49 protein-coding genes, 1 pseudogene and 1 riboswitch (1 of these 51 cut by a window edge) are annotated in these 57,125 nt (G+C 59.4%); of the genes and pseudogenes, 27 read left to right on the top strand and 23 right to left on the bottom strand.

Translation table 11 applies throughout. The features are described from left to right. On the bottom strand, positions 1-424 hold the start of the coding sequence (locus DWY51_RS03280) for a DMT family transporter (RefSeq protein WP_117769856.1). Its footprint begins 479 nt before the window's first position; only the first 424 of its 903 coding nucleotides appear in the window; its start codon is at positions 422-424; its stop codon lies beyond the left edge, outside the window. 158 nt (positions 425-582) lie between these two features. On the opposite strand from DWY51_RS03280, the gene DWY51_RS03275 reads away from it, so the two are divergent. Further along, complete coding sequence (locus DWY51_RS03275; RefSeq protein ID WP_117769855.1) at positions 583-1,449, top strand: LysR family transcriptional regulator; 867 nt, start codon at positions 583-585, stop codon at positions 1,447-1,449. Positions 1,450-1,476: 27 nt separating this feature from the next. Here DWY51_RS03275 and DWY51_RS03270 read toward each other — a convergent pair whose 3' ends face one another. Next, positions 1,477-2,859 (bottom strand): MATE family efflux transporter, encoded by a 1,383-nt coding sequence (locus DWY51_RS03270; protein ID WP_117769854.1) that lies wholly within the window; start codon positions 2,857-2,859, stop codon positions 1,477-1,479. A 178-nt stretch (positions 2,860-3,037) separates the two neighbouring features. Here DWY51_RS03270 and DWY51_RS03265 point away from each other — a divergent pair, with 178 nt between their 5' ends. Next, positions 3,038-3,853, top strand: a complete 816-nt coding sequence (locus DWY51_RS03265; RefSeq protein ID WP_117769853.1) for a putative RNA methyltransferase — start codon at positions 3,038-3,040, stop codon at positions 3,851-3,853. Positions 3,854-3,979: 126 nt separating this feature from the next. Here DWY51_RS03265 and DWY51_RS03260 read toward each other — a convergent pair whose 3' ends face one another. Beyond that, positions 3,980-4,381 (bottom strand): hypothetical protein, encoded by a 402-nt coding sequence (locus DWY51_RS03260; RefSeq protein ID WP_117769852.1) that lies wholly within the window; start codon positions 4,379-4,381, stop codon positions 3,980-3,982. A gap of 435 nt (positions 4,382-4,816) precedes the next feature. Between DWY51_RS03260 and DWY51_RS03255 the strand changes: the two genes are divergently transcribed. Next, the gene (locus DWY51_RS03255) at positions 4,817-5,521 is read left to right on the top strand and encodes a class I SAM-dependent methyltransferase (protein ID WP_117769851.1); all 705 of its coding nucleotides are present in this window, start codon (positions 4,817-4,819) and stop codon (positions 5,519-5,521) included. Between the two features lie 48 nt (positions 5,522-5,569). Here DWY51_RS03255 and DWY51_RS03250 read toward each other — a convergent pair whose 3' ends face one another. Further along, positions 5,570-5,866 carry a hypothetical protein gene (locus DWY51_RS03250; RefSeq protein ID WP_055310006.1) on the bottom strand — a complete coding sequence of 99 codons (297 nt, stop codon included), beginning with the start codon at positions 5,864-5,866 and terminating at the stop codon, positions 5,570-5,572. A 77-nt stretch (positions 5,867-5,943) separates the two neighbouring features. Here DWY51_RS03250 and DWY51_RS03245 point away from each other — a divergent pair, with 77 nt between their 5' ends. From DWY51_RS03245 to DWY51_RS03230, 4 genes are all read left to right on the top strand, one after another. Then, positions 5,944-6,432, top strand: coding sequence for a GNAT family N-acetyltransferase (locus DWY51_RS03245; protein ID WP_117769850.1), 489 nt, complete (start codon positions 5,944-5,946; stop codon positions 6,430-6,432). A 253-nt stretch (positions 6,433-6,685) separates the two neighbouring features. Further along, a complete protein-coding gene (locus DWY51_RS03240; protein ID WP_117769849.1) occupies positions 6,686-8,689 on the top strand; it encodes a translation factor GTPase family protein in 2,004 nt (667 codons plus the stop codon). 93 nt (positions 8,690-8,782) lie between these two features. Further along, complete coding sequence (locus DWY51_RS03235; RefSeq protein WP_117769848.1) at positions 8,783-9,901, top strand: AAA family ATPase; 1,119 nt, start codon at positions 8,783-8,785, stop codon at positions 9,899-9,901. Continuing rightward, on the top strand, positions 9,894-12,407 hold the full coding sequence (locus tag DWY51_RS03230) for an excinuclease ABC subunit UvrA (protein ID WP_199411354.1): 2,514 nt from the start codon (positions 9,894-9,896) through the stop codon (positions 12,405-12,407). Before DWY51_RS03235 ends, DWY51_RS03230 begins: the two co-directional genes overlap by 8 nt. Before the next feature lie 39 nt (positions 12,408-12,446). Here DWY51_RS03230 and DWY51_RS03225 read toward each other — a convergent pair whose 3' ends face one another. From DWY51_RS03225 to DWY51_RS03190, 7 genes and pseudogenes are all read right to left on the bottom strand, one after another. Further along, positions 12,447-13,376: an ATP-binding protein gene (locus tag DWY51_RS03225; RefSeq protein WP_199411353.1), complete on the bottom strand. Its 930-nt coding sequence runs from the start codon at positions 13,374-13,376 to the stop codon at positions 12,447-12,449. Between the two features lie 315 nt (positions 13,377-13,691). Then, positions 13,692-14,291: a tRNA (cytidine(34)-2'-O)-methyltransferase gene (locus DWY51_RS03220; RefSeq protein ID WP_117769845.1), complete on the bottom strand. Its 600-nt coding sequence runs from the start codon at positions 14,289-14,291 to the stop codon at positions 13,692-13,694. 95 nt (positions 14,292-14,386) lie between these two features. Further along, a complete protein-coding gene (locus DWY51_RS03215) occupies positions 14,387-15,517 on the bottom strand; it encodes a GTP-binding protein (RefSeq protein WP_117635529.1) in 1,131 nt (376 codons plus the stop codon). Between the two features lie 86 nt (positions 15,518-15,603). Beyond that, positions 15,604-15,945, bottom strand: coding sequence for an arsenate reductase family protein (locus tag DWY51_RS03210; RefSeq protein WP_117769844.1), 342 nt, complete (start codon positions 15,943-15,945; stop codon positions 15,604-15,606). A gap of 11 nt (positions 15,946-15,956) precedes the next feature. After that, positions 15,957-16,580, bottom strand: coding sequence for a flavodoxin family protein (locus tag DWY51_RS03205; RefSeq protein WP_117769843.1), 624 nt, complete (start codon positions 16,578-16,580; stop codon positions 15,957-15,959). A gap of 74 nt (positions 16,581-16,654) precedes the next feature. Further along, positions 16,655-18,184, bottom strand: a complete 1,530-nt coding sequence (locus DWY51_RS03200) for a diguanylate cyclase domain-containing protein (RefSeq protein WP_117769842.1) — start codon at positions 18,182-18,184, stop codon at positions 16,655-16,657. 127 nt (positions 18,185-18,311) lie between these two features. Continuing rightward, positions 18,312-21,029, bottom strand: a pseudogene (locus DWY51_RS03190) (EAL domain-containing protein). A 324-nt stretch (positions 21,030-21,353) separates the two neighbouring features. Between DWY51_RS03190 and DWY51_RS03185 the strand changes: the two are divergent. Then, the gene (locus DWY51_RS03185; protein ID WP_199411352.1) at positions 21,354-22,223 is read left to right on the top strand and encodes a patatin family protein; all 870 of its coding nucleotides are present in this window, start codon (positions 21,354-21,356) and stop codon (positions 22,221-22,223) included. A gap of 112 nt (positions 22,224-22,335) precedes the next feature. Here the strand turns inward: DWY51_RS03185 and DWY51_RS03180 are convergent, their stop codons facing one another. The 3 genes from DWY51_RS03180 to thiM are packed head-to-tail and all read right to left on the bottom strand — an operon-like array spanning position 22,336 to position 24,212. Further along, on the bottom strand, positions 22,336-23,031 hold the full coding sequence (locus DWY51_RS03180; protein ID WP_117769839.1) for a thiamine phosphate synthase: 696 nt from the start codon (positions 23,029-23,031) through the stop codon (positions 22,336-22,338). Continuing rightward, entirely contained in the window at positions 23,028-23,369 is a 342-nt protein-coding gene (locus DWY51_RS03175) for a thiamine-binding protein (RefSeq protein WP_233504607.1), read from the bottom strand. The genes DWY51_RS03180 and DWY51_RS03175 overlap by 4 nt, the downstream gene beginning before the upstream one ends. Positions 23,370-23,372: 3 nt before the next feature. Continuing rightward, the gene (gene thiM, locus DWY51_RS03170; RefSeq protein WP_117769838.1) at positions 23,373-24,212 is read right to left on the bottom strand and encodes a hydroxyethylthiazole kinase; all 840 of its coding nucleotides are present in this window, start codon (positions 24,210-24,212) and stop codon (positions 23,373-23,375) included. Between the two features lie 51 nt (positions 24,213-24,263). Then, positions 24,264-24,374, bottom strand: a riboswitch (TPP riboswitch). Between the two features lie 163 nt (positions 24,375-24,537). On the opposite strand from thiM, the gene DWY51_RS03165 reads away from it, so the two are divergent. The 4 genes from DWY51_RS03165 (at position 24,538) to DWY51_RS03150 (ending at position 29,100) form a co-directional block, all read left to right on the top strand. Then, positions 24,538-25,446, top strand: coding sequence for an HAD-IIB family hydrolase (locus DWY51_RS03165; protein WP_117769837.1), 909 nt, complete (start codon positions 24,538-24,540; stop codon positions 25,444-25,446). Positions 25,447-25,456: 10 nt separating this feature from the next. Continuing rightward, a complete protein-coding gene (locus tag DWY51_RS03160) occupies positions 25,457-26,353 on the top strand; it encodes a LysR family transcriptional regulator (protein ID WP_117769836.1) in 897 nt (298 codons plus the stop codon). 155 nt (positions 26,354-26,508) lie between these two features. Continuing rightward, positions 26,509-27,642: a 5-methyltetrahydropteroyltriglutamate--homocysteine S-methyltransferase gene (locus DWY51_RS03155; RefSeq protein ID WP_233504606.1), complete on the top strand. Its 1,134-nt coding sequence runs from the start codon at positions 26,509-26,511 to the stop codon at positions 27,640-27,642. Between the two features lie 123 nt (positions 27,643-27,765). Continuing rightward, the gene (locus DWY51_RS03150) at positions 27,766-29,100 is read left to right on the top strand and encodes a uracil-xanthine permease family protein (RefSeq protein WP_117769834.1); all 1,335 of its coding nucleotides are present in this window, start codon (positions 27,766-27,768) and stop codon (positions 29,098-29,100) included. Between the two features lie 60 nt (positions 29,101-29,160). Here DWY51_RS03150 and DWY51_RS03145 read toward each other — a convergent pair whose 3' ends face one another. Both DWY51_RS03145 and DWY51_RS03140 read right to left on the bottom strand, forming a co-directional pair. Then, a complete protein-coding gene (locus tag DWY51_RS03145; RefSeq protein WP_147332623.1) occupies positions 29,161-29,826 on the bottom strand; it encodes an alpha/beta hydrolase in 666 nt (221 codons plus the stop codon). A 137-nt stretch (positions 29,827-29,963) separates the two neighbouring features. Continuing rightward, positions 29,964-31,274, bottom strand: a complete 1,311-nt coding sequence (locus tag DWY51_RS03140) for an NCS2 family permease (RefSeq protein WP_117769832.1) — start codon at positions 31,272-31,274, stop codon at positions 29,964-29,966. A 193-nt stretch (positions 31,275-31,467) separates the two neighbouring features. Between DWY51_RS03140 and DWY51_RS03135 the strand changes: the two genes are divergently transcribed. Both DWY51_RS03135 and bsh read left to right on the top strand, forming a co-directional pair. Continuing rightward, positions 31,468-31,887 (top strand): peptide deformylase, encoded by a 420-nt coding sequence (locus DWY51_RS03135; RefSeq protein WP_035137017.1) that lies wholly within the window; start codon positions 31,468-31,470, stop codon positions 31,885-31,887. Between the two features lie 131 nt (positions 31,888-32,018). Continuing rightward, on the top strand, positions 32,019-32,984 hold the full coding sequence (gene bsh, locus DWY51_RS03130; protein WP_117769831.1) for a choloylglycine hydrolase: 966 nt from the start codon (positions 32,019-32,021) through the stop codon (positions 32,982-32,984). A gap of 81 nt (positions 32,985-33,065) precedes the next feature. Here the strand turns inward: bsh and DWY51_RS03125 are convergent, their stop codons facing one another. Together DWY51_RS03125 and DWY51_RS03120 are read right to left on the bottom strand one after the other, a co-directional pair. Next, positions 33,066-35,312 (bottom strand): KUP/HAK/KT family potassium transporter, encoded by a 2,247-nt coding sequence (locus DWY51_RS03125; RefSeq protein WP_117769830.1) that lies wholly within the window; start codon positions 35,310-35,312, stop codon positions 33,066-33,068. Positions 35,313-35,451: 139 nt separating this feature from the next. Continuing rightward, positions 35,452-36,363: a DMT family transporter gene (locus DWY51_RS03120; protein ID WP_117757313.1), complete on the bottom strand. Its 912-nt coding sequence runs from the start codon at positions 36,361-36,363 to the stop codon at positions 35,452-35,454. Between the two features lie 118 nt (positions 36,364-36,481). Between DWY51_RS03120 and DWY51_RS03115 the strand changes: the two genes are divergently transcribed. Both DWY51_RS03115 and DWY51_RS03110 read left to right on the top strand, forming a co-directional pair. Continuing rightward, positions 36,482-37,339 carry a LysR family transcriptional regulator gene (locus tag DWY51_RS03115; protein ID WP_117757314.1) on the top strand — a complete coding sequence of 286 codons (858 nt, stop codon included), beginning with the start codon at positions 36,482-36,484 and terminating at the stop codon, positions 37,337-37,339. Positions 37,340-37,541: 202 nt separating this feature from the next. After that, complete coding sequence (locus DWY51_RS03110; RefSeq protein WP_117769874.1) at positions 37,542-39,023, top strand: aminotransferase class I/II-fold pyridoxal phosphate-dependent enzyme; 1,482 nt, start codon at positions 37,542-37,544, stop codon at positions 39,021-39,023. A 75-nt stretch (positions 39,024-39,098) separates the two neighbouring features. Here the strand turns inward: DWY51_RS03110 and DWY51_RS03105 are convergent, their stop codons facing one another. Continuing rightward, the gene (locus DWY51_RS03105) at positions 39,099-39,509 is read right to left on the bottom strand and encodes a peptide deformylase (protein WP_117769829.1); all 411 of its coding nucleotides are present in this window, start codon (positions 39,507-39,509) and stop codon (positions 39,099-39,101) included. Between the two features lie 204 nt (positions 39,510-39,713). Here DWY51_RS03105 and DWY51_RS03100 point away from each other — a divergent pair, with 204 nt between their 5' ends. Continuing rightward, positions 39,714-41,129, top strand: a complete 1,416-nt coding sequence (locus DWY51_RS03100) for an MFS transporter (RefSeq protein WP_117769828.1) — start codon at positions 39,714-39,716, stop codon at positions 41,127-41,129. Positions 41,130-41,281: 152 nt separating this feature from the next. Continuing rightward, positions 41,282-42,193, top strand: coding sequence for a hypothetical protein (locus DWY51_RS03095; protein WP_117769827.1), 912 nt, complete (start codon positions 41,282-41,284; stop codon positions 42,191-42,193). 285 nt (positions 42,194-42,478) lie between these two features. On the opposite strand, the gene pdxT is transcribed toward DWY51_RS03095, so the two are convergent. Continuing rightward, complete coding sequence (gene pdxT, locus DWY51_RS03090; RefSeq protein ID WP_117769826.1) at positions 42,479-43,066, bottom strand: pyridoxal 5'-phosphate synthase glutaminase subunit PdxT; 588 nt, start codon at positions 43,064-43,066, stop codon at positions 42,479-42,481. A gap of 20 nt (positions 43,067-43,086) precedes the next feature. After that, the gene (pdxS, locus tag DWY51_RS03085; RefSeq protein ID WP_117769825.1) at positions 43,087-43,977 is read right to left on the bottom strand and encodes a pyridoxal 5'-phosphate synthase lyase subunit PdxS; all 891 of its coding nucleotides are present in this window, start codon (positions 43,975-43,977) and stop codon (positions 43,087-43,089) included. 139 nt (positions 43,978-44,116) lie between these two features. Between pdxS and DWY51_RS03080 the strand changes: the two genes are divergently transcribed. The 3 genes from DWY51_RS03080 to DWY51_RS09620 all read left to right on the top strand — a co-directional run bounded on the left by DWY51_RS03080 (position 44,117) and on the right by DWY51_RS09620 (position 46,980). After that, the gene (locus tag DWY51_RS03080; RefSeq protein ID WP_117769824.1) at positions 44,117-45,562 is read left to right on the top strand and encodes a PLP-dependent aminotransferase family protein; all 1,446 of its coding nucleotides are present in this window, start codon (positions 44,117-44,119) and stop codon (positions 45,560-45,562) included. Positions 45,563-45,629: 67 nt separating this feature from the next. Then, a complete protein-coding gene (locus tag DWY51_RS09475) occupies positions 45,630-45,773 on the top strand; it encodes a hypothetical protein (protein WP_158556896.1) in 144 nt (47 codons plus the stop codon). A 325-nt stretch (positions 45,774-46,098) separates the two neighbouring features. Further along, positions 46,099-46,980, top strand: a complete 882-nt coding sequence (locus DWY51_RS09620; protein ID WP_117769823.1) for a hypothetical protein — start codon at positions 46,099-46,101, stop codon at positions 46,978-46,980. A gap of 241 nt (positions 46,981-47,221) precedes the next feature. On the opposite strand, the gene DWY51_RS03070 is transcribed toward DWY51_RS09620, so the two are convergent. Further along, positions 47,222-47,785 carry a ferritin family protein gene (locus DWY51_RS03070; protein ID WP_070097113.1) on the bottom strand — a complete coding sequence of 188 codons (564 nt, stop codon included), beginning with the start codon at positions 47,783-47,785 and terminating at the stop codon, positions 47,222-47,224. 253 nt (positions 47,786-48,038) lie between these two features. Here DWY51_RS03070 and DWY51_RS03065 point away from each other — a divergent pair, with 253 nt between their 5' ends. The 6 genes from DWY51_RS03065 (at position 48,039) to DWY51_RS03040 (ending at position 54,118) form a co-directional block, all read left to right on the top strand. Next, positions 48,039-49,259: an iron-containing alcohol dehydrogenase gene (locus tag DWY51_RS03065; protein ID WP_117769822.1), complete on the top strand. Its 1,221-nt coding sequence runs from the start codon at positions 48,039-48,041 to the stop codon at positions 49,257-49,259. Positions 49,260-49,268: 9 nt separating this feature from the next. Further along, a complete protein-coding gene (locus DWY51_RS03060) occupies positions 49,269-50,648 on the top strand; it encodes an aldehyde dehydrogenase (protein ID WP_117769821.1) in 1,380 nt (459 codons plus the stop codon). Between the two features lie 425 nt (positions 50,649-51,073). Further along, entirely contained in the window at positions 51,074-51,400 is a 327-nt protein-coding gene (locus DWY51_RS03055; protein ID WP_117769820.1) for an HIRAN domain-containing protein, read from the top strand. 18 nt (positions 51,401-51,418) lie between these two features. Next, positions 51,419-51,598 (top strand): hypothetical protein, encoded by a 180-nt coding sequence (locus DWY51_RS03050; RefSeq protein WP_117769819.1) that lies wholly within the window; start codon positions 51,419-51,421, stop codon positions 51,596-51,598. Positions 51,599-51,664: 66 nt separating this feature from the next. Further along, positions 51,665-52,210, top strand: coding sequence for a metallophosphoesterase (locus DWY51_RS03045; protein ID WP_117769818.1), 546 nt, complete (start codon positions 51,665-51,667; stop codon positions 52,208-52,210). A 150-nt stretch (positions 52,211-52,360) separates the two neighbouring features. Next, on the top strand, positions 52,361-54,118 hold the full coding sequence (locus DWY51_RS03040; RefSeq protein ID WP_117769817.1) for a DUF2130 domain-containing protein: 1,758 nt from the start codon (positions 52,361-52,363) through the stop codon (positions 54,116-54,118). Positions 54,119-54,197: 79 nt separating this feature from the next. On the opposite strand, the gene DWY51_RS03035 is transcribed toward DWY51_RS03040, so the two are convergent. Continuing rightward, the gene (locus DWY51_RS03035) at positions 54,198-56,879 is read right to left on the bottom strand and encodes an RNA helicase (RefSeq protein WP_117769816.1); all 2,682 of its coding nucleotides are present in this window, start codon (positions 56,877-56,879) and stop codon (positions 54,198-54,200) included. Positions 56,880-57,125: the final 246 nt, after the last annotated feature.

The raw sequence follows: 57,125 nt of genomic DNA, 5'->3' as shown, positions 1-57,125 counted from the left end.
GACTGGTAAAGTCGGCGCCCGAGAGCAGCAGCATGCCGCAGGTGACGATGGCCGTGCCGATGAGCACCTTGCGCTCGGGGGCGCGACGCAGCAGGGCGGCGTTGGCAAACGGCACGATCACGACCGTCAGGCTCTGCAAAAAGCCGGCGGTGGAGGCGGAGGTGAGGCTGGAGCCCAGGCACATGCAGGTGAGCTCGGTTGCCATAATGGCGCCGATGATGGCGGCGCGGACCATAAGGTTACGGTTGATGCGCAACGCGTGCTTGTGGAAGAGCAGCAGGCAAGCCGCAAAGGCGATGATGCAGCGCAGCGCGACGATGCTCGTGGCGTTCATGCTGTCCATGCCGATCTTCATAAGGGGATACGAAAAGCCCCATGCGACGGGAACGGAAAATGAGAGCGCGATTGCTTTTTTGCGATCCATGGGACTCCTTTTGTTACAGAACGGTTTCGCAAAAAGGATTCTGCTCCCAGATGTGGATGTAGTAAAGCGAATGTATCTTCAGTATGATTAAGAAATGCTAATGTTGACAGAAAAAGCCCTGGCAAAACGTTTTACGGCAACATCGATGGGGAGGCACGATGGCATCGCGGTATCAGATTGTATGTATGGTGGTCGATTGCGGCAGTCTGAAACGTGCGGCGGACGAGCTGGGCTATACGCAAAGTGCGGTGAGCCAGGCCGTCAAGGCGCTCGAGCGCGAGCTGGGTACCACGCTTATCGAGCGCGGTAAGCAGGGTGTGTCGCTTACGCGCGATGGCAAGCAGTATCTGCCGTATCTGCGACAGATCGTAACTGCCGAGGCCGAGCTTGAGGGCAAACGTCAGGAGTTGCTGGGACTCTCCTCGACTGATATTCGTATCGCGACGTTTACCAACGTGAGTCGTACCGTGCTGCCGCGTGTGATCCGCGACTTTGGTGCGCTGCACCCGGGCGTACGCTTTACCCTCAAGCAGGGCGATTACACGCGCAACGCTCAATGGGTGCACGATGGCGTGGTTGACTTTTGCTTTACGGCGCGCGGGTTTACCGCTGGGCTCGAGAAGCGCGTGGTCTATCACGACGAGTTGGTGGCATTGTTGCCGACCGCGCATCCGCTGACGGCAAAGGAAAAGGTGACACTTGCCGACCTGGCGTCCGAGCCGTTTGTGCTGCTGGATGAGGGCGAACAGAGCCTGGTGCTCGATGCATTCGCGGCGCATGGGCTGTCGCCACACGTGACGAGTGAGGTAACCGACGACTACACCATCATGGCGATGGTGGAGGAGGGCCTAGGCGTGAGTATGCTGTATCGTCGTACCGTTGAGGGCATGCGGGCCGATATTCGTGTACGTCCCATCGTGCATGCTCCCTCGCGCGACGTGGTGGCAGCTTGGCGTAGCTGGGATACCATGCCTATCGCCACGAGGCGTTTTATCGACTATATGAGCTCGCATATTGTCAATTAATGACTGGCGTGGTGTTGAGTGCGGTGTTTAGCGGGCTGTCGCTTTGGCTTGGGTGGCGCGATAGGTGCGTGCCGGGTGGCAAAGTAGTACCGCCACGACCATAAAGAACGCCGTGGTGCCCAGGCTGATGGGGTAGACCATCATAATGTTCGCAAAGGTGCGGAAGTGCGGGAACACGCAGAATACCCAATAGAAGCGGATGCCGCAGACGCAGATCATGGTGATGAGGGCGGGCGTGAGCGAGATACCAAAGCCGCGCAGGTAGCCTGACATGTTTTCGTAGAACATGCTAAAGGCATACGCCGGGAAGATCGAACACACGCGGATATAGCCGATCGAGACGATGTTGGGATCGCTGTTAAAGAGCGACAAGATCTCGCGCCCCAGGCCGACAATAACGATAATCGTGGTGAGTGCAACGATACCGCCTTCGACCAGGCAGACCTTGAGCGTTTTAGTGCAGCGGCCGATCTGGCGGGCACCGTGGTTTTGTCCCACAAAGGTAGTGCAAGCCTGGCTAAAGCTGTTGAGCAGGTTGTAGCACACGTACTCCAGGCTCATGGCGGCGCTCGATGCCGCCATGACCTCGGTGCCCAAGCTGTTGATGGCGGACTGGATGATGATGTTGGCGACGGCAAACACGGCGCTTTGGATGCCGGCGGGCAGGCCGATCTTGACGATGCGCTTGAGGGCGACGGGGTCGATGGCCAGGTCGCGAAGGGTGACGCGGACGACGGAGTCGGTCTTGAGCAGGCGAATAAAGAGCGTAGTGGCGCTGACGGTGTAGGCGATGGCGGTGGCGATGGTGACACCCGCGACGCCCCAGTGGAGTACGGGGACAAAGATGAGGTCCAGACCAATGTTGAGGACGGTGGATACGGCAAGCGCCTGCAGCGGCATGCGGGTGATGCCGACGGAGCGGAAGATCGCGGCCTCAAAGTTGTAGAGCAAGATCGAGGGCATGCTGAGCAAAAAGACGCGCAGGTAGAGCGAGGCGAGGGGCATAGTCTCGGCGGGAACGTTGAGCGCGGCGAGCATGGGCTCGGCAAAGATCTCGCCCAGAGCGATGACGACAAAGCCCACAAGTGCCATAAGAATCGAGGTATGGACGGCGCGTTTGACCATGTTCTGATCGTTGCGGCCGATAGCATTGGCGATGACCACGTTGGAGCCAAGCGACATGCCGATAAACAGGTTGAGCATAAGACTGGTAAGCGGAACATTGGAGCCGACCGCCGCCATGGCGAGGGTTCCCTGGTCGCCCGAGAAGTTACCGATAATGACCGTGGCGATGAGGTTCGACAGCTGCTCCAAGATGCTCGTGGCGGCCACGGGGAAGGCGAACAGGGGAATATTGCGCCACAGCGATCCGGTGGTCATGTCAATATGCTTAGATACGGTATCAGCCATACGCTCTCAATCTCTAACGTGCTATATCGTGCTTATTTGCGCAGACGATGATACTCCTAATCGCCTAGTCGTTGGGGGCGTTCTTAAACGATTAGTCATTCAAGAACGTCCCCAATGACTAGGTGGGGAAGGCGTGCGACAATGGTGGGCGTTGTGTTGTTCGCGCTAAGGAGTTGCCATGTTGTTGTGTCCCGTTTGCCATGAGCCGTTGGTGGACGACGAGCGCGGTGCTGCATGCGCGGGCGGACACCGGTTTGACCGTGCGCGCGAGGGCTATCTATATTTGCTGCGCTCGTCCAAGAGCGGCGACTCCATGGGCGATCCCAAGTCGCAGGCACGCAGCCGTCGTGACTTTCTGAACCGTGGATACTACGCGCCGTTGCGCGATGCGATGGTCGAGCTGGTGCGCAAACAGGTGTCTGGACGTGCAACGTCTGCGAATGGCTCCATGACGCTGCTCGATATTTGCTGCGGCGAGGGCTACTACACCAGTGTCATGGGCGCGGTGCCGGGCGTGGATGCTTACGGTTTCGACCTGGGCAAAGAGATGGTGCGCCTGGCCGCCAAGCGCGGCGATGCGACCTATTTTGTGGCCAACATGAAGGATGTCCCCGTGGCCGATGGCGCCTTCGATATGGTGACCGAGCTCTTTGCTCCCTTTAACGAGCGCGAGTTTGCTCGCGTGCTGGCGCCCGAGGGCTCGCTCTACACCGTGGTGCCGGGTGCCCATCATCTCTTTGGGCTCAAGGAGGTACTCTACGACACGCCATATCTCAACGACGAAAAGCTGCCGAAGACTACGGAGCTTAAGTTGGTCGGAACGCAGCGGGTGTCTGCGAACATTACGCTCCAGACCCAGGCCGACATCGAAGCCGTATTTCAGATGACGCCCTACTACTACCGCACGCGCCCTGCCGACAAAGAGCGCCTGGCAAATCTGGACACCCTTCAGACCGATATCGACTTCATCATCGCCGAGTACCGTCACAGCTAACACCTACCAAATAGGGACAGGTTTATTTTGGTAGGTTTTATCTGGGCAAACGTAAAGGGCCGACCGCGTTGCTGCGCAATCGGCCCTTTTAGTTACTTGGCTGCAGAGGCTATGAGAAGTGAGCGCTTACAGGCGGTCCTTGTTTTCGGCCTTAACGGCGTGTGCCTGCTGAACAAAGAACAGGTCGTACACCACGAGGACAAAGGCGCCGATGTTGACGGCGCTGCCGCCGAGCGCGGGAAGCGTGAGCACCGCCTTGGCAAGCGTGGCGACCGCGGCAACAATACCGAGCTTAAACGCGCCGTCTACCTGAGAAGGTTTGTTGGCACCCTTGATGCCCGCAACGCCGGCGGCCAGATCGACAACGCCCTTGGCGATAATCACGGCCGCGGCGAGCATGGCGTTCGATCCGTAGGTGGACTCGAGCTTGCCGGTCGCGATGCCGGCGATTCCCATGATGAGACTGGCGATGCCCAGAACAAAATAAATCAGGGCAAGGATTTTGAGTGTCTTGCGAGCGGCGCTCATAGCTGGTCCTTTCGATGCGGGCGCGGAGAATCTGTCGCACCCAGGTTGCGGCACATATCGTGAAGCACATTGTAGTTCAACGGGGCGATGCATGCGTTTGAAAGCGTTTCTTGCCTGCACGGTCCAACCTTTCAAAAAGGAAAGCTGGGCGTAAGTCAAATCGATGGCAGCTCATGTACGGCGCTGCGATGATGAAGGCGTAACAAGGAGTTGGTCTAAGGAGGAGCCATGATGTACGGAACAGGGCAAGTGCGCGAGCCGCGGTCGTTGGGAAGGCGCATGAGCGATTCCGTGATCGCTGCCGTATGCACGGGATTGATGGCGGTGCTTTGCATTGGGATGCTGTGGGCCATGTCGCATGTGGGACAATAGCGGACGGTTGAGTGCCGACAGGGGCGGCGCTCACGTATTCATTTTGCTTGTGAAGGAGTGTCCATGGGCGTCATCGATTCCTTTTCTGTTGCTCGGGCCGCGGGGCTTGAGCTGATCGGGAAGCCCGAGGGCCTCACGCTCACCGACGGCGCGATGGAGCTGCGTGCCGATTTTGCCCGTATGCTTCCAAGGCTCAAGCAGGGCCGTCTGCAGCAAGAGCTGCTGGTGAAAGCTGCGCGCACAAAAGGCGTCGAGCGCCCATGGGCGATTGACGCCACGGCAGGCTTTGGCGAGGATTCGCTGCTGCTGGCTGCCGCGGGCTTTGCCGTTGATCTGTATGAACAGGATTGCGTGATCGCGGTGCTGTTGCAGGATGCCTTGGATCGCGCGGCGGATGACCCGGCGCTTGCGACAGCCGTGGCACGCATGCGCTTACATGCCGGCGAGGACAGCATTGCCGGTCTTCGCCATACAGCTGAGCTGATAGGGCGGGGCGAGCTCGCGGCTCCCGACGTGGTGTATCTGGACCCCATGTTTCCCGAGCGCACCAAGAGCGCGGCGGTTAAAAAGAAGTTCCAACTTTTGCATCATCTGGAACAGCCGTGTGCCGATGAGGAGGCGCTGGTCGAAGCTGCGCTTGCGGTGCACCCGCGCAAGGTCGTTATCAAGCGGCCGGTGAAGGGGCCGCTGCTTGCCGGCGTTAAGCCGAGCTATCAGCTTGCGGGCAAGGCCGTTCGTTACGATGTTCTGGTGCCGCCGCGCCCGTAGCTTCCGTACAACGGCTGGCACTCCGTCAGTGCTGTGCCGATGCGGGGTCTATTTCCAAGGGTGCGACGTCAGGTGCCAGCCGCCGCAGTATTCGCATTTGTAGCAGGCCAGCCCGCGACGTCCGCGGTTTTCGCAGTCGGCCATAACTGCCTCGGCCTCGGCGCGCGTGTCGTAACGGTTTTTGCGTTCGCACGACTTGTAGCGCCAGGCCTCATCGCGCTCGGCGTCCAGGGCGTCGCGGCGCTCGTCCTCGCGCGCAAACAGGTCGCTCATATCGCCGCCCGTGGCAGCGCCCAAAAACTCGCTTTTGGCCTTTGACCAGGCGGCTCGCTTTTTGCTTCCCATCTGCTTCGCGCCCTTCTCCAAACGTTGGTATCATTGCTCAATCAAAGTGATACCAATAAACGTGAGGTCGCCGCGTGATGATCAGAAAAACCCTCGATACCGACATTCCCGCTGTCATGGCTATCTACGACGCCGCCCGCGCCTTTATGCGCGCGCATGGCAACGCCACGCAGTGGCCCGAGGGCACGCCTTCTGCCGAGCAACTGGCTGCCGATATTGCCGCTGGTGGCAGCTATGTGTGCGAAGTCGACGGTCGCGTGGTGGCGACGTTTGCCTTTTTGCCGGGCCCGGACGAGTGCTATGACGTCATCGAGGACGGTCAGTGGCACAGCGACACTCCGTACGCCGTACTGCACCGCGTGGCGTCCGACGGCACCGTGCACGGTATCGCGGCCGCGATGTTTGCCTTTGCCAAGGAGCGCGCCGACCACCTGCGCATCGATACGCACCAGGACAACCTGCCCATGCAGGGAGCCATTGCCAAGGCCGGGTTTAAGCGCGCCGGTATCGTATATGTGTCGGACGGTACGCCGCGTGTTGCGTTTGACTGGCTGCGCGAGGCGTAAGAGCGACGCCTCATATCAATAATTCATGCGAACGAAACTGGCCCAGGTGGGGTCATTTTCGTTCGCTGTGCTGATTTGCAAGCCGGCTTTCGCAAGGCGCGAACCTACGAAAATCGCCGCGCGGCAACGCGGGGCGATGAGCTCGGTCGGGGGATAGGGCCCGCTTCGCCCGCCGGCCCGTAAATTGTATCATCCAGTGTGGAACGAGGGTGCCCGTTGCCGCGTGCGATGGGCTTGCAATAAGAGGAGAGCCATGTCGAAGCAAGCGGTCGCTGGAATCTTGGCGCATGTCGATGCCGGCAAGACCACGCTGGCCGAGGCCATGCTGTTTAACGCGGGCCGCATTCGCAAGCGCGGCCGCGTTGACGATGGCGACTCGCATCTGGATACGAACGAGATTGAGCGTGAGCGCGGTATCACGATCTTCTCGTCGCAGGCTGTGCTCGACCATGGTGACACCCACGTTATGCTCGTGGACGCTCCCGGCCATGTCGATTTTTCTGCCGAGGCGGAGCGCACGCTGCGTGCCCTGGACTACGCGATTCTGGTGGTAGGCGCCAACGATGGCGTACAGGGGCACACCGAAACCCTGTGGCGCCTGCTTGCGCGCTATGACATCCCGACGTTCATCTTTATCAACAAGATCGATTTGGAGAATCCCGGCCGCGATGTTTTGCTGGCACAACTTGGGCAACGTCTTTCTGAGGGGTGCCTGGATGCCAACGAACTGCTGGCGGGTGGCGCCGTTCAGGAGGACGCTGCTGCGTTGGACGAAGCGGCGCTCGAGGAGTTTCTTGAGGCGGGTGAGCTTTCCTCCGCGACGCTGTCGCGCATGGTTGCTGAGCGCAAGCTCTTTCCCTGCTTTGCCGGCTCGGCGCTCAAGGACCAAGGTGTGGACGAGCTGTTGGATGGTATATGCGCGCTGATGCGCGAACAGGCGTGGCTCCCGGAGTTTGCCGCCCGCGTCTATCGCGTCAGCCGCGGGGACCGCGGCGAGCGCTTGGCTTGGGTTAAAGTGACCGGCGGCACGCTGCATGCCAAACAGGTGATTAACGGACGTTCCGGTGCCGAGGCATGGGAGCAGAAGGTCGATCAGGTACGCATCTATAACGGCGAGAAGTATGAGCTTGCCCAAGAAGTTGCTGCTGGCGGCATTTGTGCCGTGACGGGCCTTGCGCACGTTCGCCCAGGGGACGCTCTGGGCGCGGAACCCGCGTGCGATGCGCCCGTCATTGCGCCGGTCCTCACCTATACGGTGCTTCCGGGCGAACACGATGTCCACGCGGTGTTCAAAGCGCTGACTGAGTTGGCGGACGAAGATCCCATGCTCGGCGTAGGCTGGAACACCCATCTTGAACAAATACATCTGCAGCTTATGGGGGCGGTGCAGCTCGAGGTCGTGCAGCGGGTGTTGGCCGATCGCTTTGGCCTTTCGGTTGCGTTTGAGTCTGGCGGCATTCTCTATAAGGAGACTATTTCGCAGCCGGTCGAGGGCGTGGGCCACTTTGAGCCACTGCGCCACTATGCCGAGGTGCATCTGCGTCTGGAGCCGTTGCCGGCGGGTTCGGGCGTGCAGTTTGGCACCGTGACCTCGACCGATGAGCTCGATCTTAACTGGCAGCGTCTGGCACTCACCAACGCCATGGAGCGCGATCACCTGGGCGTGCTGACCGGCTCGCCCATCACCGATGTGCGCATTACGCTCACGGGCGGCCGTGCGCATGCCAAACACACCGAGGGCGGCGATTTTCGCCAGGCCACGTACCGCGCGATTCGCCAGGGGCTCATGCAGGCGCGTGAGGCTGGCGCGGCGGTGCTGTTGGAGCCGTGGTACCACTTTGAGCTCGAGGTGCCGGGGGAGTGCGTGGGCCGGGCGCTCTCGGATGCCACGCGCATGGGTGCCGAGTACGAGCCACCGACGATGACGGGGGACCGGGCGAAGCTTGTGGGTCGCGTGCCGGCATCCGAGGTGCAGGACTATGCCCTGGAGGTAGCTGCCTACACGAGCGGTCGCGGGCATCTGTACCTGGAGTTCGCCGGCTATGCGGCTTGCCATGATGCCGAGCGCGTAATCGAGACGGCCGCCTATGAGCCCGAGGCCGATCTGCCCAACACGCCCGACTCGGTCTTTTGCTCTCACGGCGCTGGTTACACGGTCAAATGGTACGACGTACCCGCCGCGGCGCACGTAAAGATCGATCCCGCCACCTTCCGCCCCTGGCGAGCAGCAGACGCCGAGTTTTTCGGCCACATGTGACAGAGGGGCAGCCCCTTTGTCAGATTCAGTTGGTATAACTCGGTATAAGTTGGTATAACTGTTACCAGGATTTACCGATCCGAGGAGGCCGACATGAATCCAAATCCCTTTAAGCCAACGGCAGGCAAGCGGCCTCCGATGCTCATCGGTCGAGAGTCGGTCATCGAAGATTTTGAGGAAGGACTCGACAACGGCGCCGGAGCGCCGGGTAGGCTCATGCTCATTACGGGAAACCGCGGCTGCGGCAAAACGGTTCTCCTGCGGGAGCTGCAACGTCTAGCCAGCGAGCGCGGATGGGCGGTTATCTCCGATTCCGCTTCGCTTGGCTTATGCGACCGCTTAGCCGACGCGCTTCGCTCGAATAAGCCCGTTGTGACGTCAATGGAGTTCGGTCCGTCGTTTGGCCGGATGTCGGTCGAGGCGGCGCGAGCAAAGGGCGAAACGTTGCGAGGGCTGGTCAACGAGCGCCTCAAGAAGCTCGGTCCAGGCAAGGGCATACTGTTTGCGATTGACGAGGCACAATCGGCGTCTATCGAGGAACTGGCGGCCCTTGCCGTTCTCTATCAGCAGTTGCTCGGAGACCAGGATGCCACGGGCTTGCCCGATAGCGACCAGCGCGGTCTTGCGCTGGTGTTCGCTGGCTTGCCCAGTATGGTTGACGATCTGCTCGAAGAGCCGAGCGTGACGTTTTTGCGGCGTGCCCAGCAGCGTACGCTGGAGGCGATATCTTTGCCCAAGGTACGCGATTCGTATATCCAGACGGTCAAAGACGCTGGTCTTTACGTTGACGCGGAGACAGCGGACCTTGCGGCGCACAAGAGCATGGGGCATCCCTATATGGTTCAGCTGGTGGGATATTACATGTGGCGGTCTGCTGTCCGGCGTAGCTCGCAGGTCATCGAAAGGCGCGATGTCGAGGATGGCCATGCGGATGCCGTCTCCGAGTTCTACGAAGCGGTTGACGCGCCTCTGTATTACGGGCTGCGCAGTCCACAGCGCCTCTTTATCGAGGCCATGGCGGTTGAAGAGGGCAAACCGACGCGCATGGCGGATATCATTGAGCGCTGCGAGCGTACCCAGAGCTGGGCGAGTAAATATCGCGCAAGCCTGATTCGCGAGCGCGTCATCGAAGCTGCCGGATACGGCCTCGTCCGGTTTACCGTGCCCATGCTGGGCGCGTACATTCGCGATCGAGTTATATGGCATGAGTAGGGTGATAAAGGTGACGGAACAGAAGATGAGCCCGCAGGCTATCGAGGTACGTGGCGCACGTGTCCATAACCTTAAGGACATCGATATCGATATTCCGCTGGGAAAGCTCGTGGGTATTGCCGGCGTGTCAGGTTCGGGCAAGAGCTCTCTGGCGCTGGGGGTTCTTTATGCCGAGGGCTCGCGTCGTTACCTGGAGGCGCTCAGCACCTATACTCGACGTCGCCTGACGCAGGCCGAGCACGCTCAGGTGGACGAGGTACTGCACGTGCCGGCGGCGCTCGCGCTGCACCAGCGTCCGAGCGTGCCGGGCGTGCGCTCGACCTTTGGCACCATGACCGAGCTCAACAATAGCCTGCGTTTGCTCTTCAGCCGCTGTGCCCATCACGTGTGCCCGCATTGCGGGGCGCGTGTGGAGCCGAGCCTTAACGTGGCTGCGGGCCTGTCGCTCACGTGTCCGACATGCGGCCGCGAGTTCTACGCGCCGAGTGCCGAGGATTTGGCTTTCAATAGCGGTGGTGCATGCCCCACCTGCGGTGGCACCGGCGTCATGCGCGAGGTGGACGAGGCGAGCCTGGTGCCCGACGAGTCAAAGACTATCAACGAAGGTGCGGTCCTTCCCTGGGGCACGCTCATGTGGGATCTGATGAAGCAGGTGGCCGGCGAGATGGGCGTACGCACCGACGTGCCGTTTAACCAGCTCACGCCTCAGGAGCGCGACATCGTGTTCCATGGTCCGGCGGTCAAAAAGCACATTCTCTACGTTCCCAAAAACGGCGAGGGCGCCACGCCGCTCGACTTCACCTATTACAACGCCGTCTATACCGTGGAGAATGCGCTTGCCAAGGTTAAGGACGACAAGGGGCTCAAGCGCGTTGCGCGCTTTCTGCGCGAGGGGCCATGCCGTGACTGTGGCGGCACGCGCCTCTCCGAGGCCGCACGCCAGCCCCAGGTACGCGGTATCAATCTGGCACAGGCGGCGGCCATGACATTGGGCGAGGCGATTGAGTGGGTGCACGGGGTGCCCGCATCCTTGCCGGCCGAGATGCAGCCCATGGCAGTGGATATCTGCGATTCATTTTTGAGCACGGCTCGTCGCTTGGTCGACCTGGGGCTTGACTATCTCTCGCTCGACCGCGCCGGCGCCACGCTCTCCACGGGTGAGCGCCAGCGCGTCCAGCTCGCCCGCGTGGTGCGCAATCGCTCGACGGGCGTGCTCTATGTACTGGACGAGCCCTCGATTGGCTTGCATCCTGCCAATGTCGACGGCCTGGTGGGCGTGATGCGCGATCTGGTGGATGACGGCAACACCGTGGTTGTTGTCGACCACGATACGCGCGTACTGGCGGAAGCCGACTATCTTGTCGAGATGGGCCCCGTTGCCGGAGCAGGCGGCGGCAATGTGATCGCCGCTGGTACGGTAGACGAGGTCGAGCAATCGCAGAGCAGTCGCATCGCGCCGTTTTTGCGCGCCGAGCCCAAGCGCTTGCGTCCGCAGGTGACTGACGACGAAATGTTCGACCAGGGCCATATCCGCATGGCGACCGATGCCATCCATACCGTCAAGCCGCTCGAAGTCGATATCCCGCGCGGTCGCTTGGTTGCGGTTACGGGTGTTTCGGGTTCGGGCAAGACGACGTTGGTGCTCGAGACGCTCATCCCGGCACTCAAGGCGCAGGCAGCTGGCGAGCGCCTGCCGGGGCACGTGCGTTGGGTCGATGCCGAGGGTATTGCCCGCGCAAACCTGATTGACGCTACGCCCATCGGCGCCAACGTGCGCTCGACGGTAGCGACTTATGCCGACATCCATGATGAGCTGCGCCGCGCTTTCGCCCGTACGCCCGAGGCCAAGGCAGCCGGCTACAAGGCGGGCGCCTTTAGCTACAACACCGGCGCCTTGCGCTGCCCTACGTGTGACGGCACGGGCTCGATATCGCTCGACGTGCAGTTTTTGCCCGACGTCGAGATCGTCTGTCCCGCATGTCGCGGCTCTCGCTACGCGGAATCCGCCTCGCATATCCATCGCGAGGGCAAGGACGGGAGCCTGCTTACGTTGCCGCAGCTTATGGATATGAGTGTGGATGAGGCGCTCGACGCCACACTGGGACTCAAGAAGGTTCAGACGCGCTTGCAGACCTTGCACGACCTGGGCCTGGGTTATCTCACGCTTGGCGAGCCCACACCGGCGCTTTCGGGCGGTGAAGCGCAGCGCCTTAAGCTTGCGAGCGAGATGGGCCGCGTGCAGGATGATGCCGTATTCGTATTTGACGAGCCCACGATTGGCCTGCATCCGCTCGATGTTCAGGTGTTGCTGAATGTGTTCGACGGCCTTGTTGCCAAAGGCGCCACGGTTATCGTGATCGAACACGATCTCGACCTTATCCGTAACGCCGATTACGTGATCGACATGGGCCCGGGCGGTGGCGACGCCGGCGGGCAAATCGTCTGCGCCGGTACGCCAGGCGACATCGCGGCCTGCTCCAAGAGCATTACCGGCCGCTATCTATAGGCGATGCGACAAAGGGGCACCCCTTTGTCGCATTGACTTCTATTTCACGCATTGAGCTGCGAGATAGTCGCGGAAGAATGGCAATTCAAATGCGACGAGCCCTCGTCCTCGCTCCCCGATGATGCCGGCGTCTATCATGCGGCGTCGGTAGCGGGAGACCTGCTGCGGCGAACGCTTAAGGCGCTCGACAAGGTCAGCGGTGGTGGACTCTTCCTCGTCATCGAGCATGGCGATGAGGAATCGCTTGTCCTCTGCCGTGAGTTCCCGATAGGTTGCCGCGAGGATTCGGTCGTCCATCTCGTCGCGCGCGATTTTGATTCCCAGGTCAAAGTCGCGTGACGAGATCTCCTTCGAATCGCTTGTGAGGTCCCAGGCACGGTAGCCTACGAGTTGCAATAGGAAGGGAAAACCAGAGATCGAGCGAACGGCTCGATCGATTCCCTCAGCATCTGCCAGGCGATCGTTTTCCTGGATTGTGCGAATCAAGGCCTCGCGCACGTCATAGTCGGCAATGCGGCCCAGATGATATTGTTGGGCGCGGCGAAGGAACGAGACCGTCTTGTGGTTCAGTAGCGTCGATACGTTGTTGGGAAGTCCCGCCATGAGCAGGGCGACGCGTTTCCCATCGGTCACAAAGTGCTGATACGTCGCTGCGAGCTGAATCATCTCGTTGAGTGTCGGGTCCACCTCGTCAACCGTGACGAGCAGACCGGTGCCCGCCTCGTTGAGCTGGTCGATGATGTCGCTCATGCGATAACGCCAGGTTGAGGCATCGTGAACGCGATTGACCTCGATGCTGCCGAGCGGTGCAATTCCGAGACCGGTGACTTCGAAGTGGTTGGACGGGTCGATAAGATGGCCGGCAGCACGTTTCGCCCCGAGCTCGATTTCCTCAAGCATTCCCGGGAGCGCGGTCGTCTTTACGGCAATCCAGCCGTGGGATTCCGCCCTTGTCGCGAGCGACGACATGAGAGCGGTTTTACCGGTTCCACGCGCGCCTGAGAAGATCGATGTTAATTCTGGGCGCCTGCGCTGGCTCAAGAAGGCACGGTCCAAATCCCGAATAATCTGTTGTCTGCCAGCGAGATGGGCAGGAACCTCACCAAAACTGGGGGTAAATGGGTTCTCGAGATATTTCACAAGGCTCTCCTTTCACACCGCCGTTTAACTTCATTTTACTTTAGTTAATTCTGATTAAAAGTGATGGCTCTTTATCTAGAGCATCAATTAGGCGTGTGTGCCGTCGGCGTGGCGCTTGAATGTGACAAAGGGTCAGTCCCTTTGTCACATTCCCGGAAAGCCTGTTTGGCGTAGGGCTTCGTAGAGGACGATGGCGGCGCTGTTGGAGAGGTTGAGTGCGCTGATGCGGTAGTCGTCCGGGTTGACGAAGTTGCCGCAGATATCCTGCTGAAGGATGGTCTCGTGGCTGTCCTCGGTATGTCCGAGCGATTCCTCGTGAGCTTCCCAGGCCTCGGCGTTATCGAGTGAGTCACAATCGCGCAGCATCGGGATGCGCTCGCAGCGCTCGGGCGCCGCGGCAAGCAGTGGCTCGGGAATGCCCGAGCTCTCGCTGCCAAAGACCAAATAGTCACCGTCGCGGTAGGTGCTTTGCGCATAGGTGCGGCGTGCCTTTTTGGTCAGCAGATGCAGATGGCCATCGGCGGGGGAGAGGCCGTTGCGCGCAAGGAAATCCTCCCAGCCGGCATAGGTCGTCACGTCCAAATTTTGCCAGTAGCCCAGACCGGCGCGACGTACCGTCTTGTCATCGAGGGAAAACCCCAGCGGCTCCACCAGATGCAGATGGGCACCGGTGACCACGCAGGTACGGCCGATATTGCCCGTATTGGCCGGAATCTCGGGCGCATACAGCACGATATTGAACATGAATCTCCTTGGCTCAGAACGAAAAACCACCACGAAGGGCACCTTCGTGGTGGTTTGGCGGTTACGTAGGCGGAAAAATGCCCGCTTGGATAAACCTAGGCGCGGTGCCAGTCGGTCAGGCAGGCATCGAGGGAGGCGATGAGCGCATCCTTGTCCATGTGACGGCCGATGATGCACAGGCTTGTCATGCGGTCGCCCGTCTCGTCGTCCCAAATCTGCATGATCTCGGGGTTCTCGTCGATAATCTTCTGCTTCTCGCCCTCGGGCGCAGAGTCAACGAACAGACCGTTCTCCATCAGGCGCATCTGGTGGCCGGCCTGCTCGAACATGTAGCACATGTCCGGATCGCCGGTCTGCCACAGCGGACCCTTGACGCGGATGACCTCGTCGGGCCACTCCTGCTCAACAAAATCGGTGAACTTCTGCAGGTCAAACGGCTTGCGGCGCGAGTACACAAAGGTCTCGATGTCGTACTCGAGCACCTCAGGGTCGTCGTGCTCCTCGGGATGCTCCATGGCCTCGATCCAGGCGGCGGAGTTGTAGGCGCGCATAAAGTCGAAGCGGTCGGTATCGAGCAGCTCCTCCATGGGGACCTCGCCGTTTTGGGCCTCGACGATCACGGCGTCCTTCTGCAGGCTGCGCACGATGGCCTTGAGCTCGGCGATCTGCTCGGGCGTTACGGTATCGGTCTTGTTAAGGATCAGCGTGGAGCAGAACTCGATTTGCTGGATGAGCAGGCTTTCGATGTCGTCCTCGTCGATATCCTCAGCCAGCAGGTCGCGACCGCCGTTGAACTCGTCGTACATGCGGGCGCAGTCGACCACGGCCACGATGTTGTCGAGCGCGAGCTTGGGCTCGCCGCCCACCTTGGCCTCGTCGCAGAAGCTCGAGATGGTGTAGGCGATGGGGATAGGCTCGCAAATACCCGATGCCTCGATGATGATGTAGTCGAACTTGCCCGAATCGGCAATGCCCTGCAGCTGGTTGGCCAGGTCGTCCGAAAGCGTGCAGCAGATGCAGCCGTTGGTGAGCGGGATGAGGTCGTCGGTCTCGGAAAGGCCGCCGTCGGCGATAAGGCTGGCGTCGACATTGATCTCGCCGATATCGTTGACGATCACGGCGGCGCGGATGCCGCCGTCGTTAGCGAGGATGTGGTTGAGCAGCGTGGTCTTGCCGGCACCGAGGTATCCGGTAAGCATGATGATCTTCACGGGTTTGTTGGGCATGTGCCCTCCTTTGTTAGACATGGCTTACAGTTGAATCTTATGCCAAACGCCTGCTCTTATACCCACGCGCCGGCAAATAACACAGGCTACTCCCAGGCTCCCCATACATCGGGGCAATAACCGACGGTGGCCTTTTTGCCGTTGCGCACGATGGGCTCGGCTAGAACCTGCTGGTTTTCGAGCAGTTTGTCGAAGCGCTGGCTAGGGGTGAGGTGCTGGATGAGCGCGAGCGTCTCCTCGTCCTTGGCCTTGGGGTTGAGCAGCTTGTCGATGCCGCCGACCGCCTGCATCACGCTCGTGAGCTCGCCCTTGCTCATCTCCTTTTCCCTAAGGTCAATAAACTGCACCTTAATGCGGCGCTCCTTAAAATAGCGCTGGGCCTTCTTGGTATCGAAAGACTTTTTGGTTCCAAAAATCTGGATATTCATGCTCCGCCGCTCTATCGAATGAAGTTGGTCGTTGCTCGATCTGCCTCGGGTGCGTTGATACCGGCGGCCTGTCCTGCCTCGATACAGCGCAGGAGCCAGGCCATGTTTTTGCCGATGTTTCGCATGGTGGCAAGGCCCTCGGCATCCCCATCGGCGTCGCCGGGCACGCGGCCAAACACGTTGTTCCAGTAGGTGGAGGCAACCACAGGCATTTGCTTAATGGTGAAGTACTTGTTGAGCACATCGAACGTGGTCGACGTGCCGCCGCGACGGGCGACGGCGACCGCGGCGCCGGGCTTGTGCTCAAAGGCATGCCCGCCTGCATAGAAGGCGCGATCGAGGGCTGAGAGGATGCGTCCGCTGGGATGCGCATAGTAGACGGGGGAGCCAAAGACAAAGCCATCTGCCTGCTCGGCGGCAGCGATGAGCTCGTTCACCACGTCGTCGTCAAAGGTGCAGCGACCGCCAAGCTTGCCGCACTGGCCGCAACCGATGCAGTCGCGAATGGGCTTGGCGCCCAGCTGGAACACCTCGGTATCGATGCCCTCGGCGTTGAGTTGCTCGGAGACCTCGGCGAGTGCGCGGGCGGTATTGCCGTTTGCCTTGGGACTGCCATTGACCAAAAGAACCTTCATCACAAACTCCCTCTGCTGTTGGTGACTTCTGCAGAGGATTATCGCACGATGGGGGAGGCGGTGCGGGCGCGGTGCTAATCCAGTTTGGTACCTGGCACCTGCACGGCTTTACCGAGCAACGCTTTGAGCTCGTTCAAAATGGAAACGGGCTGTCGATTGACAGCGTCCAGATGAAGCGTCGCCACACGAATGGGCGGCTGATATTCAAGCGAGCCGATGAGCACGGGAGAACCCAGGAATCGTTCGATTTCGTTTGCGAGCTCGTCGATTGCCTCGGGGCCGAGCTCATCGAAAAGCGCCACGAACATTGGTCCCGTCGAGCGGAACAAGCGACCCTTGCCGCGCGAACAGTCCATGAGGCAGGCGGCGCTTTCGGCGAGCACGCGGTCGCCTGCATCGAATCCAAAGCGGGCATTGACTTCGGCGATATCGTCGACCTTAATGGCAATAAAGCCTGCCTCGCGCGCCACGCGGCGCATCTCTCCAATGGCGTTGACCAGGGCGTGAATATCGCCCAAGCCGGTCACGGAATCGGTCGTATCTGCCAAGCTTCGGTTGATGATAATGCCCACATACATGCCGGGCTCGGTATCGGTGCCGTCCAAGCGGTAGCCCGTGCAGTCGCAAAGCACGTATTTTCCGGTGGCATCCATTACGCGATACTGCATGTAGTGGAAGTGCCATGTGCCGTTTATCACCATGTCGAGCTCGGCACGTACGTTGTCGCGGTCCTCGGGATGAACGCGGGCGAGCCACATGTCGAGTGAGTTAAAAGGGTGCTGGGAGGGCAGGTCAAAATCGCGCACGGCGTTAACCGACCATTGCGATTCTCCCGTATCGAGATTGAGGATAAACGGATAGCGCGTCTCGGAGCTCATGGAGATCGCTTGGAACACCCGGTCGTTGCAGGGAAGCTGATCGACGATTGGGCGTTGCGGCGCGTCATCGTCTTTCGGTTGCTGCACACGATGCATAAGCTTATAGCGATACATCTTGCGATCGGCATCCATCGTCATCTGGCGACGCGTGTCGCCAGCAAGTGGATCGACGCGCGAGCAGCCAAAGCTAAAGCTGCCGATCATGGGCGCCTTGCCACCTGAGCTCGCCTCGATCAGCCTGGTACGTACCTGCTCCAAGCGCTGCTCGAGTTCAATCTCGTTTGCGGAGGGCGAGATGAGCACAAACTCGTCTCCACCGATACGGAACAGCATCTCATCGTGCTCCATGGTTTCGGAGAGCGTGCGGCAGATGCTCAGAATATAGCGATTGCCTTCGGCGTGGCCAAACCTATCGTTGCAATGCTTGAGATGGTCGATGTCAATATAGGCGCAGGTGAAGGGGTCGCCTTTGCGCCAGAGTTGCTCGACGTGACGGTCGAATCCGTTGCGGTTGCCCAAGTTGGTGAGCGGATCGATATAGGCGTTGCGCTCAAGCAGCTGGCGCTCTTGTTGCAGGATGGCATGCGTCTTTTGCAGTTGCTCACCAACGGCGCGTAGCTCAGCAGGCAGCGCGGCAACATCGAGTTCGGCGGTCGAGACGCCGTTCGCAAGTCGCTGAAGATAGGCAATAATCGATTGCTCGCCCAGGCGATATGACTCGTTCATGATGGATAACCTCCTTGGGCGGAACAACGGTTTGTATCATATCCCCAATTCGGTTTGAATTGGGGATATAAGTTAGCTAATGGAGACAAATGCCCCCTTCGACGGTGGCGTTTTGCGCGCGAGCGTATCAGTTGTTATTGCCACCATCGAGCAATGCCTCAAAATCCTTCGCAGGCATGGGGCGGTAGTAGAGGAAGCCCTGAGCGTAGCGGGCGCCCATTTGTCGTAGCATGTTTGCCTGCTCATTTGTCTCGACGCCTTCGACCACGACGGGCAGATGGAGCGACTGCGCCATTTCGAGCATCGATGAAATGATTTGCGTGCTGCGGCCTTGATCGCGGTCGGTGGGCACAAAGGTGCGGTCGAGCTTGATGACGTCGACGTTGACGTTCTTGAGCATCGCGAGCGTGGACTGACCGGTGCCAAAATCGTCCATATAGGTCGAGAAGCCGCGGGTGTGCAGATCTGCGGTCAGCTTATCCACGGCCTCGGATTCTCCCGTATAAGCCGTCTCGGTGATCTCGATACGCATGAGCTCGGGCGGTAGGTTGTATTGGGCGGCGAGCGCCCCCATATGTTCGGCAACGTCGCAGGCAAGGATATCCACGCGCGACACATTAAGCGAGACCGGAACCACGCGAAGACGGCGATCGAGACGCTCGCGAAGCTATATGGCGACACCCTGCCAAATGTACTTGTCGAGCGTCACTACAAAGCCGCTTTCCTCGAGTGCGGGGATAAACGTTGTGGGCGAAATGAGAGAGCCGTCCTTGTCAATCCAGCGGGTGAGTGCTTCGGCGCCAATAATCTCGCCGGTTTCCATATCGACCTGGGGCTGAAGATAGTACGTGATGCGACCATTTGACAGCGCGTACTGGAATTCGGTCAGCGTGCGGTGGAACGCGACTTCGCGCTCGTACTCCGCGGGGCGGAAAATAGCAATGCGCTCCTTAAAGTCGTTTTTTGCGCGTCGATTGGTAAACATGGCCTTTGCCTGCGCATCGATGGTGATTTCCTCATTGGAGTCGATGGGGTAAACGCCCATGGACGGCCAAAAACCTACGCCGTCATCATGTCTGGCTACGGCCTCGCGAACGCGGTTGTAGATTTGATGGACGGTGATGTGCTTAAAGGGGATGAGTACACAAAAGTCATCTTGGCCCCAGTACCCTGCGACGCCCATATCGGCATTCTCGATGTCCTTGAGGACCGTGCCCACATCGGCGAGTACGCGGTCGCCCTCGGCCTGGCCGTGCCATTCATTAAACAGGCGCATGTGGCCCATGTCGACTGTGGCGATGCACCAGGTGCCGTTGCGCCTTGCCTCGAGAAATGCGTTGGCGCGCCGCATAAACTCGCTGGGTCGATAGAGGCCCGTGAGCGAGTCGATACGTTCAGCTATGGCGCTTTTGCGCTCCGCCTCGGGTATGGGGAGGCTGTCGTTGGGAACAAGCCCGCCGGCCGTGCGAAGGCGACGGTCGAGTTCGCCTAAAACGGCGGTCGCTTGATGGGTTAAGTGCTCGTAAAAGGCCGGGACGACAAGGCAGACGGGAGTAATGGTGTCGCCTGCGATTCGAACAGGAGCGAAAACGGCTTCTTTAAGGTGGCGGGTCAGTTGCTCGAATGCCTCGTGGTCTAGTTCGTTGCTGAGCACGACGAACTGGACGCTTCGTGAACGGTAGACCCGGCTCCTGCCGCGGGTGATCGACAGCATGCGGCCTGCGTATTCGGCAAGCATGTTGTCGACAGCCTCGGCCCCGTAGAGCTCGTTGAGTTTTGTCGTGCCACGAACGCGCACCGCTATAAGCCCTGTCTCGCAACGATCGCGGCGGCAGGCGTCGATGGCGTTGACCAGCATGCGCTGCGTTCCGAGGCCTGTGGCAGCGTCGACGGTTTCGGCAAGTGAGTGGTTGACGAGCTCGCCGACATAGAGCGAGGGGACATTTCCGTCGCCGTCGATACGAAACCCGCGAGCACGGCAAAGGACGTAGTCGCCGACGGCGTTGCGCACACGATACTGCATGACGCGACGGTGCTTGGTGCCGTTGTAGACTTGGTCGATGTCGTTGATGCAGGCCTCAAGGTCGTCGGGATGGACGCGCGTTTTCCAGTAATCGCGACAGTTGTCTATGTGCTCCGAGGGAAGGCCAAGATCGCGCAAGGCACCTTGTGACCAAAGGGTGCGATGTTTGTCCAAGTTCTCGATAAAGAAATAACGGCCCTCGTTGAGCATCGAAAAGGCGTCAAAAATACGATCGCTTATTTCGAAGTCGTCGGCGTGGACTTGCGTGATATTGCGTCGATCGAGGTGCATGGCATGACGTAGCTTGTAGTCGTACATGCGATGGTCGGCATCGAGCGTCATGCGATTGGAAGCTTCGCCCAGGGCGGGGTCGGCATGTGACACTCCGTAGCTAAACGAGTGGGGCATCTCGGAATCGTTGTTTTTGAGCAGAACCGTTCGGCAGTGTTTCAGACGTTCGGCGAGGTCGTCCTCGGTTGCAATCGTAGATAGGATGGCAAACTCGTCGCCGCCTATGCGAAACGCCGCTTCGCCCACCTTCATATACAGCTTAAGATAGAGACTTACCTGCAAGATATAGCGGTTGCCCTCGTCATGCCCAAAGACGTCGTTGCAGTGCTTGAGATTGTCGATATCGATGAACGCCATGGTAACGGGGGCGTCCTGCTCCCAGAGCTCCTCGAGGGAACGGGCAAAGCCGCCACGGTTGCCAAGCCCGGTAAGCTGGTCGGTAAAGGCAGTCCTGATCAGATCCTCCTGCCGTTCGAGAAGGTCGCGGACGGTCTTTTCGAGCGTTTCGGTGTAATTGCTGACAGTTTCCATGTTCTAAGCGACTTTCTGAGGTCGGGGCGGATTGCGTCGGGCGAGCTCGTTGTGTACACGCGTCGTTGCTCAGCGCTTTGCATGTATCCAGGCCCCCGCCTTGCCGCGTTGTTGAGTTAATTTGTCGGCTAATGTTCGCTGTTGATAACAGCTGAGTAGTGTAAACAATAGTGCACAATTATATATGGGTGCACATGCTGTGGGCGGCTATTATTCGACAAGCGGTAGCGCGACGATGCGATGTTCGATAAAAATGCGACTGGGACGATATATGTTGACGGGTATACTTGTCCCGTTTTAAAACGCAGGAACGGAGATGGTCGCATGGCACAGTCAAATATGACGCGCACGGTGGGGCTGGCGCTCGAGGGAGGCGGCTACCGCGGTATGTATACGGCGGGCGTGCTCGACGTTTGGATGGAGCACGGTTTGACCTGCGACCATATGGTGGGCGTCTCGGCGGGCGCGGCGTTTGGCTACAACTTTAAATCGCGCCAGATCGGCCGCGCCATTCGCTATAACAAGGCCTATTGCGCCGACAAGCGCTATGCGAGCGTGACCAGCTGGCTGCGAACCGGCGATATGTACAATGCCGACTTTGCTTATCACGAGGTGCCTATCGAGCGCGATCCTATCGACTTAGAGGCGTATCGCACCTGTCCCATGCGATTTACGTGCGTGTGTACCGATATCGAGACGGGCAAGGCCGTCTATCACGATCTGCCGTATGGCGACGAGCGCGATATCGAGTGGATTCGGGCGTCGTCGGCAATTCCCGTGGCGACGCGTCCCGTTGCTATTGACGGGCATAAGTATCTGGATGGTGGCGTGGCTGATTCTATTCCCAGCGCGTGGCTGTTTGCGCAGGGGTATGACCGCAATATCGTGGTACTCACGCAGCCGGCGGGCTTTGTGAAGCAGCCCAACAGCGTGATGCCCATGCTGCGGCGCGTGTTCCGTCACTATCCGGAGTTTGTCGCAGCGCTTGAGCATCGGCATGAGGTCTACAATGCCACGCTCGATGACCTGGCACGTCGCGAGGCTGCCGGCGAGATCTTTGTGGTGCGTCCGAGCGAATCGGTGAAGGTGCCGTCGCTGTGTCGCGAGCCCGATGAACTTGAGCGCATCTACCAGATTGGTCGCCGCGATGCGGAGGCGACCTTGCCGGCACTGGAGGCATATCTGGCAGGGTAGAGGCTGCTGCCGCCATCTCGGCGGAAAGCACATCCCGGAATGGAGGCTCAAACTGGGATGCGCTTTCCATTGCTGAAGATATGAGGCTGCGAATCAGCTGCTCGGCCTAGACTTACGCCTGCTGCCAGGTGTCGACGAGCTCCTTGGCCGCGGCGTAGGGGTCATCGGCGCTGCAGACGGCGCTCACCACGAAAAAGCCGTCGACGCCGGTGGCCTTGAGCTGTGGCAGGTCGGCCGTCTTGACGCCGCCGCCCACCACGATGGGCACGGGGCTTGCCGCGTGGAGGGCGGCCAGGTCCTCAAAGCTCTTGGTGATGATAGAGCCGTCGGCCGCGCGTCCGCAGTCGCGCTTGGTCTCGGTCTCGTGGAGTGGGCCGATGCCCAGGTAGTCGACTAGGCTCATGTCGGCGGTCTTGACGTACTCGAGCATCTCCTCGCAACGGGCGGAAAGGCCCACGATGGCGTTGGGCCCCAGCAGCTTGCGACAGACCTCGACGGGAATGTCGCTCTGACCCACGTGCACGCCGTCGACAGCAATGCCCTGCTCGCGCGCGGCGAGTACGCAGTCCAGGCGGTCGTCAATCAGCAAAGCGACCTGACCGGTCTTGCCGGCCTGTGCGATTGCCTGCGCGGCGTCGCCGGTCAGCGCAATGATCTCGCGGGCGCTTGCCACCTTGGAGCGCACCTGGATGCAGGTAAAGCCGGCGTCGAGTGCCTGGGCCACCACATCGCCCACGGGGCGCCCGAGCGTGTTTTCGGGGCCGAGCACCAGATAGGCCGAGATATCAAGGTTGTCGCGGATACTCATCGTGTTTCCTCCTGCTTTTTGATCTGAGCTTCCATGCGCTCGAGCTTGCCGGTCATGGTGTCGGTAAATCCGGGTCGAATATCGGCTTTGAGCACGACTTCGGTGCGGATGCCCTTGCTCGCCAACACAAAGGTTGCGTCGCGCACGACCTGCATGACCTCGTCCCAGTCGCCCTCGATCTCGGTGAACATCGAGGTGGTGCGGTTGGGAAGGCCGCTCTCGCGAATGACGCGCACGACCTCGGCGACCTCGGCGGACAGCTCATCGCCGGTGCCGCACGGGGCGATGGCCACGGCGACGAGCGTATTCATGCCGGCATCGGTTGCGGGCTCGGACATGGCCTATGCCTCCTCGAGGTCGAGCTGGTTGTTGGCGATGTCCTGGGCGGTTGCGCGGTAGAGCTCGTCGATAAAGGCGACCTTAAAGCTTGCCGGGGCGTCGGCGACAGCGGCGGCACGCGAGCCGGCAACGTTGTAGACGGCGGTGCCGCAGACGGCGGCCGTAAACGGGTCGGCAGCGCAGGCGTACACAGCCAGCACGCCGCCTTGCGAGCAGCCGCAACCGGTGATCTTGGACATGAGCGGGCTGCCGCCGTGGGACTTGGCCACGGTCATGCCGTCGGTGATCAGGTCGACTTCGCCCGAGACCACAACGGCGCCGCCGGTGTAGCGGGCGAGCGCCACGGCGGCATCGCGGGCGGCGTCGACCGTGTCGGTGGTATCGACACCGCGCACGCGGCTCAGATCGGCCGCCTCGCCCTCAAGACCCCACAGGCCGGCGAGCGCGATGATCTCGGAGGCGTTGCCGCGCACGATGGCGGGCTTGTACTGCTTAAGCTCGTTTACCAACTGGGTGCGCAGACTGCCGATGCCCAGACCCACCGGATCGAGCACCCAGGGCTTGCCGGCGTCGTGTGCCGCCTTGGCCGCGCGGGGAATCGTCTGCTCGTAGATGGGGAAGAGCGTGCCCATATTGAGATAGATGGCGCCGCCGCCGGCAACGAGCGCCTCGCCCTCGTCGGGAAGATAGACCATGGCGGCCGATCCACCCACAGCGAGCTGCGCGTTGGCGACAAAGTCGATCGTCACCGTGTTGGTGATGGAGCCGGCCATCGGATTGGTGGTGCGAATCTCCTCCACGGCCTTGACCATATGTTGCTTAAGCTGTTCCGAATCAATCACTGCACATGCCTCCTTGGCATAGAAAAGGGGCGCTGTGCATAGACAGCGCCCCTGTAAAGGCGGCATGCTCCCTACGCCAGCATTAACTGACAGGTTCAAAGGATTGGGCCCCATGCCCTCTCAGCCTTGTGGTTTGCACCGCCGGCACTCCCGCATCGAATCTGTTGTTCCCTATACTAGCGCACCTGCCAAAAAGGGACAGGTTTATTTTGGCAGGTAACAACTGGGACTTTGCGTTTTCCCAGATGAAACCTGCCGAAATAAACCTGTCCCTTTTTGGCAGGTCGGTACAATAGATGGGATTAAGAATGACCTAGGGGACTCTATGATCAAACTTGTGCTGACCGATATGGACGATACACTGATTCCAGCCGGGCATGACGGCGCCAGCGACTACGCCATTGAGGGTATTCATGCCATGCAGGCGGCGGGTTTGCACTTTGGGCCGGTTTCGGGTCGTCAGCCGTCCGCGATGGGCTGGATGTTCAAAAACCGTTCCGGGTGTTATTCGACCGGTGCGTTCTGTAACGGCCAGGTGATGTTTGTTGACGGCGAAGTAGTCGCCTCGCGCGCAATCGACAACGATGCTCTGATGCGTTTGGCCGACTATCTGGAGCAAGAGACCGACGATACATTTCTAAAAGTCTACAGCCTGGGCGATGACTTTTGGGGCAACGATGCCCATTGTGTGACGAGTGACCCCGAGCGCGTTCGTCGCGCCATGGAGTCGGGCGGCAACGCGTGGCTCAAAGGCGAAGAGGCCCCATGTCGTCCCGTCGTCGATGACGCGTCGGTGTTTAAGGCGAATATCTGGAGTGCCCGTTCGCGTGAGGAGCTCGCGGAGCTACGTGAGCGCGTTGCCGCTGAGGTGCCGGAACTCTCGCTTGTGTTTCCCAACAACCGAGTGCGCCTGTTCGACATCCTTCCGGCTGGTTGGGACAAGGGCTGCGCTGCGCTGGAGCTGGCGCGCGCTTTGGGCCTGACGCCCGACGAGGTGGCCGTATTCGGCGATTCTGATAACGATTTGCCCATGATCGATGCCGTTCCTAACTCCGTTGCAGTCGCCAATGCCAACGAGGCCGTCACGGCTGCCGCACGCTGGCATATTGGCGCTGCGGCAGATGATGCGGTTGCCGGGGCTCTGCATCAGATTGCCGCCTGCGCCGCGACGGGGGAGATGCCGTCGTTTATGCGTCAAATGGACGCGGCAGGTTTTGGCGTCACGAACGTCTAGGGAGAAGGCTATGAAGCTCCAGCAGCTCAGATATGTTGTTAAGGTTGCCGAATGCGGTAGCATCACCGAGGCCTCGCGCCGGCTCTTTGTGTCGCAGCCCTCGATTACCGCGTCGATTCGCGATCTCGAAAACGAGATGGGTGTGCATATCTTTGAGCGCACCAACAAGGGCGTCATTGTGTCCGAGGAAGGCGAGACCTTCTTGGGCTACGCGCGCCAGGTGCTCGACCAGGCCGACCTGCTCGAGGGCAAGTACAAAGGCACGTCCGAGCAGGTGCCGCACTTTAGTGTGAGCTGCCAGCATTATTCCTTTGCCGTTAATGCGTTTGTCGATGTGATCCGCGAGTTCGATGCCGCGCGCTACGACTTTACCCTGCGCGAGGAGCAGACCCACGAAATTATCGAGGATGTCGCGCATATGAAAAGCGAACTCGGCATCCTGTATCTGTCGGAGCACAATCGCGAGGTCATCGAGCGCATGCTTGCCGCCAACGAGCTCGTGTTCGAAGGGCTCTTCTGCGCCACGCCGCATGTCTTCGTCTGCGCCGACCATCCGCTGGCGGGCCGCTCCAGCGTGACGCTCGAGGATCTGGAAGACTACCCGTTCCTGTCCTACGAGCAGGGCAGCTACAACTCGTTTTACTATTCCGAGGAGCTGACCTCGACGTTCGAGCGTCGCAAAAATATCCGCGTGCGCGACCGTGCGACGTTGTTCAATTTGGCCATGGGCCTCAACGGCTACACGGTATGCTCGGGCGTGATCAGCCACGAGCTCAACGGCCCCGGCATTATCTCGATTCCGCTCGACGTGGACGAGTACATGGAGATTGGCATCATCACGCGCAAGAACACGACGCTCACGCGCTACGGTCGGGCCTATATCGACGCGATTCGTCAGCATATCTAGGCTGCTGTGCTCCGCACGGTTCAAGTCTCTTTATGACAGTCCAGACTGATATAGGAAGCATCTATATCAAACTGTTATAAACGTATATTTTACGATGACCATATGAGCGCTCATACTCTGTCCCAGTAAAGCAACCAATGCAAAGGGAGATATCTATGAGCACTTCGATTCAACCGAACGCGCCGTTTCGTGCCGATATCGTCGGCAGTTTTCTTCGTCCGCAGGCTGTAAAGGATGCCCGTGCCGCCTATGTCGCGGGTAAACTCGACGCTTCCGGCCTTAAGGCCGTCGAGGACGAGGCCATCCGCGACTTAGTGGCCAAGCAGAAGGCCGCCGGCCTGCAGGTGATCACCGATGGCGAGTTCCGCCGCAGTTACTGGCACCTCGATTTTATGTGGGGCCTTAACGGCATTGAGCGCCGCACCTCACGCACGGGTTATATGTTCCATGACGAGGAGACGACGGCCGACACCGCCGTGGTTACCGGTCCCATTAGCGGCGAGAACCACCCGTTCGTCGAGCATTTTAAGTTTGTCAAGGCGCTTGAGGGGGAGGGCCAGGTCGCGCGTCAAACCATTCCGGCGCCGATCCAGACGTTCTCGGAGGTTACGCTCGACCGCTGCGATGGACAGCAGGAGAGTCTGCGCGCCGTCTACAAGACCGATGAGGAACTTGCCGACGCCATTGCAGCCGCTTATCGCACGGTGATCGCCGACCTGTATGCCGCGGGCTGCCGCAACATCCAATTTGATGACTGCACCTGGGGCATCTATTGCGATACGGACTTTGTGTCCAAGACTGGCATGAGCCCGGTTGACCTGCAAAAGGTGAGCGAGCTGGGCGTGGCGCTCAACAATGCTGCCATCGCGGGCAAGCCCGACGATCTGGTTATCAACACGCATGTGTGCCGCGGCAACTATCACTCCACGTATGCCTTCGAGGGTGGTTACGATCCCATTGCGCCGTACCTGTTCGCACATGAGAACGTCGACGCGTTCTACCTTGAGTTCGATACGCCACGCGCCGGTGGCTTTGAGCCGCTTAAGTACGTTGCTCCCGGCAAGAAGGTCGTGCTGGGCCTGGTGACCACCAAGGCGGCTGAGCTTGAGGACGAGGACGTTATCGTCGAACGTATCCAAGAGGCCGCAAAGTATGTGCCGCTCGAGAACCTGTACCTGTCGCCCCAGTGCGGCTTTGCCAGCTGCGAGATTGGCAACAAGCTGACCGAGGACGAACAGTGGGCAAAGATCGCGCTGGTCAAGCGCATTGCTGAGCGCGTTTGGAAGTAACGTTACCGCTTGCAGGTGACGGCGCGCGCGAGACATGGTGTATCACGTACAATGGTTCGGATCGTATCGTTCGGGCAGGTTATCCGATATGCCTGATCGCCCTTCCATCATGAAAGGACTTCCATGTCCCAATCCTCGACGCCCGCCGTCACCGATGCCATCTACGACGCATCGTCGCTCGGCCGCCCGCGCATGTTCGTGTTGGGTTTGCAACACATGTTTGCGATGTTCGGAGCAACGGTGCTCGTGCCCGTGCTCACCGGCCTTTCCGTTTCGGCGACGCTTCTGTTCGCCGGCATCGGCACGCTGCTGTTTCATTTTCTATCGCGCGGTAAGGTGCCTGCGTTCCTGGGCTCGTCGTTTGCCTTTATCGCGGGTTATGCCGCCATTGCGCCCAACGGCGAGGCCGAGCTTTTGCCCTACGCCTGCCTGGGCGTTGCCTGCGCCGGTCTGCTCTATCCGGTGCTCGCGGCCCTGTTCCGTGCCTTTGGCGCCAAGCGTGTCATGCGCTTCTTTCCGCCGGTGGTGACCGGTCCCATCGTCATTTCCATCGGCCTGATCCTAGCGAGCTCTGCCATTGCCAACTGCCAGACCAATTGGCTTGTTGCCGTTGTCGCTGCGGCCGTCATCGTCATCTGCAATATTTGGGGCCGCGGCATGGTCAAGATCGTGCCGATCCTGCTGGGCGTCGTGGTGAGCTATACCGTTGCGGCCGCGTTGGGTGAGGTCGATTTTTCGGGCGTTGCCGCCGCTCCGTGGGTCGGTCTGCCCATCGTGTGGGACAACACCGTGTTTGCGCTCTTTGGCCCGCAGTTCGATAGCGGTCTTGCCACGACGGCCATCATCACCATCATGCCGCTGGCCTTTGCAACTATGATCGAGCATATCGGCGATATCTCCGCCATTGGCTCTACCTGCGAACGCAATTACATTGCCGATCCCGGTCTGCACCGTACCCTGCTCGGCGATGGCCTGGCGACCATCTTGGCATCGCTCTTTGGCGCCCCCGCCAATACGACGTATGGCGAGAACACCGGCGTGCTTGCCTTGACGCGTGTGTTCGACCCGCGTGTGATTCGCATTGCCGCCTGCTGCGCCATTGTGCTTTCGTTCTGCCCCAAGTTTGCTGCGGTGATTGCCGCCATGCCGGCGTGCGTTATCGGCGGTGTGTCACTCGTGCTCTACGGCATGATCAGCGCCGTTGGCGTGCGTAACCTCATCGAGAATCAGGTTGATTTCCAGAACAACCGCAACGTGCTGGTGGCGGCTCTGGTGCTCGTGCTTTCGCTCGGCATTGCCTACAGTACCGCCGGTGCCATCGTGCTGGAGCTGGGCGGCGTGACGATTTCGCTTTCGGGCCTTGCCGTGGGCTCGCTGGTGGGCATTGTGCTCAACGCCATCCTGCCCGGTAATGACTTTGAGTTTGATACTTCCGAGCTTGAGGAGACTGCTGAATAGTAGCTGCGTTCAGCCAAATTAAAAATGGCGTCCATGCGTATGTACGCGTGGACGCCATTTTTAATGCGTCAGTATCCAGTGGATGCCGCGCGCCATGCGCAGGTCAGTTTGGGCAAAGTGATTGCCGGGGTTGAGCTCCAGCGTTGTTGGAATGTCACGCTCGATAAACAGCTCTTCCATCGCACGCGTATCGTCGAGTACGTGCCGCATCATGCGGTTGGGCGTCTTGGTTTCCTTTTTACCGAGCGACAGATAGGCGGCGTCGGGCGTGGCTGTCATCGTGCGCTCGCGCGCGTAGTCGATAAAGCCGGGGAACCACAGCGACCCCGATGCACTTGCCGCGCGCTCAAAGACATCTGTTTGCCAAAGTGCCCACAGTGAAAAAAGACCCGCCAACGAGTAGCCGGCAATGCCGCGCCAGGTGGGCGGGCAGGGAAGTGATGATTCGGCCTCTGGGATTATCTGATTCAGCAGCTCATCGAGAAACTCAGACGCCTGTCCGCCAAAGGGCTCGGCATCTCGTATAGTTCCGTCGCATTCCCAGGGGCTCAGCTCGCGATTCCAATCGAGTCCTCCAATGGCGGCAAGGGTGAAGGGCGGGCAGTCGAGCTCTCGGCAGCGCTCGTAGACTTCACTACCGTCGCCCATAACCACGGGAAGGTAGATGACGGGCGCGCCTTCCACACACTCTGAATAAACGGTTATCTGCTTATGATGCGCTTCCAAGGCAGGCTTCTCTCGGTGTTGTGATATTGACAGCCTCAATTGTCGCACGCTGGCGCGGGGGCAGACGCTAAAAGAAAGGCGCGGAGCCGCTCGATGCGACTCCGCGCCTTGATGTTCTGCTTTAGCAGACTATGCCGTTACGCCACGAAGAAGTAGACGAGGAAGGCAAGGGCTGCGATCCACATGAGCGGCTTGATCTTGGAGGCCTCGCCCTTAAAGAGCGCGACGATCACGTAGGCGATAAAGCCCAGGCCAATGCCGGCAGAGATGGAGTAGGTGAAGGGCACGCCGGCGACGATCATGAACGCCGGGAAACCCTGCGACACGTCGGACCAGTCGATCTCGGAGGCTTCGCTCATCATGAGGTAGCCGACGTAGACCAGAGCACCGCAGGTGGCGGCGCTGGAAACGATGGTGACGATGGGGGAGAAGAACGCGGCGAGAATGAACAGCACGCCGGTGGTGACGGAGGTGAGGCCCGTGCGGCCACCGTCGGCGGCGCCGGAAGTGGACTCGACGAAGGTGGTGATGGAGGAGACGCCCATGAAACCGCCCACAGCAGCGGCGGCGGAGTCGACGATCAGGATCTCCTTGATATTCTCGACGTTGCCGTCGTCGGTGAGGAACTCGCCCTGCTTGGCTACGGCCATCGCGGTGCCCATGGTGTCGAAGAAGTCACTCATGAGCAGCGAGAACGAGATGACGAGGAGCGTGGGGTCGGTAAGGACCTTGACGATGGCGGGCACGCCGCCGGCGTCGGCGATGGGGCCACCGATGCTCGAGAAGTCGAGCGGGGCGATGATACCGGTCGGAGCATGGGTCACACCTAGGGGGATACCGGCGATGACGGCGACGACGATGCCGATGAGCAGCGAGCCGGGGACGTTGCGGCAGGCGAGGGCGACTGTCACCAGGATGGAGATGATGCCGACGATGAAGGTGGGGGAGGTGATGTCGCCCAGACCGACGAGTGTACCGGCGCCAGCGGTGATAATGCCGGCATCGCACAGGCCAATCATGGCGATGAACAGGCCCAGACCCACCGAGATGGCGTGACGCAGGACAACCGGGATGGCGTCCATGATGGCCTCGCGCAGGCCACAAAGCACGAGCAGCAAGATGACGATACCCTCGAGGAAGATGACGCTCATGGCCACGTGCCAGTCACCGCCGCAGACGGTGGTGGTGATTCCAGCGATCATCGCGTTGACGCCTAAGCCCGACGCGCAGGCGAGCGGGCGGTTGGCGAAGATGCCCATGCAGATGGTCATGATGCCGGCGCCCAGGCAGGTGGCGCAGGCGAGCGCTCCCGCATCGATGCCAGCGCCCGAGAGCACTGCGGGGTTGACGGCGATGATGTAGGCCATCGCCAGGAATGTTGTCAGTCCAGCGCGCAGTTCGGTCCCGATTGTGGACTTGCGCTCGCTGACGTGAAATAGTTCGTCCATGCATACCCTTTCCTTGCTCGGCCCCGAGTTTAGGCCGATTGACACGAACTCACCCACTATAGCCCCTTTACGACGCTGTTGTTCCTCGCATGTTGATGTTCGGCGCTTTGTAGCAGACGGACGGTATTTTTCGCATGAAAATGTGTGGGTACCGTATACTTAAGCGGTTACAACGACCCCTATGGAGGAACGTATGATTAAAGAGCTTTGCCACGACGAGGCTATTCTGTCCCAGCGTTGCGAGGTTGCGACCGTCGAGGACGAGTCGGTTGCTCAGGACCTGATCGATACCATCAAGTCGCTCGACGATGCCGGCTGCTTGGCCGCTAACCAGATTGGCGTTACCAAGAAGGTTTGCGTCTACCTGGACGATGCCGGCGAGCCCCACGTGCTCTACAACCCCCGTCTGGTGTTTGGCCTGGGCGCCAGCAAGATGGAGGAGAGCTGCCTGACGCACGAGGAGGTCACCAAGTCCACGCGCTATATCAAGTGCAAGGTCGCCTTTGATCAGATCGTCGACGGCAAGATGAAGGAGTGCCGCCGCGACTACGCGGGCTTTGAGGCACAGATGATCCAGCACATGATTGACCACTGTCTTGGAAAGTTGGTCTAAGGGGACCAAAGCACCGCACTTCGTCTCTTTTGGTCCGGGCGTGACATTGTTGTCATGTCCGGGCTTTTGTGTTTAGCGCCTTTTTGTTTGGTGACAATGAGCTTAGCAAGAACGTAAAGCTAGGAGGCGCTATGTGTACGAGCATTCGATTTACCGATAATTCTGGCCACATGTATCTAGGCCGCAACCTCGACTGGAGCTTTGACTACGGCCAACAGGTTCGCGTGATGCCGCGCGGGTTTCACATCCCGTATTCGTTTATCGACGATGCGTCGGCGGCACACGCGGTAATCGGCATGTGCATCGATTACAAGAACTATCCCATGTTTTTCGACTGTGGTAACGATGCGGGTCTGGCTGTGGCGGGGCTCAACTTTCCCGGCTATGCCGAGTATGCCGAGGGCCCGGTTGATGGAAAGACCAATATCGCGGCCTATGAGTTTCCCCTGTGGGTGGCAGCGACGTTCTCGACGGTCGATGAGGTCGAGGCCGCGCTGCGCGACACGGTGATTGTCGCCAAATCTGCCGGAGAGGGGCTGGGCGTGTCGCTGCTCCATTGGATTATCGGCGACAGCCAGCGCAGCATCGTGGTCGAGATGATGGCTGACGGCCTGCATGTATACGACGATCCGGTCGACACCCTTGCCAACCAGCCGACCTTCCCGTGGCACATGGAAAACCTGCGCACCTATATCACCGCCACAAGCGATTTTCCGCAGACGGCGACATGGCGTGGCGCCGAGCTTAAGCCCTATGGAGCCGGTGCCGGCATGCGCGGCATTCCGGGCGATTGCTATTCGCCGAGCCGTTTTGTAAAGGCGGCGTACCTCAATGCCAATTACCCGCAAAAGGAGAGCGAGACCGAAAACGTCGTTCGCATGTTCCGCTCGCTCGAGGGCGTGGCGATGATCGAGGGAGCGTCCAGGATGGGCGATGGCAAGTTCGAGAAGACTATCTATACCGGATGCTTTAGCGCGCGCACGGGCAATTATTACTACGCGATGTATGGGGATCCGTCGATTCGCTACGTGAGCCTGATGGATGCCGAGGGCGCGAACCCCGATAGGCTCGTGGTTCCCGGGCCGCGTCGTTCGTAGCTCACTGGTCCGTTGCGACATAAAACGGCCTCGCACCTCCTATGAGATGCGAGGCCGTTGTCGTCAATGGCTGGTGGCGTGTTAGAAGTTGGCGTCGTTGAACTGGGTGCTCTCGAGTCCGTCGAGTTGCTGTTCGGGCGTATCGGCGACGCTCTCGAGCAGCTCGGTGGGATCGACGTTCATGCTCTTGCCGGCCTCGTTGCCGTTGACCAAGTCGTCCGAGAAGATGTCGACCTCCATTTCCTCGGCCTCTTCGATCTGAACCTCGAGCGGCACCTGGGTGCGCACAAGTTTGACGGCCGGGCGCATGCGGGCAAAGAGCGGTACGTACTCAATGATGATGGCCGAGTTCTCGAGACCGTACCAGCGTGCCGGGCTTCCGCAGGCGCGGCGGACGGCGTACTTGATGGCCATCACGCGGTGGTCATTGCGGTTGATGTCCGTTTCGGGGGCAAGCATCTTGCGCAGCATGCAAAAGCGGAAGTCACCTACGTTGCCGCGCGTCTCGTAGATGGAGTAGGTGTGATGTTGCGGCGGCAGCTCGCCCGATGCCATCAAGTCGCCGACGATCTGACGCAGATAGGCGTTGACGCGCTGGTTGACCTTAAAGCCCAGGTCCAGGCGCACGCGGAACAAAAAGTCCGTGCCAAAGGTCTCGACGGAATACTCGTGCGTATAGGGTTCGTCGGTAACGTGCACGTTGATGAACCAATATGCCTTGGCGCGCTTGGGGTGCTTGTCCAGGATGGAATAGAGCACGTCGCGGTCGAGTGTGAGCGGGTCGGGGCTGTTGGTGAGAAATACCAGATTGTCGGCGAGCACGGGATAGGTCTCGTCATTGCGCAGGCGATTGAGCTGGTCGATGTACTTGGAGACGGGCAGCAGAATCGTCTGCGTGCGCTCGATGGCGGTGCCGCGACGCCACACATACATAAGGCCAAACAGCAGTGCGGCCAAGAAGATCATCACATAGCCGCCGTCAAAGAACATGGTGAGGCACGAGGCGAAAAAGCACAGCTCAATGGCGCCGAAGAGCAGGGCGAAGACGCAGGCGCCCAGCTTGTGCTTGAGAATGCCGGCGATATAGCTCGTCAAAAGCGTGGTGGTCATAAGCATGGTCACGGTAATGGCGAGGCCGTAGGCACTCTCCATGCGCTCGGAGTTTTGGAACAGCAGCACGATGAAGATGCAGCCGACCCACATGATGTTATTGACGAGCGGAATATAGAGCTGGCCCTTGGTGTCGCTGGGGTAGTGGATGCGCAGGTGCGGCATAAGGTTGAGGCGCGTTGCCTCGGATACCAGCGAGAACGAGCCGGTGATGAGCGCCTGTGAGGCGATGATGGCCGCCACGGCCGAAAGCACGATGGCAAACGGGCGTAGGGGCTCGGGGAGCATCATATAGAACGGGTTGACGATATCCATCGCGAGCATCTGGGGGTTGGAGTTATTGGCGAGCAGCCAAGCTCCCTGACCCAGATAGTTGAGGATAAGGGCCGCCTTAACAAATGGCCAGGATGCATAGATGTTTGCCTTGCCCACGTGGCCCATGTCCGAGTAGAGTGCCTCGGCACCGGTTGTCGACAGGAAGACAAAGCCGAGCACCATAATGCCCGAATGGTTGATGGGCGAGAACAGGAACATAATGCCGCGGATGGGGTTGAGCGCGCGCAAGATGGACAGGTTGCCGAGCATGTTGAACAGACCGGCGCCTGCCAGGAACAGGAACCACAGCGTCATGAGCGGGCCGAAGAGCTTGCCGATTGACGAGGTGCCGGCGCGCTGCATGGCAAATAGGCCGCAGATAATGATGATGGTGATGATGATGACGTTGGTCTGGCCGTCGCCCAGCAGCGCATGGCCCCATTTGATGGTGCGTAGACCCTCGATGGCTGTGGTGACCGTGACGGCGGGGGTGAGGATGCCGTCGGCGAGCAGCGCCGCGCCGCCGATCATGGCGGGCAGAATCAGCCATGGTGCCACCTTGCGTACGAGGCTGAACAGGGCGAAGATGCCGCCTTCGTTGTGGTTGTCGGCCTTCATGGCGATTACCACGTACTTGACCGTGGTCACGAGCGTCATGGTCCAGATGACGAGCGAAAGCGCGCCCAGGATCATGTCCTCGCTGACGGTACCGATGCCGCCGTTGTTGGCGACGATTGATTTCATGGTGTACATGGGGCTCGTGCCGATGTCGCCATAGACGACGCCGAGCGTTACGAGCAGCATGCCAGCGGAGAGGGGAATGGCTCCGTGCCCGCCCTGCCCATGCTGGCCTTGGAGGTTTGCCTCCAGTTTGTTGTGTGCCACGTGGACTCCCTTAGACATCCGGTTATCTGTCTAGGACAAAAAACTTTATGCCGTCTTTATACATACAAGAGCAGTTTGGCACATCGGGTTATTTTAGACAATAATCCTCAGCTGGGGATTATTTATCTACGCCGGTAGCATTTCAAAGCAGGGGCTTTTAAGCACGTGCTGTCTGGGCGATGCCAGCCTTGGCGTTTGCGCGTTTGCCGGCGAGTTCGCAAAAAATCGCGCCGCCGATGATAAGCGCGGCGCCCATCAGGCGGACCGGTGTTATGGCTTCACCCAAAAGGGCGGCCGAGAACACGACCGCCGAAAGCGGCTCGAGGTAGCCGACGACGGCGACGGTCTGGACGGGCAGCTTGGCGACGGCGCTAAAGTAGAGCAGGCAACCAATGCCGGTGTTGACGACGCCGAGCATAGCGACGGCGCGCCAATCAATGCTGGCGGCGACGCCGGCGGACAGGAACGAGGGAGCGCCCTGCGTGATGAGCGTGAGGGCCAGTGCGGTCACAAAGGCGGCGCTCACTTGGAGTGCGGAGTTCTCGAGGCCCTCGATGTGCGGCGCACCCTTGCTGGCGATGACCATCAATGCATAGCAGAAGGCCGAGGCGATTCCACAGACGATGCCCGCAATGGGCATATTGCCGCCTAGACCTTGCGCTGCAATGAGAAAAGCACCGCAGGCGACGGCGACAAAGCCGGCGATTTTGCCGCCGGTCAGCTTTTCGCCAAAAATGAGCGGGGAGAGGGCCATAACGATGATGGGGCCACAGTAATACAACAGCGAGGAGATACCAACGCCGATCGTCTGATAGGCGCGGAACAGGAAAATCCAGCTGGCGCCCAGCGCGGCGCCCGAGACGATGAGCGCTGCGGCCTCGCGGGGGCGAGACGGAGCCTGCAGGTTATGGCGCTTGGTTATGAAGAGGATGGCGGCAAGGGTGAGAGCGCCCAAAAACGTGCGCAACAGTACGATATCGGAGCTCGGCAGCGCGATGGCAGCGGCGATGATGCCGTTGGAGCCAAACAATAGCAATGCTGCTAAGTACGTAAACAATCCGTTGTTCATGTGCTGACATCCCCTCTATATCCGAACATGTTCACTATGGGTGAACTGGCTTTAGAAGAAAAGCGAATATAATGCATGGATAACATGACAAAAACTCATGTAAAGGTGGAGGGGTGCCGTGGAAACGAATATTCAAAAGATGCAGGTGCTGCTCGAGACCGTGCGGGCCGGCAGTTTTACGCGCGCCGCCGAGCGGCTGAGCTATTCGCAGTCGGGCGTGAGCCGCATGGTGGGCGACCTTGAGACCGATTGGGGTTTTAAGGTGCTCGACCGCAGCCGCGAGGGTGTGGTGCTTTCTGCCGATGGGCGGCAGATCATGCCGGCGGTTGAGGCGCTCTGCGAGGAGTTTGGCCGCCTGCAGCGACACGTGGACGAGATGCGTGGGCTCATGCGCGGCAAGATCTGCATTGGTACGTTTTCGAGTGTGGCGACCCACGTGCTGCCACCGGTCATAGCGCGTTTTCGCGCCGATCACCCGGACGTCGATTATGAGTTGCTGATGGGCGATTACTCAGAGATTGAACAATGGGTGGCGGAGGGGCGCTGCGACCTGGGCTTTATCCCGCGTGAGCCCCGAGAAAACGGCATGGCATCACGGTCTTTAGTGTGTGATGAGCTGATGGCGGTGGTGCCGACAGATTCGTTGCTTGCCACGGCGGAGTTCGTCTCTCTTACCGATTTGGCAAGAGAGCAGTTTATTCTGCTGGAACGGGGTACCGATGATGAGATTACGCCGCTATTCCGTCGGGCGGGGCTGGCGGTGCGCTCAAAACTGTCGACTTGGGATGACTATGCGATTATGGCTATGGTCGAGGATGGCCTGGGCGTGAGCATTCTTCCCGCGCTCATCTTGCGTCGCTGCCAGTTCGATGTTGCTGTGCGTCCGCTCGAAGGGCATCCCCATCGGCAGATCAACGCCATATATCGAACGGCCGATGTTTCGCTTGCCGCCGCTCGTTTCCTCGAATACCTCTAAATGCGTGCACGTCGTTATCGCCTTTGGATAAATCTCGAGGTCTTGCTCATTTTATTTTTGAAATTGAACTTTTCGAAATAGCACGGCGCTATACTGCTGCCTAAATTGAACTCAGGTTCAATTCGTGTTGTATAAATTGAACTTTGCCAGCAAGGAGGTTCTAGTGGCCCAAGAGACGTTTAGCGATCGTCTGCGACAGGCTATGTCCGATCGCGACGTTCGCCAGTCGGACGTGATCCGCGCATCGGAGATGCTCGGCAAAAAACTCGGCAAGAGTCAGATGAGCCAATATGTGAGCGGCAAGACGATTCCGCGGCGCGATGTGGCTGAGCTGCTCGCCCGTATTTTGGAGGTCGATGTTACCTGGCTGCTTGCCGGCGACGCCGATCAAGGCGAGGCATCATCACCCCGCAACGATTCCAAGCCCGAACCCCATCCCTCAGCTCAAATTGCAAGGAGCACCACCATGCGTACTTTTTCTAAATCCACCAAGCTCGATAACGTCCTGTATGACGTGCGCGGTCCCGTCGTCGACGAGGCCGCCCGTATGGAGGACGAGGGCGAGCGCATCCTCAAGCTCAATATCGGCAACCCGGCGCCCTTCGGTTTCCGCACGCCCGATGAGGTCATCAAGGACATGCGCCAGCAGCTGCCCGACTGCGAAGGCTATTCCAACTCGCGTGGCCTGTTCTCCGCGCGCAAGGCGATCATGCAGTATTCGCAGATCAAGGGCCTGCCCAACGTTCAGATGGAGCATATCTACACGGGCAACGGCGTGTCCGAGCTCATTCAGCTTTCGATGAACGCGCTGCTCGACAATGGCGACGAGATTCTGATCCCCAGCCCCGACTATCCGCTCTGGACGGCGTGCGCAACCCTTGCCGGCGGTCATCCTGTGCACTATCTGTGCGATGAGCAGGCGGATTGGTATCCCGACCTGGAGGATATGGAGTCCAAGATCACGAGCGCGACCAAAGCCCTCGTTATCATCAACCCCAACAACCCCACGGGCTCGGTCTACCCGCGCGAGGTGCTCGAGGGCATCGTCGAGGTTGCACGCAGGCATCAGCTGATGATCTTTGCCGATGAGATCTACGACCGCCTGTGCATGGACGGCTACGAGCACGTCTCGATTGCCTCGCTCGCTCCTGATCTGCCCTGCGTCACCTTTAGCGGCCTTTCCAAGTCGCACATGATCGCGGGCTATCGTATTGGCTGGATGGTGCTTTCGGGCAACCAGCGCTGCATGAGCGACTTCATCATGGGCATTAACATGCTCTCCAACATGCGCCTGTGCTCCAACGTGCCGGCTCAGTCGATCGTTCAGACGGCGCTCGGTGGCCATCAGTCCGTCAACGACTACATCCGCCCCGGCGGCCGTGTCTACGAGCAGCGCAACTTTGTGTATGAGGCGCTCAACAAGATTGACGGCATCTCGGTGGTTAAGCCGCGTGCGGCGTTCTACATCTTCCCCAAGATGGATGTGAAGAAGTTCAACATTACCGATGACGAGCAGTTCGCCCTTGACCTGCTGCACGAGAAGAAGATTCTCATCACGCGCGGCGGCGGCTTTAACTGGGCTGAGCCCGACCACTTCCGTATCGTGTACCTGCCGCGCATGGAAGTGCTCAAGGAGTCCCTCGAAGACCTCGCCGACTTCTTCGATCACTACCGTCAGAACTAGTGGGATAGAAGCTCCGCACTATGAAAAGCTCCCTGCAGTTGCTTGGCTGCGGGGGGCTTTCTTGAATCGGCGGAACTAAATAACGATTCCGTTGCAGTGGTCGATTTCGTGCTGGATGATCTCGGCGGTGTAGCCCGAGAAGTTTTTGATGCGGTGGACGAAGTTCTCGTCCAAATACTCAACCTTAATGCGGCGATAGCGGGTGCAGGGACGCTCGCCGATCAGCGAGAGGCATCCTTCGCTCGTCTGATAGGCATTGACCTGCTCAAGAATTTGAGGGTTGTACATCAGCAGCGCCCTATTGCCGTCCTTTACGCAGATGATGCGTTTGCGTACGCCGATCATGTTGGCGGCGAGCCCCACGCACTCATGCTCATGTTCGTGGAGCGTATCCAGGAGGTCCTGCCCGGTCGCGGCATCGTCGGGTCCCGCGTCTTCGGAAGACAGGCGCAAAAAGAACTCGGATTTCATGATGGGCTTAATCATGGCGGGCTCCTCATGTCTCATGCTTTCGTGGACTTTTAATAATAGCGCGGAAGGAAAGCTGTGCGTCCGCGTTACAATCTTTCGATGTTGGACCATGTTGCCAGACTCGTCGTGTACGGCGTCTGGCGTAAGTCTAGGGCTCATTTTCGCCCTGGACTGTTCCTCTGGGGCGATGCGACTGTCGTTCCAAGAGGAAGGAAATGCATGGGGAGCAAATCTCAGCAACAAGTTCAAGCACCGCCATCGGCCACTGCGGCAATTCTCGTCGTAATGTATATTGCAGCCTTTGTTGCCGCGTTTAACGAGAACATCATTAACGTGGCGTTGCACGACATTATGGCGGCCTTTTCGGTGAGTGCCACCACGGCGCAGTGGCTCGTTTCGGGCTACATGATCGTGACGTCGATCTTTACGGCCATCATGGCCTTCCTGTCCGGCCGTTTCTCGACGCGCAAGCTGCTGTTTTTCGCATGCGGATGCATGGTCGCCGGCGAAGTTCTGTGCCTGGTCGCTCCGTCGTTTGGCGTTTTGCTGTCAAGTCGTATTTTGCAGGCTGCGGGATCGGGCATCTTGTTCCCGCTCATGATGAACGTGGTGCTGTCTTGCGCTCCGCGCGAGAAGCTCGGCCTGTATCTGAGCTTGGGCGGTGCCTGCATTACGTTGGGGCCGGCGTTTGGACCCGTGATCAGTGGTCTTATGTGCACGTTGTTTGGCTGGAGGGCGGTGTTCGTAGTGCCGCTGGTGGGCGGCATTGTGGTCGCTGCGGCGGGCGTAAAGCATGTCCAGAATGTCGGAGAGCGCTCGAATACCACGCTTGATATTCTGTCGGTTGTTTTGCTCGCGGCCGGCATTACGGCATTTGTGTATTCCGTAGGCGAGTTCTCGACCAATCTGATTGCCGGTATCGTGGCACTTTTCGCCGCCATTGTGCTGCTCGGCCTGTTTGCGGCCCGTCAGCTCAAGCTCGAACATCCGGTGCTTAACGTGCGTCCCATGGCGAGCGTTCGCTTTTGGCCTGCGTGCCTGCTTGTGGTGGTGTCGATGATGACGACGTTCTCGATGAGCGTTTTGTTGCCGCTCTATTTTGAGGGCGCATACGGCATGACCGCCCTTGTTGCGGGCTTGCTCATTTTGCCGGCGATTGCCTGCAACGCCGTGACCTCGATTGTGGGCGGACGCGTGATGGACGCCCGTGGCGCATGGCCGCTGCTGCCGGTCGGCTTTGCCCTGATTGCCGTGGGACAGACTGCCATCTCGATGACGGCGGCAAGCATGAACATCGGCGTCGTCGTGGCGCTGACCGTTGTGGTGTATGCCGGAGTCGGTTTGGTGCTGAGTCCCTCGCAAACGGCCGGCTTGGAGACGCTGCCTGCCGCTGAGCATCCTCACGGAACGGCATTGCTTAACACGTGGAACATGATTGCCGCATCGTTTGGCCCGTCGCTGTTTATCGGTCTGCTCTCGAGTTCTGCGGCGGCTGCCAGCGTCGCTGGCGCTGCGATCGACGTTGACCAGGCGATTGGATTTGCAGCTGCCGTGCGTGTGGCGGCTGTAATTGCCGTGGTCGGGTTCGTGACGTCGCTGGTGTACGCTCGTCGCGAGTCGCACATGTCGCATTAATGTGTGCACATAGATTCTGCAGCTAGATTGGATGGCGACACCATAAACTAATGGACGTTTTGCCGAGAGGCATGAATGTTTAAAGCGCAAAGAGTGCGCGACGGGCCCCGCGAATGGGGCGATGATGCCCGAGAGGGCCAAGAAGGAGTCTCATGTCAGAGAACGAAGAGATCATGAACGAGACCGAGAACGAGACCATGGCTGCCGAGGTCGAGGCAGTCGAGACCGTGGAGACCGAAGCTGCCGAGGTTGAGGCTGCTGACGAGGTTTCCGCCGAGGAGGAGGCCGAGGTTGTCGAGGCCGCCGCTGATTACGATGACGAAGAGCTGATGGACAAGATGCAGAAGGCCGCCCGCCTGCTGCGTAGCCGTCGCTTTGCTATTTCCAAGGAGGAGGAGGCCAAGGCCGAGCGCATGGCGAACATCGAGCGCGCCATCAAGCTCCTTGACCTCAAGCCCAAGATGGAGCAGAAGGAAATGTCCGACCTGCTGGGCATGCGCCTTCGTGAGCTCGATGGTCTGATGGCCGAGGCCGAGGCTGCCGATCTGGTCGGCCGCATCGACGACGCCGAGGGCGATATGCGCAAGATCGTCGTCTTCGCTGCCGAGGATGCCGCTGAGGGTCTGGTCGAGCTTGCCAACAAGAAGGAGAAGCTCCTGCCCGAGCTTTCTTACGAGGAGGCCACCGAGCTGATGGCCGCTCTCGATAAGGTTATCGCTCCGCTCGTCGCCATGGGCCTGGACGAGGACCGCGGTCCTCGCGGCGGCCGTGACGATCGCGGTGGCCGTGGCGGCGACCGCGGCGGTCGCGGCGGCTTTGGTGATCGCGGTGGCCGTGGCGGCGACCGTGGCGGTCGCGGTGGCGATCGCGGCGGCCGCGGCGGCTTTGGTGACCGTGGCGGCGACCGCGGCGGTCGAGGCGGCTTTGGCGGCAACCGTGGTGGCTATGGCGACCGCGGCGGCAACCGTGGTGGCTTTAGCGGCAACCGTGGTAACGACCGCGGCGGTCGCGGTGGCGATCGTGGCGGCCGCAATGGCGGCGGCTTCCGCGGCAACCGTTTCTAATTAGTTACGCGATTTTACCAAACCGCGTAACTAGTTGACGCTGCGCGCCGCCCAGGGCGACAATTTGTCATTCAAAAGGCGAGGCATGACCAGAAGGTCTATGCCTCGCCTTTTTCATGCCAACTTGTTCGCCCTGGGCGGCGCTCGCTGTCGGTACAAAAACATCGGCGTTCCCATAGTCCAAACCTGCCAAAAAGGGACAGGTTTATTTTGGTCGGCTTTATCTGGGCAAATGTGGTCGTCTATCGCTATGCGTCCGAAAATCAACGCTCGTTTGTTTTCTGCCTACATTTGGAGGAAGAACTCGTGGAGGCGCGTGTCGTCGTCGAGCTCGGGGTGGAAGGTGACACCGAGCTGTTTGTCTTGACGGGCGGCGACGATACGGCCATCGACTTCGGCCAAGGCCTTGGCATTGCCGTGCACCTTGACGATGCGGGGTGCACGGATAAACGTTAACGGCACTTCACCTTCGATACCTCCTACCCACCCCTTGGTGCGAAAGCTGCCGAGCTGTCTGCCATAGGCATTACGCTCAACGAGCACATCCATGGTTGCCAGGCGCGGTGTTCCCTTGTCATCGTGGGCGGCAAGGTCGTGAGCCAGTAGAATCAGGCCGGCGCAGGTGCCCAGGACCGGCGTGCCTTCAGCGATACGGGCACGAAGCTCCTCGAGCATCCCCAGTTCGTCAAGCAGCTTGCCCTGAACGGTGGACTCGCCGCCAGGGAGGACCAGGCGATCAAAGTTCTGCCGCAAATCGGCCGCCTGCCTCAGCTCAATATAGTGTGCGCCCAGCTCGGATAGTCTTGCCTCGTGCTCGGCAAAAGCGCCTTGGACCGCCAGCACGGCGACCGTTTGGTCTGCATAATCGCTCATGTGCGATCCTTTCTGCTGGACTAGCGCCCGCGCTCCTCCATGATGATTTCAATCTCGTCGGCGTTGATGCCCACCATGGCCTCGCCCAGGTCCTCCGAAAGCTCGGCGATGAGCTTGGCATCGGTGAAGTTCGCCACGGCCTTGACGATGGCGGCGGCGCGCTTGGCAGGGTCGCCGCTCTTAAAGATGCCCGAGCCGACAAAGACGCCCTCGGCGCCCAGCTGCATCATCAGCGCGGCGTCGGCGGGGGTCGCTACGCCGCCGGCGGCAAAGTTCACCACGGGAAGCTTGCCCGTGGCATGAACCTCGCGTACCAGCTCGACCGGAACCTGCAGTTGCTTGGCTGCCTCAAAGAGCTCATCATTGCGCAGAGCGACAACGTCGCGGATCTGCTTTTGGATCTTGCGCATGTGACGCACAGCCTGAACGACGTCGCCCGTGCCCGGCTCGCCCTTGGTGCGAATCATCGTGGCGCCCTCGGCAACACGGCGTAGCGCCTCGCCCAGATTGCGGGCGCCGCAGACAAACGGCACGTCAAACTGGGTCTTGTCGATGTGATAGACGTCATCAGCAGGGGAGAGAACCTCGGACTCGTCGATGTAATCGATCTCGATGGCCTGAAGGACCTGCGCCTCGACAATGTGGCCGATGCGGCACTTGGCCATAACGGGGATGGAGACGGCCTCCTGGATGCCCTTGATCATCTTGGGGTCGCTCATGCGCGAGACGCCGCCTGCGGCACGGATGTCGGCCGGGATACGCTCGAGTGCCATGACGGCGCAGGCGCCTGCCTCCTCGGCGATGCGTGCCTGCTCGGGCGTGGTGACGTCCATGATGACGCCGCCCTTGAGCATCTGCGCGAGCTCTCGATTGAGTTTGACGCGATCGGCCTTGCTGGTCTGTTCTGCCATGGTTGCTCCCTTGGTTGGCATGTGCATTGCTTGACGGAACATCCTATCGGGGAGCTGGGTATGGCGAAATACTCAGTTTTCGAGATAATAACAAGGTCAGACTAATACCAGATTGAATGGCTTAATAAGGTCAGGTGATATGCTCATGCTTGACTACAATTTGGAAAAACGCGGCGAAGCATCGCTCTATGAATATGTTTACCAGCAAATTCGAGACGATATTGTTGCTGGGCGCATTGCGGCGGGGGAGCATCTTCCGTCTAAGCGCGCCTTTGCCAGCCATCTGGGAATCAGTGTCATTACCATCGAGAATGCATATAGCCAGCTACTTGCCGAGGGCTATATTTGCTCAATGCCGCGTCGTGGCTACTACGCTTGCGAGCTTCCGGATGCACCAGTTTTGCCTTTGGCTACGGGGAGTATCGACCGAGATGCCGTCTCTGTGGGCCCCAGCGCGCATGATGTCAACAGACAGGTCGAGCGATTCGACGCACTTTCTCCTTCCGCTTTGGAGGCGGCGCGACTTTGGCAAAGCGCGCTACGGGCGACGCTGGCATCCGAAGACGAACGCGAGATCTTTTCGCCCGCACCGGCACAGGGCACCGCTCGGCTACGACGCGCAATTGCTCACCATCTGCGCGGGACAAGGGGCATGAATATCGATCCTAATAACATTGTTATCGGCGCGGGCGCCCAGCTGCTCGATACCATGTTGGTTCAGTTGCTTGGCGCTGACAAGGTGTATGCCGTTGAGGACCCGGGCTATTTGCGTCTGACGCGCATCTACCAGGCTATGGGCTGCAAAGTTCGACATATCCCGTTGGATGATGAGGGCGTGGACTTGAACACTCTGCAGAAAAGCGGGACCGATGTCCTTCACCTGATGCCGTCCCATCAGTATCCGACCGGCCTTGTGACGAGCATTGCGCGCCGATATGCGCTGCTGAGCTGGGCCGCCGAGCGACCAGGTCGGTATCTCATTGAGGATGACTTTGATTGCGAGTTTCGTCTAGCCGGCAAGCCGATTCCCGCGCTCGCGTCGATCGATGCCGCTCAATCGGTCATCTACACCAACACGTTTTCGAAGAGCCTTTCATCGGCGTTGCGTCTAGCGTACATGGTGTTGCCTGATGAGCTAATTGAGCGGTTTAGGCGCAACCTTGGTTTTTACGCCTCGTCGGTGAGTTCTGTTGACCAGGTCGCTTTGGCTCGTTTGCTGGAATCGGGTGATTACGAGCGACATGCGAACCGCGTACGCGTTCGTGCTCGCGAGGCGCGTGATGGCCTGGCGTCGCTTGTGCGGAAAGCGTTTCCGGCAGGGGAGGTCTCGATTGAGCATGCAGACGCGGGTCTTTACTGCACTGTATTTGCGGAGCGCGGAACGGGCGGAAGCTCTTTTGCGCGGGCTCTCACGCGCTCGGGCATTCCGTTCATCGATATCAGTGACTGTTATTGGTGCGCCGATGGCGCATTTGTTCCTGAAAACTCAACTCAAATTCTTGTCCAGTATGACGACCTGAGTCCGAAAGTGCTTAATACCTTGGAATTGCAGCTAATGGGGGAGCTCTGCAATCTAAGTGAGTAGACTTTTGGTACTTTGGCGACCAGGCCGTTTTGCCACAAGCTATCTACCTGTGGTTTTGAGAAGCAGGATGACCGGTCTGATCGGGATGTTCCAAAAAGTCTACTCACTTGCCGTGCAAAGCTTCCGCATGAGAAAAAATGAGTTTTCAACAGGGCTTCGTCCAGCTCTTGGCAAGCTTTTGGCCAGTTGGGGAGGGCTGTTGAAAACTTAGCAGTCCGTTCGGTGCCATTTTTGTTGCGTTTGCGCCAATGGGAGACCGACTGGGTTGAAATCCGTGTTTTCCTGTGCCTATGAAGGATCTACTTTGTGACATATCGGCTTTTAGGTACTGGCGTTTGCCTCCTCAAGTCCGCGCTTTGTGCCCGCCGCTTCCACGACCGGAAGAAGACCGGCAGCGATATGATCTCGCCCGCAACCCGACAGCTGCGGTTGCGCTCGGTTTTCCGTTGTATACATTGGTTCGGACGAGAAACAAACGGACTTGCCCTGCCAGCATTAAGCAGCGGCTGTTTCTTGGTGAGCTCCCCAGGGAATCCGTGCTGGAAACGGAGCATGGATTTTTGGTTACGTCTCCTCTACTGACGGCATTTATCATGTCGCGGCATCTGACGGATCTCCAACTTCTTTTTGTATTGGCGGAGATGTGCGGCTTGTTTGCGGTGTGCGCCCTGCCGACGGCACTCGAGGCGGAGCTTTCGCGTGCAATTGATTCGGGTGCGATTTCGACAACGTTCGGTTGGGTGCGCTGCCCGTCCGAGAGCGGCGCCGCTTCAAATTTATGGCGTCGAGACGCTTTGGTTTTGGGCGGAGACCTTGACCGTTTTTGTTCAGATGTTTGCGGGATACGTTACGGCAATAGATTTAGGACGGTGTCGCAACTTGTTCCATTGGGTGCCGCGTCGCCTTTTGAGGTCGAGGCGTATTTGCTACTTGCACTGCCGCGATCCCTGGGAGGCGTAGGCTTTTGCGACATAGAGCTTAATGTTGAAGTGATGCTAAGCACAAGTGCTCGAGCGATTGTGGGAAAGTCCCGTGTATATATCGACATACTTCTGTCTTCGCCGGACGGCAGGCGACAGGTGGCCATTGAATGTCAGGGAAAGGCCTCGCACGGACGCGCAGGGGATGGCTTGCGTGACGCTGACCGCATGACGGCCCTTCAGGCCATGGGCTACGATGTGCTTCTCCTGACACACAGACAGATATCGGATGAGGATAGATTCCGCGCGATCGTTAAGGCCGTATGCAGGATGCTCGATGCTGAATATCGTGATAAAAGCTCAGATGAGCAAAGGGCTGAGACATTACTCAGGTCTGAACTATTCGTTGACTGGACAAAATTGGGAGTAATCGACGGAAAGATGCCCGTTAGACACAAAATGGCTCGATCGTGGACGGCTGCGAATCTAAGTGAGTAGACTTTTGGCACTTTGGCGACTAGGTCGTTTTGCAACAAGGCATTTACCTGCGGCTTTATAAAGTGATATGGATGGTCTGCTCGGCAAGTTCCAAAAAGTCTACTCACTTAGTTTTTGACGAGAAGCCGATGCCGAAGGCGGTCCTATTTCAGGTAGTTAACAAGTTTATGAGGCACGAAAAAGGCCCGAACCATGCGGTCCGGGCCTCATCGAGCTAGAGGTTATGTCTCAGGTTGCTGGCTTAGCCGAAGTAGCGCTTGAGCAGGCCGGCGAAAGCCTTGCCGTGGCGAGCCTCGTCGCGAGCCATCTCGTGCACGGTGTCGTGGATGGCATCGAGGCCAGCGGCCTTGGCGCGCTTAGCAAGATCGGTCTTGCCGGCGGTGGCGCCGTTCTCGGCCTCAACGCGCATCTCGAGGTTCTTCTTGGTGGAGTCGGTCACGACCTCGCCCAGGAGCTCGGCGAACTTGGCGGCATGCTCGGCCTCCTCGTGGGCAGCCTTCTCCCAGTACAGGCCGATCTCGGGATAACCCTCGCGATGAGCGACGCGAGCCATGGCCAGGTACATACCGACCTCGGAGCACTCGCCCTCAAAGTTGGCGCGCAGGTCGGCAACGATGTCCTCGGAGACGCCCTCCATCTTGGCGACGCCCACGACGTGCTCGGCAGCCCACTCGAGCTGACCCTCCTCCTGCTTCAGGAAACGAGAACCGGGAACGCCGCACTGGGGGCACTTAAAATCCTCGGGCAGCTGGTCGCCGTCGAACTCTTCCACATAACCGCAAACGGGGCAAACAAACTTCATGATTCGATCCTTTCGATCGATGGCGATTGTGCGCTCGTCCGGTCCCGTAAGGGCCCTCTCCGGACGTGCGTCTTGACGAGTTCTATTATCCATAAATGCAACCAAATGTGAAGCCTATTAGGAATGATTTTTAATAAAACAATTTTGAGATATGAAGATGTTGATTGATTAACGATTGGCAGGCCGTCTTTGACCGCCGCTGAGTACAATCGGGCGAGCAAATGTTGACCTATCAACAAATGAAGGAGTTTCCTTTATGCATCTAGCCCGTCGTGCCTGGTGCCGAACATATCAGACGGTTTTTCGCATTGCATTGCCGATCCTGCCCTATACCGAGCCGCGCATTTTAGAGCATGCCGAGGATGTGCCCGCGGTGCTTCAAAAGCGCTCGATCCAGAAGGTCCTTATCGTGACGGATCCCGGCATTGCCCGTCTGGGGCTCACGGCACCGCTCGAGACGGCGCTCGCATGCAGGGGGATTGGCGTTACGGTCTATGCCGAAACGCGTGCAAACCCCACGGTTTCAAACGTGGAAGAAGCGGCGTCCCTGTATCGAGAGAGCGCCTGCCAGGCCATTATCGGCTTTGGCGGTGGCTCGGCCATGGACTGTGCCAAGGGCGTGGGCGCACGCATTGCGCAGCCAAACAAGCCCATCAACAAGATGCGTGGCCTGCTGCGGATTCATCGTCGCCTGCCGCTGCTCATCGCCGTTCCCACTACCGCCGGTACGGGAAGCGAAGTCACGCTTGCGGCGGTAATTACCGATGACGGGACGCACTACAAATACCCCATTAACGACTTTGTGCTCATCCCGCGTTTTGCAGTCCACGACCCCGAGTTTACGTGCGGCTTGCCCGCTTCCATTACGGGGCAGACGGGCATGGACGCCCTGACGCATGCCGTTGAGGCCTTTATCGGGCGAAGCACCACGCCCTATACGCGCAAGATGGCGCGACAGGCGGTGCAGCTTATCCACGACAATTTGCTCGAGGCCTATGAACATGGTGACGACATGCGCGCTCGTCGCAATATGCTTTCGGCGGCGTATAAGGCGGGCGTTGCGTTTACCCGCTCCTATGTCGGATATGTGCATGCCATCGCGCACAGTCTGGGCGGCCGATACGGAATTCCGCACGGTTTGGCCAACGCGATCATCCTGCCGCACATGCTTCGCGCTTATGGTGACGCCGCCGCCCCCAAGCTTGCCGATCTTGCTCGCATGGCGGGCATTGCGCCGGCTACCGCGCAGGATAGTCTTGCGGCCGAGGCCTTTATCGATTGGGTCGACCGCATGAACGAGATCCTGGGAATCCCCAAATATGTCTCGGGCATTCGCCGCTCCGACATTCCCGAGATGGCGGCGCATGCCGATGCCGAGGCCAATCCGCTGTACCCCGTTCCGCTTTTGATGGACCGCTTGGAGCTCGAGCGTATGTACGAGGTCGTCGCGGGTGGTATGTTTGAGGACGAGAACTAGGAGGGTGCCATGAACACCGAGGAAATTGCGCGCATCGTCGGCGATCAGCGCACTTACTTTAAAACGCACGCTACGTTTGATGTTGATGCCCGACGTCGCGCGCTCGTGAGTTTACGCGATGCGGTACGGGCGCACGAGGCCGATATCGCCCATGCACTCAAGACCGATTTGGGAAAGTCGCATGACGAGGCATATATGTGCGAGATCGGCACGTCGCTTTCCGAGATTCGTCATCAGATCGCTCACGTGGCTCGATGGAGTCGTCCGCGCCTGCGTCCGTGTGACCTTGCCAACGCCGTGAGCGCGTGCAAAACGCAAGCCGTGCCCTATGGCGTCACGCTCATCATGGCTCCGTGGAACTACCCGTTTTTGCTAACACTCGAGCCGCTCGCCGGCGCCCTTGCCGCGGGCAATACCGTGGTCATCAAGCCGAGTGCCTATGCTCCGGCATCGAGCGCGGTGCTCAAGCAAATCTGTGAAGAGGCATTTGATCCGCGCCTGGTGACGGTTGTCGAGGGCGGGCGCGCCGAGAACGAAGCGTTGCTCGATGAGTGCTGGGACAAGATCTTCTTTACCGGTAGCGTTCCGGTCGGCAAGCTCGTCATGGAGCGCGCGAGTAAAAACCTCACGCCCGTGACGCTTGAGCTGGGCGGCAAGAGCCCCTGCATCGTGGATGCGACGGCAAACTTGAAGGTCGCGGCACGGCGTATCGCCTTTGGCAAATGGCTCAACGTAGGGCAGACCTGCGTGGCGCCCGACTACCTGCTGGTCGATACGCGCGTGCACGACGAGCTGCTGGGCCTCATCAAGGAAGAGGTCCGCCGTATGTTTGGCGAGCATCCGCTCGATAACGAGGATTACGGGCATATCGTCAATGCTAAGCATTTTGCGCGCGTGCGCGGGCTGATCGATCCCGATAAGGTCGTGCTGGGAGGCACGGCGCGCGAGTCGTCGCTCAAGATTGAGCCGACGATCCTAGACGGCGTGACCCCCGATGACGCCGTGATGCAGGAGGAGATCTTCGGTCCCATCTTGCCGGTGCTGACGTTTGAGAGCCTAGACGAGGCCGAAGCGTTTATTACGGATCGTCCGACGCCGCTGGCCCTGTATATCTTTAGTCAGGACCGCGCAGTTCAGCAGCGCTTCGTGCGTTACGTGCCCTTTGGCGGTGGCTGTGTCAACGACACGATCATGCACTTGGCTACGAGCCATATGGGCTTTGGCGGCATGGGCGCGAGCGGTATGGGGCAGTACCATGGACGCGAGAGCTTCGATACGTTTAGCCACAAGAAGAGTATCGTGAACAAGGCAACTTGGCTGGACGTGCCGTTTCGGTATGCGCCCTACGCAAGCTGGAAGCACAAGTTCGTGCGCATGTTTGTGCATTAGAAAAGGGCGCAGGTAATACGAACAAGTGTTCCTATTACCTGCATTTTGCGTTAGACTACTGTTATGGAGCACGGATGGGCCAACTCCCTTTAGAAGGGATTTGGTATGAACGTAAGCGATGTTATTTCGTTATTGGCGTTGTTGATTGCGGCTATCGAACTCGGTCTGTTTATCGGCCGAATGAAATAGCCGCCCCCGCGTAAGCGAAGACGGCCACTTCTCACGATGAAAACGTGTATCGGAGTTGGCAAGACCCGCGGCAACGGGTGCCATCCGTGTTCCTATCTTATCTGCAAGCGTTCTGTCGCGCAAGCGTTGAGGCAAACGATTGAAGGACGCAGACAGGATGTATTTGTGTCCGCACGGGACCGTAGACTTCTCAATAAGGTTACACACCGGTTTATCCGGCCGTTAGAGGAGCTGCTATGTACGAGCCTTCGCGTGTTCTTCTGTCGTTTCATATCGCAGGATTTCAATATGCCGACGGCGCTTTGGTCCTAGGCGATCTTAAAGCGGGCGATAAACTGACACTGTGTGCCGAGCGCGATAATCCCCATGATCCCGAGGCAGTTGCGATCTACTATGGCAAGACCAAACTTGGCTGCGTTCCGGGAAACGAGGTCGGTCCACTGTCCTTGATGATGTATTACGGCCACGAGGACGTGTTTGAGGCCCGCGTGCAACAGGTTGCCCCCGAGCGCAGCCCGTGGCACCAGGTGCGCGTTGGCCTCTATGTGGTGGATGCCCGCTAATCGGTAAGGGAGGCTGCCATGCTTGACGACGATGACCTGTTCGATTTGACGGATGATCCGTTTGAGTGGGATATGCTACTCGATGACGATGAGCTGGAGCAGGATCGCAAAAAGCAAAAGGATAAGAACGCCCAGGGCAAAGGTTCGAATAAAAAGGACGAGTGCCGCCGCGGACTGTTCGGCGGGCTCTTTGGCTAACCGCCGCATCGCTGTGTCTGTATACTTAGCACGAGTTGGATGCATTGCGAAATGAGGGCATAGACGATGATGTGGTTTACCGCCGACCTGCACCTGGGCGATACGAATATCTTGCACGACATGGATCGACCGTTTGATTCGGTCGAGGAGATGAACCGCAAGGTCATCGATGCCATCAATGAGTGCGTGGCTGCGGACGACCGCCTCTATATCCTGGGAGACTTTACGTATCGCTTGCCCATGGCGGAGGCGGTGCGCCTGCGCGAGCGTATCGAATGCAAGAATGCGACGCTCATCCGCGGTAACCATGACGGCGACTGGGAAGATCCCGACGCCCCGCAAATTTGGGAAGACGTGCGCGATTACCTGGAGATTGCTCCCGGCTATGCCAAGGGTCATCGTCTGGTGATGAGCCACTACCCCATGCTCAGCTGGAACGGCAAGGCACGTGGCGCCATTATGCTGCATGGGCATATCCACAGCAGGGGTGACCGCACCAACGCACGCAACCGCGATCGCGAGCGCCCCATTTACCGCTACGATGTGGGCCTCGACGCCAATGACTACAAGCCCGTAAGTCGTGATCAAATCCTCGGCTATTTTGGACTGTAATTTTCAAACTGTCACTCAAACCACCACAAAGGGGACAGGCACCTTTGTGGTGGTTCTGGCGCCGTTGCCATTATGGCGGCGGCGCCTTTTTTGTCCGTGCGGCGCGGTAGAGTGTAGGCGGTCGAAATTTGCGTCCATCGAGGAGCTGCTATGAACGAGATTAAGTGCCCGCATTGCGGCGAAGTTTTTAAGGTCGATGCGTCCGGCTATGCGGATATCGTCAAGCAAGTACGCGATGCCGAGTTTTCGCGCGACCTGGACGAGCGTGTGAAGGCAGTCCAGCGCGAGGGCGAGCAAGCGCTGGAGCTTGAGCGCTCGCGTTCGACGGCTGCCTTGCAAAAGGCAGAGTCTCAGCGCAACGCTCAGCTTGTCGAGCAGAAGAACACTGCGGATCAGAAACTGGCGCAAGAGGTTGCCAAGCGCGATGCTGAGCTTGCCGAGCTGCGCGCTAAGCTCGAGGGCGCTGCCGCAGAGCGCGAGAGTGCAAGCCAGCGCGCGGCGGTAGAGGCACGAGCCAATGCTCAAAAGGAAAATGCCGAACTCCAGCGTGAGATTGATAGCCTGCGTGCGCAGCTTGGGCGCAAAGATGACGAAGCAAAGCTTGCCGAGTCGGCGGCGCGCAACGCTGCTCAAAACGATTTAGCTGCGCGCGACGCTCAGATTGCCGAGCTGCAGGCCAGGCTCGCCGCGGCGGACAAAGCCCAGGAGATGGCGCTTGCCGCTGCCGCGGCAGAGTCGCAGCGTGAGCTCGATGCCGCTCGCAGCGAGGCCGAGCGCGCGCTTACTGACTATCGCGCGAAGGTGCAAGAGAAGTTCTCCGCCGCAAAGGCTCAGTCCGAGCAAGAGGCCGAGGGCCTGCGTGCCCAGCTGCGCGAGCAGGAACTGATGGCAAAAATGAACCTGTCAGAGGCGGTCGCCGCGGCGGAGCGTGAGCGCGATGAGGCACGTGCCAAACTGACGAGCGAGCTGGCAGTGCGCGATTCTCGCGAGGAGCAGGCCAAGGCGGCACACGAGCTCGAGCTTGCGCAGGCCAAGCGTGCGAGCGATGACCTGATTCGCTACAAGGATGAAGAGATCGAGCGCCTTAAGGACATGAAGGTCCGCCTGTCCACCAAGATGGTGGGCGAGTCGCTCGAGCAGCACTGTGAGACCGAGTTTAACCGTCTGCGCATGACGGCGTTTCCTAACGCGTACTTCGAGAAGGATAACGATGCGTCCGAGGGTACCAAGGGCGACTTTATCTTCCGCGAGTGCGACGCGAGCGGCAACGAGGTCATTTCGATTATGTTCGAGATGAAAAACGAGAACGACGAGACTGCGACCAAGCACAAAAACGAGGACTTCTTTAAGAAGCTCGATCACGATCGCCGCCAAAAAGGCTGCGAGTACGCGGTGCTCTGCACGTTGCTCGAACCCGAGAGCGAGCTTTACAACGCCGGCATCGTGGACGTGAGCTATCGCTACGAGAAGATGTACGTGATTCGCCCACAGTTCTTTATTCCCATGATCACGCTTCTTCGCAACGCCGCCATGGGTTCGCTGCGCTATAAGCAGGAACTGGCGGAGTACAAACAGCAGAATATCGACGTCACGAACTTCGAAGCCAAGATGGAAAAGTTCAAGAATGATTTCGGTCGCAACTACGAGATCGCGAGCCGCAAGTTCCAAACGGCGATTGATGAGATCGACAAGACGATTAGCCATCTGCAGAAAACCAAGGAGGCGTTGCTGTCCTCCGAGAACAATCTGCGCCTAGCCAACAAGAAGGCCGACGATCTTACCATTCGCAAGCTCACGTGGGGCAACAAGACCATGAAGGCCGCGTTTGACGAGGCGCGCGGGGCTGCGACAGAGACAAACGATGAGCCAGCCGAGGCGGATTCGTATGAGGTCGAGGATACCGAGTAGGGGATAGCGTATCGCGCAAAAAACGGGGCCGCTGGCGATATTGCCAACGGCCCCGCTTGTTTCGTTCCAGCATGTTCGGCTAGTCCTCGAGCAGGTCCTCGATAAAGCCGACGCGGTAGTTTTTGAAGATGACCTCGCCGCCGTCTTGCGTGGCGTCCAGATCGACATCGCCCATGATGCCAAAATCGTGGTCGCCATCCTCGTCGGCAAAGATCTGGTGCACGTGCCATATGTGCGCGGTCTTCTCGTCGGACTCGTCAATGGAAAACATCGCGGCGCTGCGGGCATCTCCGTCGGTGAGGATTTCCTCGTGCTGCTCGTGGTAAGCGTCGAGTGCTTTTTGCCAGCGGATCTCGCTCATGCCCCAGTCGTCGTCGAGCTCGCCCAGGTCGCGAACGTGCTCGCGGGCGGCAAGGGTCACGCGGCGGAAGAGCGCGTTGCGCACCAATAGCGTGCAGCCGCGACGGTCCGCCACGACCTCGTCGATGCCCTGCGGCGGCGCAGCATCGAGGGCTGTCGGGTTGCCGGCGTTCTCCCACTCATCCACCAGGCTCGAGTCCACCGAGCGCACCACAAAGCCCAGCCACGAGATAATGTCGCGCAGGCGCTCGTCGCGCTTCTCGATGGGCACGGTGCGGTCGAGTGAACGGTAGGCCTCTGCCAGGTAACGCAGCAAAATGCCCTCGGAGCGGGCGATGCCGAGCTTTTGGATATAGCCCTTAAAATCGCTCGCGCTTTCCAGCATATCGCGCAGGACGCTCTTGGGAGAGAGCTGGTAGTCGTTGGCCCAGGGTACTTCCTGGCAGTACTTGTCGAAGGCGGCATCGAGCAAGTCCTCGAGCGGCTTTTCGTAGGTGACATCCTGGATGCGCTCCAGGCGTTCCTCATAATCGACGCCGTCAGCCTTCATTTCGGCCATCGCGCGGTCGCGCGCGGCGCGCTCCTGTGCGCGCAATACCTGCTTGGGATCCTCGAGCGTTGCCTCGACCATTGAGATCAGATCCATGGTATAGGTCTCGCTCTCGGGGTCGAGCAGCTCCAACGCGGCAAGCAAGAACGGCGAGAGCGGCTGATCGAGTGCGAAGTCCTCGGGCAGATCGACCGTCAGCGCGTAGTCGATGTCCGGCGCGGCGTCAGCCGGAGCGTCGGGCGCGGGCGGCACCTCGGTGCGAACGACGACGCCGGAATCGATGAGTGTGGCGAAGATTTCGTCGGCGCGAACCTCGAGCTTGGCCTTTTCCTCGGGAGTCTGCAGGCTCGTTTCGATGAGGTCGTGTACGCGGGCTCGGGCATCGCCGCCCTGCTCGACCACGCTAATCACCATGGAGTGTGTGATGCGAAGGCGCGGCTTGAGCGTCTCGGGCTGCGTCTCGATCAGGCGCTCAAAGGTCTGCTTGTTCCAGGTGACAAAGCCCTCGGGGGCCTTTTTCTTTTTAATCTTGCGGAGCTTCTTGGGGTCGTCGCCCGCCTTGGCCATGAGCTTAGCGTTCTCGATCTCGTGCTCCGGGGCCTCGGCGATGACCATGCCCTCGGTATCGAAGCCCGAACGGCCGGCGCGACCAGCGATCTGATGGAACTCACGGGCGCGCAGGCGACGCATCTTGTAGCCGTCGAACTTGGTGAGCGCGGTGAGCACCACGGTGTGGATGGGCACGTTGATGCCGACGCCGAGCGTATCGGTACCGCAGATGACGGGCAGCAGGCCCTGCTGCGCCAAGCGCTCGACCAGCAGGCGATAGCGCGGCAACATGCCAGCATGGTGCACGCCGACGCCGCATCCAAGCAGGCGTTTGAGAATCTTACCAAAGGCCGTCGAGAAGCTCGTGCCCTTGGCCGCCTCTTTGATGGCCTCGCGCTGCTCCTTGCTGGCGATGCCAAAATTGGCGAGCGACTGTGCCGTCGCAAGGGCGGCATCCTGGCTAAAGTGCACGATATAGAGCGGGGCCTCGCCGCGGCGCATAGCGAGCTCGACGGTGCCCTCGAGGGAGGTCGTCACATAGTCGTAGTTCAGCGGAACAGGACGCGGGGCGTCGACAACCAAGTCGCAAGCAGCGCCGGTGTGTTCCTCGAGCGAGGCGGCGATCGCGGTGACATCGCCGAGCGTGGCGCTCATGAGCATAAACTGCGTGTGGGGCAGGGTGAGCAGCGGCACCTGCCATGCCCAGCCGCGGTCGGGGTCGGCAAAGTAGTGGAACTCGTCCATGGCCACGCAGCCCACGTCGGCGCCCTCGCCCTCGCGCAGTGCATCGTTGGCAAGGATTTCGGCCGTGCAGCAGATGACGGGCGCCTTAGTGTTGATGTGCGTATCGCCGGTGATCATGCCAACGTTATCGCGGCCGAGTACCTGTACCAGATCGAAGAACTTTTCGCTGACCAGGGCCTTGATGGGGGCCGTGTAATAGCAGCGCTTGCCCTGCGCCATGCCCATAAAGAGCATGCCCAGCGCGACGAGCGATTTACCCGATCCGGTCGGTGTGCCCAAAATGACGTGATCGCCGGCGGCCAGGTCCATGAGGGCCTCTTCTTGGTGACCCCACAGCTCGATGCCGCGGCTGCTCGTCCATTCAAAGAAGCGTTCGAAGGCCTGATCGGGCGTGAGCCACGGTTCGGGCTCACTGCCGTCCTCGGGCTCCCACCAGGTGGGGGAGAGCGCGCCGAGCGAGCCGAACTCGGCTTCGGTTCCCGTGCCGCCCGAGAATGAGCTGGCGGCCCCGGCGCCGGAGACGGTACTGGCGGCGGTATCTGTCGTGGTCTGTGTCATGTGTTTGCTTTCTCTCGCGATTGTCCGCCAACTATTATGGCGTAGCAGCGGCGTGGGGTGCCAGCGCGCGAGAAAATGCAGGAAATGGGCGTTCTGCCCAGCCGTTTGGTGCAGTCGCCAGCTAAGTGAGTAGACTTTTTTCAATGTCGCGAGCACATGGCTTTTGCGCAAGGGTTCTACCTGCGGTTTTAGTTTTCGTTATGCGGGTTGTGCTTGGCTATTGCAAAAAAGTCTACTCACTTAGGT

This window comes from Collinsella sp. AF25-2LB, from assembly GCF_003458415.1.
Lineage (GTDB): Bacteria > Actinomycetota > Coriobacteriia > Coriobacteriales > Coriobacteriaceae > Collinsella.
The sequence above is the reverse complement of the archived record's forward strand: the minus strand, read 5'-3'. Positions and strand labels throughout refer to the sequence as shown.

What these genes read in the sequence shown, in the direction of transcription:
- DWY51_RS03275 (WP_117769855.1), top strand. Translation starts at nt 583, where the DNA reads ATGGCATCGCGGTATCAGATTGTATGTATGGTGGTCGATTGCGGCAGT.
- DWY51_RS03270 (WP_117769854.1), bottom strand. Translation starts at nt 2,859, where the DNA reads ATGGCTGATACCGTATCTAAGCATATTGACATGACCACCGGATCGCTG.
- DWY51_RS03265 (WP_117769853.1), top strand. Translation starts at nt 3,038, where the DNA reads ATGTTGTTGTGTCCCGTTTGCCATGAGCCGTTGGTGGACGACGAGCGC.
- DWY51_RS03260 (WP_117769852.1), bottom strand. Translation starts at nt 4,381, where the DNA reads ATGAGCGCCGCTCGCAAGACACTCAAAATCCTTGCCCTGATTTATTTT.
- DWY51_RS03255 (WP_117769851.1), top strand. Translation starts at nt 4,817, where the DNA reads ATGGGCGTCATCGATTCCTTTTCTGTTGCTCGGGCCGCGGGGCTTGAG.
- DWY51_RS03250 (WP_055310006.1), bottom strand. Translation starts at nt 5,866, where the DNA reads ATGGGAAGCAAAAAGCGAGCCGCCTGGTCAAAGGCCAAAAGCGAGTTT.
- DWY51_RS03245 (WP_117769850.1), top strand. Translation starts at nt 5,944, where the DNA reads ATGATCAGAAAAACCCTCGATACCGACATTCCCGCTGTCATGGCTATC.
- DWY51_RS03240 (WP_117769849.1), top strand. Translation starts at nt 6,686, where the DNA reads ATGTCGAAGCAAGCGGTCGCTGGAATCTTGGCGCATGTCGATGCCGGC.
- DWY51_RS03235 (WP_117769848.1), top strand. Translation starts at nt 8,783, where the DNA reads ATGAATCCAAATCCCTTTAAGCCAACGGCAGGCAAGCGGCCTCCGATG.
- DWY51_RS03230 (WP_199411354.1), top strand. Translation starts at nt 9,894, where the DNA reads ATGAGTAGGGTGATAAAGGTGACGGAACAGAAGATGAGCCCGCAGGCT.
- DWY51_RS03225 (WP_199411353.1), bottom strand. Translation starts at nt 13,376, where the DNA reads ATGTCGTCGCTCGCGACAAGGGCGGAATCCCACGGCTGGATTGCCGTA.
- DWY51_RS03220 (WP_117769845.1), bottom strand. Translation starts at nt 14,291, where the DNA reads ATGTTCAATATCGTGCTGTATGCGCCCGAGATTCCGGCCAATACGGGC.
- DWY51_RS03215 (WP_117635529.1), bottom strand. Translation starts at nt 15,517, where the DNA reads ATGCCCAACAAACCCGTGAAGATCATCATGCTTACCGGATACCTCGGT.
- DWY51_RS03210 (WP_117769844.1), bottom strand. Translation starts at nt 15,945, where the DNA reads ATGAATATCCAGATTTTTGGAACCAAAAAGTCTTTCGATACCAAGAAG.
- DWY51_RS03205 (WP_117769843.1), bottom strand. Translation starts at nt 16,580, where the DNA reads ATGAAGGTTCTTTTGGTCAATGGCAGTCCCAAGGCAAACGGCAATACC.
- DWY51_RS03200 (WP_117769842.1), bottom strand. Translation starts at nt 18,184, where the DNA reads ATGAACGAGTCATATCGCCTGGGCGAGCAATCGATTATTGCCTATCTT.
- DWY51_RS03185 (WP_199411352.1), top strand. Translation starts at nt 21,354, where the DNA reads ATGGCACAGTCAAATATGACGCGCACGGTGGGGCTGGCGCTCGAGGGA.
- DWY51_RS03180 (WP_117769839.1), bottom strand. Translation starts at nt 23,031, where the DNA reads ATGAGTATCCGCGACAACCTTGATATCTCGGCCTATCTGGTGCTCGGC.
- DWY51_RS03175 (WP_233504607.1), bottom strand. Translation starts at nt 23,369, where the DNA reads ATGTCCGAGCCCGCAACCGATGCCGGCATGAATACGCTCGTCGCCGTG.
- DWY51_RS03165 (WP_117769837.1), top strand. Translation starts at nt 24,538, where the DNA reads ATGATCAAACTTGTGCTGACCGATATGGACGATACACTGATTCCAGCC.
- DWY51_RS03160 (WP_117769836.1), top strand. Translation starts at nt 25,457, where the DNA reads ATGAAGCTCCAGCAGCTCAGATATGTTGTTAAGGTTGCCGAATGCGGT.
- DWY51_RS03155 (WP_233504606.1), top strand. Translation starts at nt 26,509, where the DNA reads ATGAGCACTTCGATTCAACCGAACGCGCCGTTTCGTGCCGATATCGTC.
- DWY51_RS03150 (WP_117769834.1), top strand. Translation starts at nt 27,766, where the DNA reads ATGTCCCAATCCTCGACGCCCGCCGTCACCGATGCCATCTACGACGCA.
- DWY51_RS03140 (WP_117769832.1), bottom strand. Translation starts at nt 31,274, where the DNA reads ATGGACGAACTATTTCACGTCAGCGAGCGCAAGTCCACAATCGGGACC.
- DWY51_RS03135 (WP_035137017.1), top strand. Translation starts at nt 31,468, where the DNA reads ATGATTAAAGAGCTTTGCCACGACGAGGCTATTCTGTCCCAGCGTTGC.
- bsh (WP_117769831.1), top strand. Translation starts at nt 32,019, where the DNA reads ATGTGTACGAGCATTCGATTTACCGATAATTCTGGCCACATGTATCTA.
- DWY51_RS03125 (WP_117769830.1), bottom strand. Translation starts at nt 35,312, where the DNA reads ATGTCTAAGGGAGTCCACGTGGCACACAACAAACTGGAGGCAAACCTC.
- DWY51_RS03120 (WP_117757313.1), bottom strand. Translation starts at nt 36,363, where the DNA reads ATGAACAACGGATTGTTTACGTACTTAGCAGCATTGCTATTGTTTGGC.
- DWY51_RS03110 (WP_117769874.1), top strand. Translation starts at nt 37,542, where the DNA reads ATGTCCGATCGCGACGTTCGCCAGTCGGACGTGATCCGCGCATCGGAG.
- DWY51_RS03105 (WP_117769829.1), bottom strand. Translation starts at nt 39,509, where the DNA reads ATGATTAAGCCCATCATGAAATCCGAGTTCTTTTTGCGCCTGTCTTCC.
- DWY51_RS03100 (WP_117769828.1), top strand. Translation starts at nt 39,714, where the DNA reads ATGGGGAGCAAATCTCAGCAACAAGTTCAAGCACCGCCATCGGCCACT.
- DWY51_RS03095 (WP_117769827.1), top strand. Translation starts at nt 41,282, where the DNA reads ATGTCAGAGAACGAAGAGATCATGAACGAGACCGAGAACGAGACCATG.
- pdxT (WP_117769826.1), bottom strand. Translation starts at nt 43,066, where the DNA reads ATGAGCGATTATGCAGACCAAACGGTCGCCGTGCTGGCGGTCCAAGGC.
- pdxS (WP_117769825.1), bottom strand. Translation starts at nt 43,977, where the DNA reads ATGGCAGAACAGACCAGCAAGGCCGATCGCGTCAAACTCAATCGAGAG.
- DWY51_RS03080 (WP_117769824.1), top strand. Translation starts at nt 44,117, where the DNA reads ATGCTCATGCTTGACTACAATTTGGAAAAACGCGGCGAAGCATCGCTC.
- DWY51_RS09475 (WP_158556896.1), top strand. Translation starts at nt 45,630, where the DNA reads ATGACCGGTCTGATCGGGATGTTCCAAAAAGTCTACTCACTTGCCGTG.
- DWY51_RS03065 (WP_117769822.1), top strand. Translation starts at nt 48,039, where the DNA reads ATGCATCTAGCCCGTCGTGCCTGGTGCCGAACATATCAGACGGTTTTT.
- DWY51_RS03060 (WP_117769821.1), top strand. Translation starts at nt 49,269, where the DNA reads ATGAACACCGAGGAAATTGCGCGCATCGTCGGCGATCAGCGCACTTAC.
- DWY51_RS03055 (WP_117769820.1), top strand. Translation starts at nt 51,074, where the DNA reads ATGTACGAGCCTTCGCGTGTTCTTCTGTCGTTTCATATCGCAGGATTT.
- DWY51_RS03050 (WP_117769819.1), top strand. Translation starts at nt 51,419, where the DNA reads ATGCTTGACGACGATGACCTGTTCGATTTGACGGATGATCCGTTTGAG.
- DWY51_RS03045 (WP_117769818.1), top strand. Translation starts at nt 51,665, where the DNA reads ATGATGTGGTTTACCGCCGACCTGCACCTGGGCGATACGAATATCTTG.
- DWY51_RS03040 (WP_117769817.1), top strand. Translation starts at nt 52,361, where the DNA reads ATGAACGAGATTAAGTGCCCGCATTGCGGCGAAGTTTTTAAGGTCGAT.
- DWY51_RS03035 (WP_117769816.1), bottom strand. Translation starts at nt 56,879, where the DNA reads ATGACACAGACCACGACAGATACCGCCGCCAGTACCGTCTCCGGCGCC.